Source organism: Curtobacterium sp. MCBA15_005 (assembly GCF_001864855.1).
Lineage (GTDB): Bacteria > Actinomycetota > Actinomycetes > Actinomycetales > Microbacteriaceae > Curtobacterium > Curtobacterium flaccumfaciens.
Genome location: NZ_MJGL01000008.1, coordinates 1 through 57,045, shown reverse-complemented (window position 1 = coordinate 57,045; position 57,045 = coordinate 1). Strand labels below are relative to the sequence as shown.

The window sequence follows — 57,045 nt, the reverse complement described above, 5'->3', positions numbered from 1 at the left end:
TGGTGTGCACGGTCGGGGTGCCGGTGAGGTCGGCGAGCCGGACCATCGAGATCGCCGAGACCAGCAGGTCGTCGGTGGTCGCGACGGTGTGGGCCGGCCAGAGGAACGGGTCCATCGGATCGGGGAGCGACGCACGGAGCGTCGGCATGATCGCAGTCAGTGTCACGACCACACGCTCTCGCGGGCTCGAACAGCGCGGAAGGCCTCCTGACGGAACCCCTACGGCCGGCGCCGGAGTCCTGACGGAGCGCTCACCGGCGGGTGGCCGAGCGCAGGGCTGCGGTCCACCCGAGGGAGATCACGCCGGCGCCGATCAGGGTCTTCACCACACCACCGAGGACGAACGGGTAGAGCCCGTACTGCAGGGTCTGCTGCAGGTCGAGGCCGAGTGCCACTGCGAGCCAGGCCATCCCGGCGACGAAGGTGACGACGGTGCCGAGGGCGAAGGACAGCAGCGCGTTCCGCAGCGGGCGGTCGCCGAAGCGTTCGGCGACCCAACCGACCAGGGCCGCGGCGGCGACGAAGCCGACGATGTACCCGCCGGAGGGGCCGACGAGCACGCCGACCCCGGCCGAACCGTCCGCGAAGACCGGCAGCCCGACGACACCGAGCAGCGCGTAGACGAGCATCGACAGGGCACCGCGACGGGCGCCGAGGGCACTGCCGACGAGCAGCACGGCCAGGGTCTGCCCGGTGATCGGGACGGGCCAGATCGGCACGGACACCTGCGCGGCACCGGCGGTCAGCAGCGCGCCGCCGAGGACCAGGGCGGTGCTGACGACGGCGGTGCGGGGGAGCAGCGCGTCGGCGAGCGGACGGTGTGCGGCGGGGGTGATCGTGGTCATGGTGACTCCTTGCAGAGGGGAGAGGGAGGGTCAGACCGCGACGGCGGCCAGCAGGGACTCGGCGTCGCGCCGGGCCCCGTCCACGGCGGCGGTGTCGAGGCCGCAGGCGCGCAGGCAGGTCGCGACGAGAGCGTCGCGGTCGGCGTCCTGCACGGGGCCGGACCGGCGGAGCTGGATCACGGTCTCGGTGATCTGGATGAGCACCGCACCGAGACGCGACGGCGCGACACCGGCGGCGACGTCCGGGGTGGCAGCGCGCGAGCCGAGGCGCCCGTAGGCCTCCTGCAGTTCGACGCGCTCGGCCCGGAACCCGTCGTAGCGCTCGCCCTGCACCTCGGGCAGCAGGTACAGCGTGCCGATGTTGTGCGGCGTACGGGCGAGGGTGTCCACGTCGGCGACGACCAGCGCGGCGAGGGCACCGGCTGCCGAGGCCGACTCCGGCACGAGCTGCTCGAGGCCGCGGACCAGCTCGAGGCTCGGGCGCACCGAGGTCGTGAGCAGCTCGACGAGCATGTCGTCCTTGCCGGCGAAGTGGTAGTACAGCGAGGCCTGCCGGATCCCGACCCGTTCGGCGATCGCCCGGGTCGAGGTCGCGCTGATGCCGTTCTCGACGAACAGCGCGGCGGCGGCGTCGAGGATCTGGTCGCGCGGGCTCAGCGCGGAGTCGGCGTTCGGCACGACCCGCGGTCGGCCGGGGCGCACGGGCCGGTCGTCGGGGGACATGCCCCCATCCTGACAGCCGGTGTCCGTCACGACTGCTCCCGGTACGCGCGCCAGCCGCCGTGGTGGGTGATGTCCTCGGCCCCCTGGACCGCGAACGGCTCGACCAGGAACCCGGTGACCTCGGTGCCGTCGTCGAGCGCCACGGTGCCGATCGCCATCGGTGCCGGCAGGGCCGCGACGAAGGTGCCGAAGCCGGCGGCGGGCAGGCGCCAGACCTCCCCGACGATGCCCGAGCCCGAGCCCGAGCCCGACCCCGAACCGGAGCCCGAGCCCGAGCCCGGAGCAGCAGCGCCGGACGCGACCGGACCCACGCGGACCAACCCGGGCTTGGGCGGCACCGTGTCGAGGGCGTACAGCCGGTAGTCGGACGCGGTGCGGGCCTCCCGGACGAACGATCCGCCGGACGCGACCAGCTGCCCGTTCAGCGGCTGACCGCGCAGGTGCGCCCCGACGACCAGCAGGTCGACGGTCGGAGCGGCGAACGCGGCGGCCAACGCCGCCAGGCGCCGGTCGGTGAACGCCGGACCGGTGAGCATGACGCCGAACGGCAGCCCGTCGACGAAGCCCGCTGGCACCGCGAGCGAGGCCATGTCGAGCAGGTTCGCGAAGTTCGTGTACCGACCCATCCGGCTGTTCGCGCCGATCGGGTCGGCCGCGACCTGCTCGAGCGTCGGGTGCCACGTCGTCGTCGGGGTGAGCAGTGCCGTGGTGCCATCGAGTGCGGCGCGACCCGCTGCCCCGAACGCGTCGAGCCGTTCCTGGTCGGCGAAGAGCTCCGCGGCGGTCGGTCGTGCGCCACCGAGCACGATCGCGGCGACCGACGGGTCGAGGTCAGCACCGACCTCGTCGCGGTGGGCCTCGATGTGGGCACCGACGGCCGCGTACCGCTCCGCGACGAACGCGCCGTCGTAGAGCAGCGACGCGGCGTCGAGCAGGGGTGCGATGTCGACCTCGACCACCTGGTGTCCGAGCGCACGGAACCGGTCGACGGCCGCGGCGAACGCCTCGGCCCAGCCGGGTGCGAGCCCCTCGAGCTGTGACGGGAGCGGCACCGCGATGCGCGGGACGGCGGGCAGGTCGGCGAGGGCGAGGTCGGGCCGCGCGAGTGGGTCGACGCCGTCCGGGCCGGCCATCAGCTCGGCCGCCGTGCGCGCCAGGTCGAGCGACCGGGCGAACACCGTGACGCAGTCCTGCGAGCGACAGGCGGGGACGACGCCCGTGTTCGGCACGAGTCCCTTCGTCGGCTTCACCCCGACCAGGTTGCCGAGCGCGGCGGGCACCCGGCCGGACCCGGCGGTGTCGGTGCCGAGCGCGAAGTCGACGATGCCCAGGGCGACCGCCGTGGCGGAACCGCTCGACGAGCCGCCGGAGATCCGCGTCGGGTCCCAGGCGTTCCGGACCGCACCGAAGGGCGAGCGGGTGCCGACCAGGCCGGTGGCGAACTGGTCGAGGTTCGTCTTGCCGACGACGACGGCGCCGGCGGCGCGGAGCCGGGCGACGGCGGTGGCGTCGGCTGCGGGGTCGTGGGCGTAGGAGCGGGCGGCTGCGGTGGTGGGCAGGCCGGCGACGTCGATGTTGTCTTTCACGGCGAACAGCAGGCCGGCCAGGGGCAGCGTCGGGTCGACGGCTTCGGCCTCCGCCAGCACGTCGGCACGGTCACGCAGCGTGATCCAGACCTCGGGCCGGTCGGCGGCGTCGATGCGGGCGAAGGCGTCGCGGACGCGGGCCGCGGCGGACGTCGTGGCGGCCCCGCTGGCGGCGGTCGGGCCGGCGCTCGCCGCGCTCGTCCCGCTCACGCCGGCGCTCGTCCCGCTCACGCTGCCGCTCCGATCGCCGCGAGGACCTGGCCCGGCGCGACCTGGTCGCCCGGCTTGATGTACACCTCGAGCACGTGGCCCGGCACCGGTGCGTGCACCATCGACTCCATCTTCATCGCCTCCACGGCCAGCAGCTTCTGCCCCTCGTCCACGCGGTCACCCGGGCGGACGTCCACCTGCCACACGGTCGAGGTGAAGGGGGCGTACACGGCGGTCGACCCCTCGGGGACGGTCACGGCGTCGGCCACCACGGCGGCCGGTTCGTCACGGACGTCGAACTCGCCCGATGCCCGCCACCGCTCCTTCTCCTCGCCGAACGCCTGCGCCTGCTGCGCCCGGAAGTCCGCGATGGACCCGGCGTTGTCGGCCAGGAACCGGTTGTACGACGCGATCGAGAACTCGCCCTCGACGGTCTCGAACGAGCCCCGTCCGGCGTCCGTCTCGGCGCGCAGTTCGAGCAGCTCGTCGGCACCGACCGGGTACCACTCGATCCGGTCGAAGAACCGCAGCGCCCACGGGTTCTCCTGGAACAGTCCGCCCCGGCGGAACCGGTTCCAGATCTGCACGGTGCGGCCGACGAACTGGTAGCCGCCCGGACCCTCCATGCCGTAGATGCACAGGTACGCGCCGCCGATGCCGACGGAGTTCTCGGCGGTCCAGGTGCGGGCCGGGTTGTACTTCGTCGTGACCAGGCGGTGCCGGGGGTCGAGCGGGGTCGCGACCGGGGCGCCGAGGTACACGTCGCCCAGGCCGAGTACCAGGTAGCTCGCGTCGAACACGGTGCGGAAGACGTCGTCGACGCTCTCGAGCCCGTTGATGCGACGGATGAACTCGATGTTCCACGGCGTCCACGGGGCGTCGTTCCGCACGCCGTTCATGTACCGCTCGATCGCCAGCCGGGTGGCCGGGTCGTCCCACGACAGCGGCAGCTTCACGGTGCGCGACGGCACGACGAGCTGGTCGGTCGGCGGGATCTCGTCCTCGAGCTCGCGGAGCAGCCCCGCCACGTCGCGCGCCTTGAGCACGGACGCGTCGGTGTGCACCTGCAGCGAGCGGATGCCCGGCGTGATGTCGAGGATCCCCTTCGGCGTGTGCTCCTGCAGCTTCGTCATGAGCGCGTGCACGCGCATCCGCAGCGCGATGTCGAGGGTCATGTCGCCGTACTCGACGAGCACGTTGTCGTCGCCGTCGCGTCGGTACGCGACGCTCGGCCGCACGTCGGTCGCGTCCAGGCGGGCGATCACGCCGTCGTCGCCGTCGCCTCCGGTGCGCGGCACCGTCCTGGAGGCCCGGCGTGCGTCGAGCGCGGCGGCGTCGGCTTCGCGGACGGGGACGAACCGGACCGTGTCACCCGGTCGGAGCTGGCCCAGCTTCCACAGGTCGCCGCTGGCGACCACGGCGGGGCAGACGAAGCCGCCGAGCGACGGCCCGTCCGGTCCCAGGATGATCGGGGTGTCCCCGGTGAAGTCGATCGCACCGACCGCGTACGGGGTGTCGTGGATGTTCGACGGGTGCAGACCGGCCTCGCCGCCGTCGGTCCGCGCCCACTCCGGCCGCGGGCCGATGAGCCGGATGCCGGTGCGCGCCGAGTTGTGGTGCACGGCGTAGTCGGTGGCGTAGAAGACGTCGAGGTCGGCACGGGTGAAGAAGTCCGGCGCGGCGTGCGGCCCCTCGGTGACGGCGATCTCCCACGCGTCGGTCAGCGCGGTGCGGCGGTCGGCCGGGGTCGGGCCGCCCACCAGGCCCAGACGGGTTCCGGACGGGAACGCCGGGTGCGGGGCGTCCGAGTCCGGGGAGCCCGGGCGCAGGACGTCGCCGGCGAGCAGGGCCCGACCGGCGTGACCGCCGAAGCCACCGAGCGTGAAGGTCGCGGTCGAGCCGAGGTAGGTCGGCACGTCGAAGCCGCCCCGGACCGCCAGGTAGGTGCGGAGGCCCGGACCGGGGGCCGTGCCGATCGCCAGGGTCTGGCCGGCGCCGACCTCGACGGGCTCCCACAGGGCCACGGGCTCACCGTCGAGGGTGACCGGCGCCGGCGCACCCGTGAGCGCGACCACCGCGGCGGCCGAGAACCGGAGTGTCGGGCCGGTGGCGGTGACCTCGAGCGCGGGGGCACCGTCCGGGTTGCCCACGGCGCGGTTCGCCTCGGCGAACGACGCCGCGTCGAACGGGCCGCTCGGCGGGACGCCCACCTGCCAGTACCCGACCCGGCCGGGCAGGTCCTGAATCATCGTCATGGTGCCCGGGGCGACGACGTCGATGCGCGGGTCCGGGTCCTCGGTCGCGTCGAGCGTCGAGGTGGAGTGCGTGGCGGTGCGGAGCTCGAGGTCGTCGGTCAGCGCGCGGAGGAGCCCGGCGTTCGTGACGATGCCGTCGATGCGGGTGGCCGCGAGCCCGTCGCGCAGCAGGTCGAGCGCGTCGTCGCGGGTCTCCCCGGTGGCGATCACCTTGGCGAGCATCGGGTCGTAGAACGCGGACACCTCGGAGCCGGTCTCGACCCAGCCGTCGACGCGGATGCCGGTGCGCTCGCCGGATGCCGTGGTCGCGCTCGGGAACACGGCCTGGGTGACGAGGCCGCTGGAGGGCAGCGAGCCCTTCGCCGGGTCCTCGGCGTAGACGCGGGCCTCGACGGCGTGGCCGTTCGGGGTCCAGGTGCGGTCGAACACGTCGGGGTCGATGCCGGCGGCACCGTCGCGGGCCAGGCGGAGCATGAGCTCGACGAGGTCGACGCCGAACACTTCCTCGGTGACCGGGTGCTCGACCTGCAGGCGGGTGTTCACCTCGAGGAACGACGCCTCTTCGCGCACCGGGTCGTAGACGAACTCGACGGTGCCGGCGCTGCGGTACCCGACGCTCTCGGCCAGGCGGCGGGCGGACGCGTGCAGCTCGGCGCGGACGTGCTCGGGGAGCGCCGGTGCCGGGGCTTCCTCGATGACCTTCTGGTTGCGGCGCTGCAGGGAGCAGTCGCGGTCGCCGATCACCGCGACGCGGCCCTCGCCGTCGCCGAAGAGCTGGACCTCGACGTGCCGGGCCGGTCGCACGAGCCGCTCGAGGAAGATGCCGGCCGACCCGAAGTTCGCGGTCGCCAGGCGGACGACGCTCGTGTACGCCTCGCGGACCTCGTCGAGGGTCGAGCAGGCCTGCATGCCGATCCCGCCGCCGCCCCCGGTGGCCTTGAGCATGACGGGCAGCCCGATGCGCTCGGCCTCGGCCACGGCGTCGTCGACACTGGCGAGCAGCCCGGTGCCGGCGAGCATCGGGACCCCGGCGGCGGCGGCCAGCTCGCGGGCGGTGTGCTTCGCGCCGAACCGGACGATCTGGTCGGCGGTCGGCCCGACGAACCGGATACCGGCGTCCTCGCAGGCCCGGGCGAAGTCGGTGTTCTCGGACAGGAACCCGTAGCCGGGGTGCACGAGTCCGGCGCCGGTGTCCTTCGCTGCCTGCACCACCGCGTCGATGCGCAGGTACGAGTCGCGGGCGGGTGCCGGACCGAGCCGGACCGCGGTGTCGGCCTCGCGGACGTGGGGTGCGGCGCGGTCGGCGTCGGAGTAGACGGCGACGGTGCGCATGCCGAGCGCCTTGGCGGACCGGATGATGCGGCGGGCGATCTCGCCGCGGTTCGCGACGAGGACGGTGTCGGTGCTGAGGGGGGTCTGGTTCACGGTGGCGGTCCCGGTGGGGTCGGGCGCGGTGGTCACGGCTGGACCACGATCATGCGCAGCGGTGTGCAGGAGAAGTCGTTGCAGGGGTTGTTCATCTGCGGGCAGTTCGAGACGACGACGAGCACGTCCCGCTCGGCCCGGATCGCGACCCGCTTGCCGGGGGCGCTCATGCCGTCGACGATCCCGAGGGCGCCGTCGGCCTCGACCGGCACGTTCATGAACCAGTTGAGGTTCGACACGATGTCGCGGGCACCGAGTCCGTGGCGGCCGGCCTCGGCCAGGAAGTTCTCGCGGCAGCCGTGCTGGTACCGGGTGTGGTGCCCGTACCGCAGGGTGTTCGACTCCTTCGAGCACGCGCCGCCGATGGTGTCCTGCCGGTCGATCTCGTTCGCGACGACGGTCATCAGCGGGCGGCCCTCGTTCGACATCAGGACGGTGCCGGTCCGGACGTACGCGTTGCCCTGTGCGGCGAGGGTGTCCGGCACGCTGTACCGCTCGACGGGGTCGTGGGCGTCGTAGAGCAGGCAGTCGGCGCTCTGGTTGCCGCCGACGTCGACGATGGTGAGCACCTGACCGGCGCGGACCACGGCGGACCACGGCGCCAGCGGGGCGACCCGGTCGTCGCGGACCACGGTGCCCGGCACCAGGGACTCGCTCCAGTCGAGGGCGACGTCCGGGTCGTGGACGGCTCCGACCGGGACGGTCGAGGCGGGGGTGTGGGTCGTCGTGTCGGTCATCACAGGCCTCGGGCTTCCGCGTGGTCGATCGAGTTCAGGTAGGCGCGGGTGAGCTCCGGCGTCGCGGTGAACCGCTCGTCGGCCGCGGTCGTCGGGGCCCCGCGCCAGGCGTGCACCCGCAGTGGTCCGACCAGGTAGTCCGGGCGCGGGTCGATCGGGTGCGCGACGTTCGCGACCAGGACGAGCAGCGGCAGCTCGGCGACGAGCGTGACGTGGGTGCCCGCGCCGGCCGAACCGGTGAAGGTCATCGCCCCCTCGGCGTCGATCCGCACGCCCTGGAAGAACGAGATGCTCGGCGGCAGGTCCCGTTTGGTGAGCCCGTGCTTGGCGGCGGCCTTCGCGAACAGCGACCGACCGCTCGGGGTGCGCCCCTCGGGTGCCGCGTCGCCGTACTTCCGCTCGTTCCAGACGTCGGACGAGGTGCCGCAGAACGCGTCGTGGTGCCCCGAGGTGTCCTCGAGCACGGTCGCGAGTGCCCGGCCGTCCCCGCTCAGCAGCGGCGAACCCTGGCCCAGGTACGCCTGCCACGGGATCTTCTGGGTGTCGGCGACGTTGAGCCGCTCCCACGGTTCGAGCGCGTTGAACACCAGGACGTTGGCGCAGGCCTGACCAGTCGGGTCGTCGAACCGCAGCCGTGATCCGCGGGCCAGCACCTTGTGCGTGTACCCGCCCGGTGCCACCGTCTCGGCCCAGACGAGTTCTGCGGGGTCGACGCCCTCGGGGGCGAACGGTGACGACGACGCCGGCAGGTACGGCATGTACTCGGACTGCGAGCCGGCCTGGGCGCGTGCGTCGGATCGGGAGGCGAGCACGCTGTCGGTCTGGTGGAGGTCGCGCATGGGGTTCCTTCCGGATCAGGCTTCGACGGAGGCGGCGGTCGGGCTCGCCGCAGTCGCGGCTGCGGGGACGGGCACCGCCGCGGTGGTGGGGACCTCGGCCAGGGTGATCGGCCCGTGCGTGCGGTGCCGCCAGCTCGACCACGCCCAGCCGACGAGCAGCACGCCGCCGATGAAGAGCAGGGCGCTGTACTGCAGCCACCACGAGGTGCCGGTCAGGTCGTAGATCTCCGGCCGGGGCCAGATGAGGTTGATCGCCATGCCGATCTGGAACGCCACCGCCAGGGCGTTCAGCGGGATGCCCCAGCGACCGAGGGTGAACAGCGGCTTGCCGTCCTCGTCCACCCCGGTCGGCAGCCCGGTACGACGGAGCTTGATCCGCTGGACCAGCAGCGGCCCGGTGACCCCGAGGTAGGCCAGGTAGAGCATCGCGATGCACAGGCTCGACAGGGCGGTGAAGATCGCGGACTGCCCGATGTTGACGGCGAGGGCCAGCCCGGCGCCGACCCCGACGACGATCGACGCGGCGATCGGGGTGCCGGTGCGGGGCGAGACCCGGGCGAGGGAGCGGTGGAAGGGCAGCGCCTTCTCGCGGGCCATCGAGTAGACCATCCGGGCTCCGGCGGTCTGCACGGCGAGGGTGCACGCGAAGACGGCGACGGCGACGGTGCAGAGCAGGAGCCGGCCGAAGACGTCGCCGAGGGTCGAGGTGATCACCCAGGCGAGACCCTGCGTGGCGAGCTTGCCGTCGGTCAGGCTCGGGGCGGCGACGAGGGCGCCGATGATGAGCAGCCCGCCGCCGAGGCCGGAGACCGTGAGTGCCCGGACGATCGTCTTCGGGGTGGTCCGGCGCGGGTTGTGGGTCTCTTCCGCGAGCTCACCGGCCGAGTCGAAGCCGACCATCACGTACGCGGCCATCAGCGAGGACGCCAGGAACGCCCACACGTACGGCTCGGTGCTGGTCGACCCGGCGGTCGTGAACACCACGGAAGCGCTGCGGTGCGGCAGGAGGAACAGGGCGCCGATGAGCACGACGACGCCGATGATCTCGATGAGCACGCCGAAGCTCGTCACGCGGGCCATCAGCCGGACGCTCGTGATGTTCACGATCGTCGTCACGGCGAGCATCACCAGACCGAGGACCACCGCGTTCGCGGCACCGGTCGGCGACGCGACGGACGGGTCCGCGCCCGGACCGCCGACGACCTGGAACCCGTCCCAGATCGCGGGGAGCACGGCCTGCACGGCGATGGCCGCCACCGCGACGGTGAGGATCTGGCCGATGATCATCGTCCAGCCGGTGAACCACCCGAACCGGGCTCCGGCCAGGCGACTCGACCACTGGAAGATCGCGCCGGAGATGGGCCAGCGGGCCGCGAGCTGCGCGAAGTTCAGCGCGACGAGCAGCTGGCCGCCGAAGACGAGCGGCCACGCCCAGAAGAACGCAGCACCGCCGAGCCCGAAGCCGAGTCCGAACAGCTGGAAGACCGTGGTGAGGATCGAGACGAAGGAGAAGCCCGCCGCGAAGGAGGAGAACGAGCCGACCCCGCGGTGGAGTTCCTGCTCGTAGCCGAGGCGGGCGAGCCCCTGGGTGTCGACGTCGGACGTGGCGCGCGGTGCGTGGAGCGGTGCTTGCGGAGAACGCATGACTGCAGACCTTTCGCGGAGTACCTGTCGGGTGACAGGTAGTGCGACAAGTGTCTTGCGGCCCTGTGTCGTCGCCGTTGCCCGTCTGTTTCGAGTGCGTGACGGCAGGCCCCGGCGTGTAAACGTTCCGAGTCGGCGGGCGGATCAGCGGCGGGGGATCACCAGTGGGGGATCACTCGACGTCCACGTCCCGCTTGCCGCGGCGGACGATGAGCGGGTCCGGCTTGCCGATGACGTCGGCGGCCTTGTCCGGGTAGTCGAACTGCGTCAGGAAGTACCGCATCGCGTTGAGGCGCGCGCGCTTCTTGTCGTTCGACCGCACGATCGTCCACGGCGCGTAGCGCTTGCTCGTCCGGGTGAACATCGCCGTCTTCGCCTCGGTGTAGTCCTCCCACCGGTCGAGCGACAGCAGGTCGATGTCGGACAGCTTCCACCGCCGCACCGGGTCGAGCTGGCGCATCGCGAACCGGGTCCGCTGCTCGCGCCGGGTCACCGAGAACCAGAACTTCGTCAGGTGGATGCCGGAGTCGACCAGCATCCGCTCGAACTGCGGCACCTGGGTCATGAACGACTCGTACTCGTCGTCGCTGCAGAAGCCCATCACCCGTTCGACGCCGGCGCGGTTGTACCAGGAGCGGTCGAACAGGACCATCTCACCGGCGGCCGGCAGGTGCTGCACGTACCGCTGGAAGTACCACTCACCACGCTCGCGCTCGGTCGGCTTGCTCAGCGCGACGACCCGCGAGGTCCGGGGGTTGAGGTGCTCCGTGAACCGCTTGATCGTGCCGCCCTTGCCCGCGGCGTCACGCCCCTCGAAGAGCACGACGACCTTCTGGCCGGTGTCCTCGAGCCAGTACTGGCACTTCAGCAGCTCGATCTGCAGCAGGTACTTCTGGTACTCGTACTCGTCCCGCGGCAGGCGCTCCGAGTACGGGTAGTCGTCCTGCCAGGTGAGCACCGGGTTGCCGTGCGGGTCGATCAGCTCCGGGTCAGCCGTCTGGCCGTCCGCGACGCTGTACCCCTCGGTCCGCAGCTGTTCGATGTACTCCCGCAACGGCTGCGAGTACGGCGCTGTGTCCACGGTGTCCTCCCTCTGCGAGCCGATCGGCTGTCGGCCCCAGGGCCATCCTGGCCCGGCCACCCGCACGACCGCCCCACGCCTGGCCCTGGACGCGACCCGATGACGGCCTGGAGGCGCGGTGCGGGCCCGCCCCGTGCCTCCCGACCGCATGTGGCCCTTCACAGGCATGATGGGGCCATGACGGACCAGGCCGAGATGATCCACCCCGAGATCGCACCGAGCGGAGACGGGTGCGTCGAGTGCGACGCGACCGGCTCGTGGTGGGTGCACCTGCGCCGCTGCGCGGCGTGCGGCCACGTCGGCTGCTGCGACGACTCCCTCAACACGCACGCGACGCGGCACTGGGAGGAGACCGGGCACGCGGTCATCCAGAGCTACGAGCCCGGCGAGACCTGGGCGTGGGACTACCGCGACGACTCCCGTTCCGAGGGGCTCGAGCTCGCGGCACCCACCAGCCACCCCGTGACGCAGGCAGTCCCCGGGCCGGCGGATCGCCTTCCCGGGGACTGGTTGGAACTGCTCGGCGGATCGCGCTGATCCGCCGCGGTCGTCAGGTCAGACGGCCGCGGTCGCCTCGTCGCGGTGCGGGAGCTTCCAGCCCGGACGCACGAAGTGGCAGGTGTAGCCGTGCGGGTTCTTCTCGAGGTAGTCCTGGTGCTCGTCCTCGGCCTCCCAGAACGGGCCGGCCGCGGTGACCTCGGTGACGACCTTGCCGGGCCAGATGCCCGACGCGTCGACGTCCGCGATGGTGTCGAGGGCGACCTGCTTCTGCTCGTCCGAGGTGTAGAAGATCGCCGAACGGTAGCTGCGACCGATGTCGTTGCCCTGGCGGTCCTTCGTCGACGGGTCGTGGATCTGGAAGAAGAACTCCAGCAGGTCCCGGTACGAGATCTGGGACGGGTCGAAGACGATCTCGACCGACTCGGCGTGGTCGCCGTGGTTGCGGTACGTCGCGTTCGGCACGTCGCCGCCGGAGTAGCCGACGCGGGTGCTGACGATGCCGGGACGACGACGGAGGAGCTGCTGCGCTCCCCAGAAGCATCCGCCGGCGAGGATGGCGGTCTCGGTGGTGGTCATGGTGGCCTCCTGGGCTCTCGTGTCACTGGCTGCGACACCGTGTGGTGCAACCGGCAACAGGGACGATCTGTTCCCGTCGTCAGGTCCGCTGTGGGGCGCGGACCCACCCGGGTGTGCGGTCGGTACGACTCGACCCTACGAGTCGGTGCTCCGTGTCGCCCCTGCGGTACGGTCGGGCTCACATGAAGCGGTCATCCATGCACGACGAAGTCCGGCCCCGTCCCCGTGGCTGGTGGCTGCTCGGACTCGCGTTCTGTTTCCTCGTGTTCCTCGAGGTGTTCGCGGCGATCGGCTCGCTGCCGGGGATGCTCGTCGCGCAACTGGAGCAGTACACGCCCTGCGCTTTCGACGTGACGTTGCAGTGTTCGTACGCCGTCGGGGAAACCGCGCAGTTCCTCGTGCCGCTCCTCGCACTCGTCGTCGCGATCACGACCTGGGTCATCGGGGCGTCTGGTGCTCCCACGGTGCGGCGACAGGTGCTGATACCCACGATCGGCCTCGTGGTCATCGTCCTGATCTTCGTGCTCGGTGTCGTCGCGATCGATCTGTCGATCCGATGACCGTCGTCAAGCGAACTCGCCGCCCCACGCTCCCGAGGACCTGATGCCGCTCACACCACAAGAAACTGCCGAGCAGTCGGCGATCCTGGCCGACCTCCGTGCGCTGGGGTACGACTTCTCGAACCTGTCCGTCTTCGCCCAGGCCCGGATTCGTTACAAGGACGCGGTGCCGACGCTGCTCGAGTGGTTGCGGAAGGCGCGGACGCCGATGATGCAGCGGGCGGTCGCTCGTACGCTGACGAACCCATCGGCAAAGGGCACGGCCATGCCCGCGCTGGTCGATGCGTTCCGGAACTTCACCGACGAAGCGGGTACGCGCTGGGCGGTGGGGGCCTCGATCGAGACCGCGTACGTGGACACGTACTTCGACGACGTGGCAGCGCTTGCGCTTGATCCTCGGTACGGACGTGCACGTCAGATGGTGGCCCTCGCGCTGGGGAAGTCGAAGCGGCCCGAAGCGGTCGATGTCCTCCTGCAGCTGATGGACGACCACGACATCAGCGGGCATGCGGTGTTCGCGTTGAGCAAGCGGTCGAACCCTCGAGCGCGGGCGGCGTTCGAGGAGAAGTTGACCGACGACCGCCCGTGGGTGCGGAAGAAGGCTGCGCTCGGGCTGCGGAAGATCGGGTAGTTCTGACCCCGCTCGTTGCGGGAGACTGCTCTTCGCGTCGATTCTCGTCGAGGAGCGCTTCCAGCAAGCCGGAGCGGCGTCGATCGACCTGTGGTGATCGAGACCAAGGAATGGCGCTCGACGCCCCACGCTCCCGAGGACCTGATGCCGCTCACACCACAAGAAACTGCCGAGCAGTCGGCGATCCTGGCCGACCTCCGTGCGCTGGGTTACGACTTCTCGAACCTGTCCGCCTTCGCGCAATCGGGTGTCCGGTACAAGGACGCGGTGCCGACGCTGCTCGAGTGGTTGCGGAAGGCGCGGACGCCGATGATGCAGGGGGTGATCGCTCATGCGCTGACGAACCCGTCGGCAAAGGGCACGGCCATGCCTGCGCTGATCGAGGCGTTCCGCAACTTCACCGACGAAGCGGATACACGCTGGGGGGTGGGGGCTTCGATCGAATCAGCGTACGTGGACAGGTACTTCGACGACGTGGCAGCGCTCGCGCTCGACCGGAACTACGGCGATGCTCGCCAGATGGTGGCCCTCGCGCTGGGGAAGTCGAAGCGGCCTGAAGCGGTCGATGTCCTCCTGCAGCTGATGGACGACCACGACATCAGCGGGCATGCGGTGTTCGCGTTGAGCAAGCGGTCGAACCCGCGAGCGCGGGCGGCGTTCGAGGAGAAGCTGACCGATGACCGCCCGTGGGTGCGGAAGAAGGCTGCGCTCGGGCTGCGGAAGATCGGGTGAAGTGCGCCATCTGACGGACCGGAGGCGCATCGCAGTCGGCGCAGCAGCGATCGCGACGCTGTCGGCTACTTCCTCGGCTCGCAGTGGGCTGACCAGCACGGGCTCAGCTTCATCTGGAACTCCGCGATCCCCCGGAACACCTCAGCGTGGGCACGACTCTTCAACGATGCGCCGGAGGACGCAGCGGTTGACGTAGCTCTTGTGCTGAAGTCAGGTGGATGGGTGAGCGGCACGCTCTATGAGTTCGACAACGACCCCGACCCTCACGCCCACCGAGCGATCGTTCTCACCCAGCCGCGGTACCGGGCCGAAGGCAGCGACACAGCTACCCAATCGAAGGTGCTGACTACGTCGTCGTGGATGCAGGTGAGATTGAACAACTTGGCGCGGTCTTCGTACAGGTTGAGATCCAGGCCAACGGTGACGATCCGGCCGAACTCGACCAGAACGAGTAATGCCCCCAGCGCACAGGTGCCACGCTTGGAAGCGACGTCGGAACGGTGGCGGGCTTGACCGACGTGTTCTGTGATGCGGCAGGCGTTGGTGTGACAGCAGCATGATCCTGGCCGCGACGGCACGGGGTGGTGATGAGCCGCCATGGCGCTGGCGGACAGAGGAAGGGCGGACCCCGGGCGAGAAGCCGGGGTCCGCCCTGTCAATGCGTCTGGTGAGTGCTACTTCACCACGACGTACACGTTGCGGCTGCACGAGCCGCAGACCTTGCTGCGGTAGAAGTCATGACGGATGCGCTTCTTCTGGTAGTGCGCCTTCGTGAGAGCTTCCTGCAGCGAAGCGTTGGAGTGTGTACACGCCCACCCGACAACCCAACCAACACCGGGAGCTCCGCAGATCTCGTTGTACTTCTTCATCATTTTGTAGGCGGATTCGACCTGTGCGCGGCTGAAGTAGAACGAGATTTTCGGGTAGTAGCTCGAAGCGGCCCGTGCCACGCCCACTGAGCTCGAGGTGGCCTTCGAAACATCGGTGATGTAGCCGTTTCCATAAACGACGTGGTACATGGCCGACGTCTCAGTCAGCACAGCATCGGCCGGCAGGGTAAGCGCCGTGCCATCGCCGAGCGGCACTCTCGCACCAGCTGCGTCAGCGGAGACGACCTCGGAACCGGGCCCCCACGTGACCGTAGCGTCGTCCGTCTCGTTGGAGAACTCGGCCTCGTCAGACACGGTTTCATCCGCGGTGAAGGAGTACCAGGGCGTTGTCACCGTGGAGAGGTCTTCTCGTCCACCAGACGCCCCCGTGATCGTGGCCTGCCAGGTGTACGCCGCTCCGTTGGTCAGGACGCCCGCCGGAACATTCCACGAGTCGTTGACCGATGGCGAGGTGGCGACGATGGTTCCAGCGCTGTTCTTGACCGCGTAGACGATGGCGGCGTCGGCCGGGATGTCATCATCCAAGACGTAGACCGAGAGCTCCGGGTTCAACGAAACGGTGCTGCCAGTTGCCGGATCGGCGGTGACGGTCTTCGTGGCCCAGTCGCCGAGTCCGAATCCATACGACCCGCTGGTGTTACTCGCGGTGCCCGAGATGTCCCGTGCTGTGATCGTGTGCTGCCCAGGCAGGTTGTCCACAAGCACGTTCACTGAAGTCGCTCCGGTGTCCGACCGCTGGAAGGTGACGGGGTCAGAGTCGACGGTCACCTCAATCGTTCCGCTGCCGCCCGCGCGAGCTGGCGCCGTGACCGTGCAGCTGATCGCCTGGTCGGGGATGGTCGCGGACCAGGATCCGGCTTCATAGTTCGGGCACGACACGGTCGGGGCGGTCGGGTTCGCGTACCAACCCTGCACGTCGATCACGTAGTCCGTGGCCGACGCATAGTTGAGAAGGCTGATCTTTCCGTTCGCCCCGAGCGGCGCGGTGACGGTGTTGCTGTGCGCGGTGCCCTGGTCAAAGTTCAGCGCGGTAGTTTCAGGGCGCTTGGTTCCGTTGGCCCAGACAATTGCACGGCCGGCACTGCCTGCGTTCACCGCGGTGAGCGTGAACACGACTGCGGTGAGACCCGAGCTCATTACGGGAACACCGGCCCGCCCTGCAACGGTGATGGCGCGGGTCTCGTTGCCGGAGAGGATCGCGGTTCCGCTGGCACGGGAGTCGAATACCCGGCCGGTGCCCGGCGTGAACACCGAGCCGCCTCCATTGGAAGCGGTGAAGTATCCCTGGACGTCGACGATGAGGTTCGGCGTGCTGCTGCGGTTGTAGATTGTGATCTTGCCGTCAGCTGACAGCGGGACCTGCGCCTGGATTGCTGTATTTCCGCTGGCTCCGTAGGAGAGCACGGTGCCGGGCCGTGTCGTTCCGGCGGCGTACGGAGTGAAGTAGCCGGCTGTGCTGGTCGTGTTCGCAGCGATCAGGTTCACGATCGCTGCAGAAGCACCCGCGGGAACGCCCGCCGTGCCAGTGATCTGCACGGTCCTGGTGCTGCCGTCGGCGACGACGCCCTGCGTTGTGCCCAGGCCGGATCGCGTGTCAACGACGCGGGCACCGCTGAGTGGAACGAACCCGCCGGGAGCAGTGCCGTCGACATTTGAGGTGTAGTACCCCTGGACGTCGATGCTCATTCGCACCGATGACTGCGATTTCACCCGGATGGCACCATCAGCACCGATTGCCAGGACGGCGGGGAACGAAGCCTTGTCGGCCCCGTAGAAGCCGAGCACGGTTTCGTCAGCGTTCGCGCTCGGTCGGCCAAGGACTGCGCCGGACGCCGACGCCTCGGAGACGGTCACAATCACAGACACCGCGCCCGCCGTGCCGTTGCTCGGGATGCCAGCGGAGCCCGCAACCGGCACCGACCGGTAGGTGTTTGCCGGCATCGCGGTCGTGTACCCACCAATACCGGACTTGGTGTCGAAGATCCGGCCTGAGGCCGATGTAAACACCCCTCCCGTACCGGTGTCCCCGAGTGCCTGCGCTGGCGTGGCGACGAGCAAGGATCCGACAAGAGCAAGAGCACCGAGTGTGGCAGCAGCAATGCTGCGCCGCTTCGAGTGCGGAGCGTGCAGCAGTGTGCGCACGAGACCCCCCTGGGTTCAAGACAGCAATTTACTGTCAGTTTCCTGAGCATAGAGGCGGTGAGGGGTACAAAGGCAGGCCCCGTTCGGGGGACTTCGCAGGAACCGCGAACCTTTGCGCACCCGCCATAATCGAGAGTCATCTCCAGGGGCAACCCGCGCGCAGGTTCGTCCTTGGGTCATGACGATCAACATCGGGGCAAGGAAGCGCCATGAGCAACGAAGTTCAGCACGACCAGTCCAGCACCACTGTGCCTGGATTCAACACGCTTTCGATCGTCGGCTTCATCTTGGCGTTCTTCATCAGCGCCGCAGGGCTCGTAGTCGGCATCGTCGCGATCTTCCAGATCCGACGCACCGGTGAACGCGGCCGCGGCCTCGCCATCGCAGCGATCGTCATCTCGGCAATCGCCATCATCACAAGCACCGTCGGACTCATCAACTACCTCAACAGCCAGGCGAAGAAGCAAAGCGAGCGGCATCCGCGCTTCCCGACTGGATTCGGACCATTACAACGATCGAGTTCTCGCATGCCCGAGGCGGCACAGCAGCTCGTGAATCGAAGTCGCCGCCCCACACTCCGGAGGACCTGATGCCGTTCACTGCAGAAGAAGCCGCCGAGCAGTCGGCGATCCTGGCCGACCTCCGTGCGCTGGGGTACGACTTCTCGAACCTGTCCGTCTTCGCCCAGGCCCGGATTCGGTACAAGGACGCGATCCCCCTGCTGATCGAGTGGCTGGGGAAGGCGCGGACGCCGGCGATGCAACAGGACCTCGCTCATGCGCTGTCGAACCCGTCGGCAAAGGGCACGGCCATGCCTGCGCTGATCGGGGCGTTCCGGAACTTCACCGACGAAGCGGATACACGCTGGGCGGTGGGGGCTTCGATCGAATCAGCGTACGTGGACACGTACTTCGATGACGTGGCAGCGCTCGCGCTCGATCCTCGGTACGGACATGCACGGCAGATGGTGGCCCTCGCGCTGGGGAAGTCGAAGCGGCCCGAAGCGGTCGATGTCCTCCTGCAGCTGATGGACGACCACGACATCAGCGGGCATGCGGTGTTCGCGTTGAGCAAGCGGTCGAACCCGCGAGCGCGCGAGGCCTTGGAGGAGAAGCTGACCGATGACCGCCCGTGGGTGCGGAAGAAGGCTGCGCTCGGGCTGCGGAAGATCGGGTGAAGTGCGCCATCTGACGGACCGGAGGCGACCAGCTCGAAGGGGAAAGGAATCGTGGGAATGCCGGACTACACCGTCGTCACGCACGAGAACCCAGTGCTCGGCGTCGAGAAGGTCGTCCGGGTGGAGCTTGACCCGTCGTGGGACACGATCCGCTACGAAGACCTGACGATCATCGTCCTCGACGACGGCCGCAACGTTGTCAGCTGCGTCCCCTTGTTCGCGAAGAACGTCCATCTCGGAGACATCATCAAGACGGTCGAGAACACTTCGACCGGACAGCTCGAGTACGGAGGACGTGTCGACCGGGGACAGTCTTGGGTCTTCAGGATCAGTCCTCGCGATGAAAGCGCCTTCCGCATTGCTCACGATGTCATCCACGAATTCGGCGGCGCCGTCGAGACGTGGGGCTCGATCACAGGAGTAGCGATCCGAGGCGACGCGGCCGCCGACCGGTTCGCGGACCGGTTGCAGCGGCTGGAAGACGACGGACTCCTCGAGTACGACACCGCAGAGCGCTGAGCGGGCGAACGTGTCATGGGGTGGCGAGCCCCTGACGCGGGACAGCGTCCGATGCTCGCGGCCCCCGCACCCGGCGAACGATCGACCGGTTCCGGACACCGACCTGGAGGCGCGACGTACTGCCGCTCTTGTCGCCGCTGCGGGGCTACTGTCGCGCAGGGTCTCACCAGCTCCTGCGCGGGCCTGAGCTGAGACGAAGCTCCTCAACCATCGACCATGAGAGACAGCCGGTCGTTCAGCAGCACGCCCGTCGGGGCTCACACGCTCAGTTGAAACACCGAAGGGGCCGCGACAGGCGGTCGTTGCGGCCCCTTCGGATGGCGTCAGGCCTGAGCGGCTGCGAGGACTTCCTTCGGCAGCACCTTGGTGGCGCCCAGAACCTCGATCCCGAGGAGCAGCCCGTTCTCGTCGAAGTCGAGCGTCACCTCCCCGAGCTCGCCGGGAGTAGCCAGGGAGTGCAGCTGCCGTGCAACAGCTCCGTCTGCGATCTCGTCGACGAGCGAGATGTACGCCGCGTCCACGGTCTGGTCGTAGGTGATGCGCATGGTCTAGCCCTTCGTGACAGTGATGACGTTGCCGGTCTTGTTGTCAACGATCACCCGAATCTTGTTTTTACCCGAGCCCTGAGTGAAGACGGAGGTGCCCTTGTTCCCCGCCGTCTTCTTGCCGTTCTGAACAACCTGCTTGATCATGGCTTGGTTCACACCGCGGGCAGCGGCCCGCGAAGCGGCATGAGCACTGATACGTGCCATCACCAGCAGTGCGGGGATCCAGAACGGGTCTGCGACAACGGGGAAGGCCGTGCTGGACGTGAACGCCACGTGCTGCACGAGGGTTGAATCGCGAACCTCGTAGGAAGTAGCAACGCTTCCACCTGCTGCGTCCACCGCCCAGGCGGGCTCGAAGAACCCGATGAGATCGCCATCTCGGTTGCGTACGCTCACACCGCCGTCCTCCAGCGGGATGAGCTCAGTGTCGTCTCCGACCTCGAACGCGTACTCGGTCGGTGCTGCCGCTGATTCGATGTGCAGTAGTGCCCGGAAAGTACCGCTGCCCGTCGCCTGGACGGCGGTCGAGAAATCGTCCCCCTCAGTGACTTCGAGCGCGAGGTCGCCGTTGGCTTCGCCGTCACGCTCGTCTCCGGGAAGTGCAATCGTCAGCTGCTCCTGCCCCAGGGCCGGAGCAGAGACGGCGGCGCCATCGCGCTCCAGTTGCCCGCTCAGTGCCGGCGCGGTCGACGACACCGGCGTGGACTGTTGCGCAGAAAGCGCCCGGCGCAGCGCATTCTCCTGCGGCCCTAGCGCTTCATCCGCAGTTGCAGGACCAGCCGCTGCCAGAACCAACGCCCCCGTCAGCACCACTCCGAGTGAACCCAAACCAAGCTTCATGACACCCCTCGCGTCCGGCCGCGTCCATCGCAACCTGTATGTATGCACAGCATAGGGGGAAGGGGGTGAGCCTGGGGGGCGCGGTCACCAGAGAGAGCGTTGCATCGCAGCTGACTACCGCTCGCGCGACCGGTAGTCGATCGTCCAACAAGACCACACGCGGTGCGGTCGTCGATAGCGTGGAGCGGTGACTTACGACCGGTACGAGCCCTTCCGGCTGAGCACGGTCGACGCGGACGGAGGGGCCGGGATCTACTGTGAAGAGTCGGGCAACGCCGACGGCACCGCTGCCCTCTGGCTCCACGGAGGTCCCGGAGGATCACTCGGAAGCGGCTGGTACCGCACTCACTTCGACCCGGCACGATACCGACTCGTCGGAATCGACCAACGCGGCACCGGCAGGAGCCGCCCTGCAGGCGGTTTGACCAGCGGGATGGATCGACAGAACACTCAGCAGCTCATCGATGACATTGAAGCCGTCCGCCGAACTCTCGGGGTTGACGCCTGGGTCGTCGCCGGAATCTCCTGGGGAACCACGCTCGCGTTGGCGTACGCACAACAACACCCGCAACGTGTTCGTGCACTCGCACTCATGGCCGTCACAACGACTAGCCGGCGCGAGGTCGATTGGATCACGGAGGGCGTCGGTCGATTGTTCCCGGCCGAATGGGACGAGTTCGAACGCGCCAGCCAGCGACGTTCCGGCGAGCGGGTCGTCGACGCGTATGCCCGTCTCCTCGCGTCTTCGGATGCCTCGACTCGCGAAGCGGCAGCTGCTGCTTGGGACAGGTGGGAGAACGTGCACGTCTCCTTGGACCATCCTGAGCTTCGGAACGAAGGACACATCGGCCCTGATAGCCGTGAGGAGTTCGCCCGACTGGTAACGCACTACTGGAGCAACGACGCCTTCATGCCCGGCGACAACGCGATCCTGGCTCGGCTCGACCGCATTCAACACATCCCCACCACCCTCGTGCACGGCCGAAGAGACATCAGCGGTCCGGCGGTGACGGCCTGGCGGCTCCACAGGGGTCTCCCGCAGAGCGCACTCACCATCGTGGAGGACGAAGGGCACGGCGGACCCCGGCAAAGCGCCGAACTGACACAAGCACTCGACCGAATCGCAGTGCGCGCCTGAACCGAACGACGCGCCCGGCAGCGGATCCGTTACCCGGTGTGGAGGTCGAGGTGCGAGACAGCAGCCGTGGGGGGCTGAAGCTGGTCGGGTACGCGGAGGGGCCAGGCGGCACGAAGCAGCCCGCCAGGCACGGTGCGAACGCACGGTGGGTGAGGCTCGCCCGTGACCTGGCCGTGTACGGACCGGAGGCGCGGTGTCAGCTGGCACCGCGCCTCCAGTCCGGGGTGGGGCCGCGTCAGTTCGCGGTGTCCTCGAGCGCGTCGAGCGCGGCCACGTCCTCGGCGGCGAGCACGAAGTCGACGTCGGCGTTCTCGGCGATGCGCGACGGGGTGGTGGACTTCGGCAGCGGCAGGACGTCCTTCTCGAGCAGGTAGCGGATCGCGACCTGGGCGACGGTCTTGTCGTACTTCGCTGCGATCTCGGCGATCTGCTCGTTCTCGAGCAGTCCACCGGTGGCGAGCGGGGAGTAGCCCTCGGTCAGGATGTCGTGCTCCCGGTCGAAGGCGGTCGTCTCGTCCTGGGTGTTGCCGATGAACCAGCGGATCTGGTTGGCGTGCGGGACGACGTCCGTGCGGCCGAGCAGGTCCTCGAGGTCGGTGACGGCGAAGTTCGAGACGCCGATGCTCTTGGTGCGGCCGGCGTCGTAGAGCTCCTCGAAGACCTTCCAGACCTCGACGTTGCCGTCGCGGTGGTCGGAGCCCATGTCACTCCAGGGCCACGGCGCGTGGATCAGGTACAGGTCGACGTGTCCGAGGTCGAGGTTGTTGCTCGACTCCTCGAAGGCGTCGCGGGCGCCGGACGCCGTCTTGATCTCGGCCGGCAGCTTCGTGGTGATGAAGAGTTCGTCGCGGGGGATGCCGCTGTCGCGGACGGCCTCGCCGACGCTCGCCTCGTTGCCGTACGCCAGGGCGGTGTCGATGTGGCGGTAGCCGAGGTCGAGGGCCGTCTTCGTGGCGTCGTACGCGTCGGAGCCGGACGGGATCTGCCAGGTGCCGAAGCCGATCTTCGGGATGTGCAGACCGTTGGACAGGGTGAACGTGTCGATGAGTGCGGGCATGCAGCGGACAGTACGCCGCAACCGCACAGCGTTCCGAGAGGCTGCCGGGTTGCATGGCGCCCACCTCGAACGGACGGAAGGACGCCCCCATGCCCCTGAACCCCACCGTGCACGACCGGAAGACCGGTGTCACCCCGCCCGGAGCGGCCGGCGGCTTCGAGCTCGCCCTGCTCGACCGGGGCGCCGCCGTGCTGCAGACCTCGGCGCCGCTGCGGGGCTTCGACGTCTACGTGGTCGGCTTCCACTGCGTGAAGGGCGAGCCCGACGTGCAGATGGAGGCGCACCACTTCTGCAAGGTGGTGAACGCCGAGATGCTGCAGTGCGTGCTCTTCGACGGCAACACCGCCGACGCGAACCTGATCGGCATCGAGTACATCGTGTCCGAGCGGCTCTTCGACTCCCTGCCCGAGGACGAGCAGGCGTCGTGGCACCCGCACAACCACGAGGTGTTCTCCGGTGAACTCGTCGCCCCGGGCCTGCCGATCGCGGTGGAGACCGAGCTGATGGGGCACCTGGTGAACTCGTACGGCAAGACCTGGCACACCTGGCACAGCACCCCGATGGGTTCGCAGCCCGCACACGACCTGCCGATCGGCGATCCGATGCTCATGTGGTCGTTCAACCGCGAGGGCGAGGTGGACAGCGCGCTGCAGCAGGACCGGAACCAGGCGATGCGCACCGATCCGGAACCGCGCAAGCAGTCGCGGGCGAAGTACCTGGACCGCGCCCACCCGCAGCGCGGTGTCGGCGCGATGCGCGGCGCCTTCACCGGCACGACCCCGACCCCGGGTGTCGTCGACGCGGACGACGGACGCCCCTGACGACGGACGGGAGGCCCGTGGCGGTGTCGCCACGGGCCTCCCGTCCGTCGTGTGCTGCGGTTCAGCGCGCGGTGCGCGTCCCGATCCGCGGCAGGACGAAGCCGAGCACGATCATCGCGACGGCCAGGAAGGCGTGCAGCACGTTGTCCGCGCTGTTCAGCGGCACGAAGTTCGCGCCACCGGCCATGCCCGCGGTGAAGAGCCCGTAGACGAAGAGCACCGCGTAGACGATGCCGCCGGCGACGAGGTACAGGCGTGCGGAGGCTGCACGGCGGGCGGCGAGCAGCCCGACGATGCCGAAGAGCAGGTGCACGATGTTGTGCAGGACGGACACCTGGAACAGGCCCAGGAGCAGGGCCATGGAGCCGTGGCCGGCCATGGACATCGAGCCCATGTCCATGGTGAGTCCGGGGATGAACCCGGCGATGCCGACGATCAGGAAGACGACACCGAAGACGAACGCGCCCCGCTGGGTCCACGTCGAACCGGAGGTGGTGCGTGCGGTTGCTGCGCTGCTGGTCATGATCAGCCCTCTTTTCTGTACGCGCCGCAGTGTGCGGCACACATGACATTCGGAGCGCTTCCCCGGTCGGTTTGCAGGTCAGTGCTCGGCGGTCACCGCGGTGGTCAAACCGCGCACCAGCAACGCCCGCGATCGGGCGGTCGCGGTGCCGTCCGGATCGCTCCACGCGGCGCGGGCGAGCCCGTCCACCAGGGTGATCACGGCGTCGGCGACCACGGGCACCGGCTCGGTCGGCGTCGCCCCGTGCCGCGCGGTCCAGCGCTCGATCCCGGCCACCACGCCGTCGCGCCAGAGCCGTCGTTCGGCGTCGAGCAGGTCCCCGTCGCCGTCCGGGGCGAGGGCCGTCGCGCTGAGGGCCTCGAGCACCCGGAACCGCTCGGGTTCGCGCCGTACCAGGTCGAGGTACGCCGAGATCCCCGCCTCGAGCGCGGTGGCGAGATCGTCGTGCTCGTCGGCGGCCGCGAGCACCGGCGGCAGGACCGCACGCGCCTGCCGCTCGAGGAGCGCGACGACCAGGTTGCGCCGCGCACCGAAGGCGTAGTGCACGACACCGTGGGCGACGCCGGCTCGGGCGGCGACGGCCCGGGTGGTGAGGCCGCGCAGGCCGTCGTCCCGCACGACCAGGGCGGCGGCGTCGAGCAGTTCCGCACGCCGGTCCTGTCGGCTGCGGTACCCGCGCGTCTGCTGCTCGTCGGTCATCACAGGAAGCGTACGGGGCGCGTGCAGGACCGGCCGCGAAGATGAAGTCGGCCAGGCGGCCAAATCAGCGAGCACCCGAGGAGTCAGCATGGAGACCGTCGTCCGAGCAGCAGGACCCGCCGAGCTCGAGGCGGCCGCGACCGTCCTCGCCGAGGCCTTCGCCGACGATCCGGTCCTCGCCGAGTTCCGGCCGCCGCGACCCGGCGAGGACCGCCCCGCCGTGCTGACCGGGCTGTTCGCCGCGCTCATCCGGTCGGTGCCGATGCCCGCGCGACGGGTGGACGTCGCCACGATCGGTGACCGGGTGGTCGGCGCCGCCTTCTGGCAGGCACCCGGTCGGCAGCCCGGTGGCGTCCGGGCCTTCGTGCGGCAGGTGCCGGCGTTCCTCCGGGCCCTGGGGCTCGGCGGGGCGCTCCGTGCGCTGGCCCACCTGCGCCGCATGGAGCGCGCCCGACCGGTCACCCCGCACTGGTACCTCGCCGAGATCGGGGTGTCGGCGTCAGCGCGTGGTCGGGGCATCGGCGGACTGCTGCTCGGCCACGCACTCGAGCGCGCGGACCGGACGTCGGAGGGCGCGTACCTGGAGTCCTCCACCCCCGTGAACCGTCGGCTGTACCGACGGCACGGGTTCACGGACGGTGCGCCGATCGCGGGGTTCCGCGCGGCGACCCCGATCAGCATGTGGCGTCCGGCCGCTGGCTGACCCGGCGCCGGGGGACACCGAGCCTGTGCCTCCGTGCACGAGCGCTGCCTACCGTCCACGGCACACCACGACGAGAGGAAACACCATGGCAAGTGGAGTCGCAGCAGTCTGGGTCCCGGTCAGCGACATGGAGCGCGCCGTCGCGTTCTACCGCGACACGCTCGGTCTCACCGTCAAGGACCAGTCCGACGACTGGAGCGAGATCGACGCCGGCGGCCTGATGATCGGCCTGAACGGGCGTGAGTCCGCCAGCCAGGCGAGCGACGGCGGCGCCGTCGTGTCGTTCCAGCCGGACGGCAGCATCGAGGACGAGGTCGCCGCGCTCAAGGAGCGCGGCGCGGACATCCAGGGCGAGATCAGCGAGCACCCGTGGGGCAAGATCATCCCCTTCAAGGACAGCGAGGGCAACGACCTGCAGCTGTACTCGCCCCCGCAGGGCTGACCAGGCCGGGTGCAGGACGCATCCACAGACGGACGGGAGGCCCGTGGCGACGCCGCCACGGGCCTCCCGTCCGTCCGCGGCCGGCTACGCGGACCCGCGCCAGACGACCTCGGTCGGCAACAGCAGACCGCGTGGACCGTCGTCGGTGCCGCCGATCTGCTCGAGGACCTGGTGTGCCGCCTGCTCGCCGAGCAGGCGCGCCGGCTGCCGCACCGTCGACAGCTGCGGGTCGCACCGCAGCGCCCAGGCGCTGTCGTCGAACCCGACCACTCCGACGTCACCCGGCACGCTCCGGCCGCTGCGCTGCAGGACGTCCATGGCACCGGCGGCGACGGCGTCGGACGCAGCGAACACCCCGTCGATGTCCGGGGCTCGCTCGAGCAGCTCGCGCATGCCCTCGGCGCCGGCGGTGTAGCTGAACAGGGGGTTCCGGGCGACGAGGTCGGGGTCGAAGCGCTCGCCGAGTGCCGCGGTGAACCCCGCCAGACGGTCCTGGCCGGAGTCGCGGTCGAGCCCGGACGCGAGCATCCCGATCCGGCGTCGACCGGTGTCGACAAGGCGCCGGGTGATCTGCTCGGCTGCGGCGCGGTTGTCGATGCCGATGTACGAGATGTTCGCGGCGTCGGACGGGTGCCCGACGAAGCACGCGGGCATGCCGATCTCCTCGATCGCGCCGGTGATCGGGTCGCCGTCGCGGGCGGACAGCACGATGGCGCCGTCGACGAACCCGCCGCGCAGGTACTCGACGACGCGTTCGCTGTCGCGGGCGGAGTCGACCATGATCGTGACGAGCTGCTGGTCGGCGTCGGACAGCACGGCGTTCGTGCCGATCAGGATGTTGCCGATGTTGGGGTCGTCGAGCACCACGACCGAGGGTTCGTGGACGATGAGCGCGATCGCCCCAGAACGCCGGGTGACCAGGCTGCGGGCGGCGGCGCTGCGCACGTAGCCGACGCGTCGGACGGCGTCCTGCACGGCCTCGCGCGCCTTCGGGGACACGTACGGCTCGTCGTTGAGCACCCGTGAGACGGTGCCGCGCGACATCCCCGCTTCGTCGGCGACGTCCTGGATCGTGGCGCGCTGACGAGCGGATCGGACCTCGGACATGGGGCAACCATATCCGGCGCTGAGGAGCCCTCGGAACGCCTCGCAGTTGACAGGGTGCAGCCGCTGGTGTTTGATCTGGGAGCGCTCCCAGAAACATCCGGTCCCGATCGACCGGTAGGAACTGGGAGCGCTCCCAGAACACTGGGTGGCCTTCGCCGTCGAAGGGGTCGCATGCGACCGAGGCGGCCGGGGCCGCCCCGATCAGCGAGGATCCCCGTGACGACCACCACCCTGCCGACGACCGCCACCGGCGCGCTCGGCCTCGGCTCGACGGGCCTCGCGTTCGGGTGCGACTACAACCCCGAGCAGTGGGACCCCGAGGTGTGGGTCGAGGACGTCCGGCTCATGCGCGAGGCCGGCGTGAACCTCGTCGCGATCAACGTCTTCGGCTGGTCGCACGTCGAGCCGCGGCAGGGCGAGTACGACTTCGCCGCGCTCGACACCGTCATCGAGCTGCTGCACGGCGCGGGCATCGGGGTCGACCTCGGCACGGGCACCGCCTCGACGCCGCCGTGGCTCACCACCCGGTACCCCGAGGTCCTGCCCGTCGTCGCCGACGGCACCACCCGCTGGCCCGGTGGCCGCCAGGCGTTCTGCCCGAGCTCCCCGGTCTACCGCGAGCACGCCCTCGCCCTGGTCCGCGCCACCGCCGAACGCTACGGCGACCACCCCGCCGTGCGGCTCTGGCACGTGTCGAACGAGCTCGGCTGCCACAACGCGCACTGCTACTGCGACGTCTCCGCCCAGGCGTTCCGCGGCTGGTTGCAGGCCCGGTACGGCACGGTCGACGCGCTCAACGCCGCCTGGGGCACCTCGTTCTGGAGCCAGCGCTACTCCGCGTGGGAGCAGGTGCTGCCACCCCGCGCGACGCTGTCGTTCACGAACCCGGCGCAGACCATCGACTTCGACCGGTTCTCGTCCGACGAGCTCCTCGGCCACCACCGTGCCGAGGCCGCCGTCCTGCGCGAGCTGAGCGACAAGCCCGTCACGACGAACTTCATGGTCGCCGCGCACATCACGGCGCTCGACTACTGGTCGTGGGCCGGCGACATGGACGTCATCGCGAACGACCACTACCTCGACCACCGCCTGCCCCGGCCGCACGTCGAGCTCGCCTTCGCCGCCGACACCACGCGTGGCCTGGCCGGCGGCGCCCCCTGGCTGCTCATGGAGCACTCCACGGGTGCCGTCAACTGGCAGCCGCACAACGTCGCGAAGGCCCCGGGCGAGATGCTCCGGAACACCGCGGCGCACATCGCCCGCGGGGCCGACGGGGTCTGCTTCTTCCAGTGGCGCGCATCCGTGCAGGGCAGCGAGAAGTTCCACTCCGCGCTGCTGCCGCACGCCGGCACCGAGTCGAAGACCTGGCACGACGTGGTCGCGCTCGGCGCCCTGGTCGAGCGGCTCGGCGAACTGCGCGGGTCGCGCGTCGTCGCCGACGTCGCGCTCGTGTTCAGCTGGGAGAACCAGTGGGCCGCCGACCTGGAGGCCCACCCCAGCACCGCGCTCCGCTACCTGGAGCAGGTCCACGCGTTCCACGCCGCGCTCTGGGACCTCGGCGTGACCGTCGACGTCGTCGCCCCCGGGGCACCGCTCGACGGGTACGCGCTCGTCGTCGTCCCCGAGCTGTACCTGGTCCGCGACGAGCACGCGGCCGTCATCGCCGACCACGTCGCTGGCGGCGGGCACGCGATCGTCAGCTGCTTCAGCGGCATCGTCGACGAGCGCGACCGGGTCCGCACCGGCGGTTACCCGGGCGCCTTCCGAGACCTGCTCGGCGTGCGGGTGGACGAGTTCCTCCCGCTCGCCGCCGACGCCACGATCGCGCTGTCCGACGGCACGACCGGCAGCGTCTGGTCGGAGCCGGTCGAGCTGCGCGGTGCGACGAGCGTCGTCGACTACGCCGAGGGCTCGCTCGCCGGCCGCCCGGCCGTCACCCGCAACGAGCACGGCGCCGGGACCGCCTGGTACACGTCCACGGTGCTGGACGCCGGTGCGCTGGGCGGGTTCGTCCACCGCGTCCTCGACGAGGCCGGGGTGCGCGCCGACCCCGCCGTCCGGCCCGGACTCGAGGTCGTGCGACGCCGGGACGACACCCACGAGTGGGTCTTCCTGCTGAACCACTCCGACCGCACCGTCGAGCACCACGAGGCCGGCCACGAGCTCGTCGCCGACCGCCCCGTCACCGGGACCACCGCCATCGCCCCCGGCGGGACCCAGATCATCCGCACCGACAGGAACCGCTCATGACCACCACCGCACAGTCGCCCAGCGCGACCCGACGACGCCGGGGCGGCGGGTTCCGCTACCGCCGCGCCATCGCGATCTTCGTCCTGCCGTTCGCCGTCCTGTTCACGGCGTTCTACCTGGTCCCCATCCTCTACGCCGTGTGGGAGTCGCTGCAGAAGATCGAGCGGCAGGGCACGTTCGGCGCCCCGACGCAGGTCTTCGGCGGTCTGAGCCAGTACGCCCTGGTGTTCCAGGACGGCGAGTTCTGGAGCTCCGTGCTCCGCGTGCTGCTGTTCGGCGTCGTGCAGGTGCCGGTGATGCTCGGGCTCGCGCTCCTGTTCGCCCTGCTGCTCGACTCCCCGCTGCTGCGCGGCAAGCGGTTCTTCCGCCTGGCGTTCTTCGCGCCGTACGCGGTTCCCGGCGTCATCGCCGCGATCATGTGGGGCTACCTCTACGCCCCCGACCTGTCGCCGTTCTCCGCGGTGACCTCGCGGGTCGACCTGCTCGGCGGCAGCACCGTGCTGTGGGCCGTCGCCAACGTCGTGACCTGGGTCTACGTCGGCTACAACATGCTCATCATCTACTCGTCGCTCCTCGCGATCCCCGCCGAGGTGTACGAGGCGGCGAAGCTCGACGGTGCGTCCCAGCTCCGGATCGCCCTGTCGATCAAGATCCCGCTCGTGGTGCCGGCCATCGTCCTCACCGCGGTGTTCTCCGTCATCGGCACCCTGCAGCTGCTGACCGAGCCGACCGTGTTCCGCCAGTTCACCTCGACCATCTCGTCGACGTTCACGCCGAACATGCTCGTCTACTCGACGTCCTCGGTGCCGAACTTCAACCTCGCCGCGGCGTTCTCGGTCGTGCTCGCCGTCGCCACGTTCGTCCTGTCGATCGGGTTCCTCCGACTGACCCAGCGGAAGGCCGCCGAATGACCGTCAACGCCCCGTCCCAAGGTGACCTCGTCCGCGACGTCGGCCGACCGCTCGAGCCGAACCGGGCCTCCCGTCCGCACCAGCGCGGAGCGCGCGGTCCCCGTGAGAGCGTCATCTCGCGCAGCGCCGCGATGATCGTGATGGGGGTCTTCACCCTCTACTTCCTGCTGCCGATCTTCTGGCTGCTGGTCTCGTCCACCAAGACCGCGGCGAACTTCAACTCGACGTTCTCGCTGTGGTTCAGCGCCACCTCGGTGCAGGACTTCTTCGGCAACCTCGTCGAGCTGTTCACGCGGCAGGACGGCATCTACCTGCGCTGGCTGCTGAACAGCATCGCCTACGCCGGGGTCGCCGGCCTGCTCGGCACGGTGCTCTCCGCGATGTGCGGGTACGCCCTGGCCAAGTACCGGTTCCGCGGCCGCGAGGTCCTGTTCAACGTGTTCCTCGGCGGCGTGCTCGTGCCGGCGACCGCCCTGGCCCTGCCGCTGTTCCTCATCTTCAGCCAGGTCGACCTGACCGACACGTTCTGGTCGGTGTTCCTGCCGAGCATCGTCAGCCCGTTCGGCGTCTACCTGTCGCGGCTGTTCGCGGCGTCGAGCGTGCCCGACGAGATCATCGAGGCCGCCCGCATCGACGGCTCCGGCGAGGTCCGGACGTTCTTCACCGTGGCGGTCCGGCTCATGTCGCCCGCGCTCGTGACGATCTTCCTGTTCCAGTTCGTCGCCGTGTGGAACAACTTCTTCCTGCCGCTCGTGATGCTCCGCGACTCGTCGCTGTTCCCCGTCACCCTCGGCCTCTACACGTGGAACTCGAGCGTGAACCAGTACCCGGACCTGCGCACCCTCGTGCTCATCGGGTCGTTCGTCTCGATCATCCCGCTGCTCATCGCCTTCCTGAGCCTGCAGCGCTTCTGGCGCTCCGGCCTGGGCTCCGGCGGCCTGAAGTAGCCCCTCGACCCGCACCCCTTCCCGCACCAGCTCTCCCCACACCACATCCGAACGGAAACAGCATGAAGACAACGAAGTTCCTCAGCGTCGCCGCGATCGCCGTGGCCGCCACCGTGGCCCTCGCCGGCTGCAGCACCGGCGGCAGCAGCAGCGGCGGCGGATCCGACACCACGGCCGCCAGCTGCAAGCCCTCGGATGGCAAGGTCACCCTCGACTTCACGACCTGGGTGCCGAACATGGACAAGGTCGTCGCGATCTGGAACAAGGCCAACCCGGACATCCAGGTCAAGGTCTCGATCGTCGCGAACGGCAACAGCGGCACCTACCAGAACTTCTTCAACCAGCTGAAGGCCAAGCAGGCGCCGGACATCGGCCAGGTCGAGTACGACACCCTGCCGGCGTTCCGGGTGCAGGGCGGCCTCGAGGACATCGGCGCGTGCGCCGGCATCAGCGACGCGAAGAAGGACTTCTCGGACGGCCTGTGGAACCAGGTGACCTTCGGTGAGTCGAAGTCGGTCTACGCGGTGCCGCAGGACTCCGGTCCGATGGCGCTGTACTACCGCAAGGACCTGTTCGAGAAGGCCGGCCTCGACGCCCCGAAGACGTGGGAGGAGTACGCCGAGGACGCCGTGAAGATCAAGGCGCTCGGCGGCAACATCACCAACTTCGCCAAGGGAGACGTCAACCAGTTCGCGGGGCTCGTCTCGCAGGCCGGTGGCCAGTGGTTCGAGAACTCGGGCCAGGACTGGAAGGTCAACCTGAACGACGATGCGTCGAAGAAGGTCGCCGACTACTGGCAGGACCTGATCGACAAGAAGCTCGTCAACACCCTGCCGAGCTTCACCGACCAGTGGAACAGCGCCTACGACAGCGGCAAGGACTGGACCTGGGTCTCCGCGGTCTGGGGTGCGAACACCATCTCGAGCGGTGCGCCGTCGACCTCGGGCAAGTGGGCCGTCGCGCCGATGCCGCAGTGGAAGTCCGGCGAGACCAAGTCGGCCGCCTGGGGCGGTTCGTCGAACGTCGTCTTCGCGGGCAGCGAGCACCCGGCCGAGGCGTCGAAGTTCCTGGTCTGGCTCAACACCTCGACCGAGGCGCTCTCCGCACTGAACAAGGAGGCCAACCTGTACCCGGCCTCGACCACCGGTGCCGACCTGCCGGCCCTGACCGAGGGGCTCGACTTCTACGGCGGCCAGAAGATCTACGAGGAGTTCGCCACCGCGGCGAAGGACATCCAGCCCTTCACCTGGGGTCCGACGATGACGCAGACCTACTCGGACGTCTCCGACGGCTTCGGGCAGGCGGCGTCGGGCTCGGGCACGTTGGCCGAGGCGCTCGAGTCCGGGCAGTCCAAGACCATCGCGGCGCTCAAGGCGCAGTCGATCCCGGTCAAGGGCTGACGGACGGCGGCTGACGTCGCGCGGTCCACGCGCTGACAGCGGACAGGAGGCCCGTGGCGGGATCGCCACGGGCCTCCTGTTGCGTCTCGGGCTGTGTTTCGTGCCCCGTCGCTCGCTCGCTCGTCGCTACGCGACCGCGATCTCGTTGGGCACGCCCGGGAGCTCGTCGCTCGAGGCGATGACCTTGCCGGTGGTCAGGTCGACGGCGTGGACCTTCTGCTCGGCGGGGTCGGTGACGTAGGCGACGTCACCCGCGACCTTCAGGGCCGGGTGGGCGTCCTGCCACTCGGCCGGGCCCTCCCACGCGTCGATCACCGGGTACGACTCCAGCTGCTCGCCGGTGGTCTCGTCGAAGGTGTGCAGGGCGCCGTCGTCGCCGAGCACGACGGCCTCGTCGCCGGGGCCGCGGGCCAGGTCGCGGAACGTGAAGCCGACGCCGTCGGGCATGTCCGCGACGGTGTACTCGCCCGAGGCCGCGTCGATCAGGGCGATCTGGTCGAGCAGGTAGCCCTCGCTGTCGGGGTCGTCGTTGTAGTCGCCGACCGCGACGGACGAGTCCTCGGTGGTGAACAGGTTGCCGGTGCGGCCGTACTCGGTCGGGGCGTCGATCTTCTCGAACGCGCCGTCCTCGTAGACCAGCGCACCGTCGGTGCAGCCGAACACCGCGACCTCGCCCTTGACCGCACCCTCGCCGTGCACGTCGGGGCACTCCTCGGACCGGGTGGTCTCCTTGCCGTCGGCGTCCAGGGCGCGCACACCGGAGCGGCTCTCCTCGGTGCCGATGGTGGTCAGGAGCGTGCCGTCCTCGAGCTCGATCGCGACGCCGTGGTGGGCGGCCTCGGACTTCGTCGTCTCGACCTCGGGCAGGTCGGCGCCGTCGAGTTCGGTGTGGTCGAACGTCGTCACGTCGCCGGTGCCGTCGGCGAACAGGGCGGTGCGGTCGCCGTGGACGACCGCGTGGCCGCCGGTGTCGGCGGGGAACACCGCCTCGGTCAGGGCGGGCTCGGCCTGCGTGTCGAGGACCCGGAAGCCCTCGGGCACGGTGACGAGCACGTGGCGTCCGTCACCGGCCGGGTTGACCCGGGTGAAGCCGTCGATCGCGTCGTCGGCCACGACCCGCAGGTCCTGGTCGAGGACCAGCAGGCCGCCGTCGTAGGTCAGGGTGATGCGGGTCCCGTCGGCCTTCGGGGTCGCAGTGGTGTCGGACCCGGCGTCGGTGTTCGTGGCGCACCCGGTCAGGGCCAGGGCGGCCGCGCCGAGCAGGGCGGCGGGCCACACGGCCCGGAGCGTCTTCGTGTTCGTCATGCCGCTTACTGTATTGATTCTCATTCTCAATTACCAGTCGACAGGCCGTCGACGATGGCCTCGGCGTTCGAGCGCATCATGCCGAGGTAGGTGGAGGCGTCGCCGTCCTCGGTGAGGGACTCCGTCGCCAGCGGGCGGATCTCGACGTGCAGGTCGACCTCTTCGGCCAGCACCTCGGCCAGTCGCGCGGGCTGCGAGGCGTCGGCGAAGATCGTCCGGACCCCCGCCTCGTCGATCGCGTCGGCCAGGTCGCGCAGGTCGGCGGCGCTCGGGGAGGCCAGGGTGGTCCCGCTCGGGATCACCGCCCCGACGACCCGGAACCCGTAGTGGTCGGCCAGGTACCCGAACACGTGGTGGTTCGTGACGAGCGCCCGGCGTTCCTCGGGCACTGTCCGGAACGCGGTCGTCATCGTGTCGTCCAGGTCGCGGAGCTCGTCCAGGTAGGCGTCGGTGCCGGTCGGCTCGATGCCGGCGTCGCGCAGGTCCTGGTCGAGGGCCTCGACCACGTCGACCATCCGGGCGGGGTCGGTCCAGAAGTGCGGGTCGGGGCCGCTGTCGTCCTCGGTGGTCCACTCCAGCGGGTCGAACGCGTCTCCGGCAGTGGAGACCGGCACGCCGTCCTCGGCCGCCGCCGCGACGTGACGGGCGACCCCTTCTTCGAGCCCGAGCCCGTTCTCGACCACCAGGTCGGCGCTCCGCAGTCGGGCGGCTTCCTGCGCGGAGACCTCGAACGAGTGGGGGTCGGCGCCCGGGGGCATGAGGACCATGACGTCGGCCTGGTCCCCGACGACTTCGCTGACGACGTCGCCGAGGATGTTCGTGGTGACCGCGACGAGGGGGCGGTCGGAGCCTGCGGTGGTGCACCCGGTGGCGACGAGGGCGACGATCGCGGCGACGAGGCCCGCGGTCAGGGCCCTGGTGCCCGTCACAGTCCGACCTCGGCGAAGGCGACGGGGGCGACGGGGAGCTCGATCGTGCGGGCGACCCGGGCGCCGTCGGCGAAGTCGATCTCGTGCACGGTGCCGTCCGCGGGGTCGGCCAGGTAGGCGCGCTGGGCGTCGAGCTGCAGCAGCGGTGCGGGGTCGGTGCCGGTGTCGCCGGCTCGGGCGTCGATCAGTGGTTCCGTCGTGGCGACCTTCCCCGTCGCAGCGGTCACGACGACCACCCGCCCGGAGTCGTCGACCCCGACCACGTGCTCGTCCTCGTCGTCCACCGCGACCACGGCGCGCAGGGGGCGATCGGTCGGCACGAGCCGCCAGGAGCCCTGTCGCACGTCGAGCAACCAGAACCCGGTGGTACCGGCCAGTCCGGCGACGGTGGGCCGACCGGCACGTGCGGCGAAGGCCGTCGGACGCGCGGCGCCGTCGGGCAGGTCGACGAACGAGGTCTCGCCGGTGTCGTCCACCACGACCGCTCCGTCGGCGCAGCCCACGACGGCGCCGGCGCGGGTGACGATCCCGCCGGCGGGGTCGGTGCACGCTTGCTCAGCGGTGTCAGCGGTGTCGGTCGCCTCGCCGTCCTGGTTGAGCACGCGGACCGTGTCGCCGTCGGCCGCCACGAGCTGCTCGCCCATCGGCAGCACGACGCTCGCGTCGATCCGGGCGGTCTCGTCGACCTCGCCCTGGCCCAGTGCCTCACGGTCGAGCACGACGGCCTCGGCCCGGTCCGGCCAGGTGATCGTCGTCATGGTCTCGGACGAGTGCACCGCGACCCGGCCGCCGCCGTCGATCGTGCCGACGACCCGGGGCTCGGCGGCGTAGTAGTGCGTGTGGTCGCCGTGGTCGACCGTCCAGGACCCGCCGTCGACGATCGTGGTGCGGTCGGCACCGCTCGTCACGAGGAACCGGCCGTCGGTCGCCGAGTGCTCCGGTGCGTCCACGTCCTCGAGTTCGGTGGTCTCCTCGGTGAGCAGGTCGTGCAGCGCGGTCGCGCCGGTCGCCGACACGGCCAGGAGGCCCACCCGGGGTTCCTGGGACTCGCTCGCGCCCGCCACGTAACCGTGGGGACGGGCGGTGCCGGTCGAGCTGTCGGCCGACGGGGTGCCCGTGGAACAGGCGGTGACGGTGAGGGCCAGGCCGGTGGCGAGGCCGATGGTGGACAGGAGGCGCGCGGGGGCGCGGCTGGTGGTCGAGTGCTTCATGCTCCCTCTCGAGACGGTGCGGCGGATCGTGGTGCTGCCGGCGCGGCCGCGCGCGCCGGTGTGGGGATCGGGGTGCGCCGCAGGACGACGACGGCCAGGGCGCGCGAGACCACCACGCTGCCGACGGCGACCGCGGCGATGCTCGCGCCGGCGGCGGTGCCGGCGTGCCAGGAGACGAGCAGCCCGACGAGCACGGCGGCGGCACCGATCCCGGCGCCGAGGAGCATCGTCGAGGCCACGTGCCGGGTCCAGGCGCGGGCGGCGGCCGCCGGCGCGAGCAGCAGGCCCACGACGAGCAGGGTGCCGACGGCCCGGTACGAGGCGACGACCGCCAGGGTGACGAGCCCGATGAGCACGACCTCGGCCAGGCGTGGGTGCAGCCCGAGCGTCGTGGCCTTGCGGGTGTCGAACGCCAGCGCGGTGAAGGGCCGGTGGAACGCCACGGCGACGGCCAGGGCCACGGCTGCGGCGATCGCGAGGCCGCCGACGTCGGCTCGGGTGACGGCGAGGACGTCGCCGAACAGGATCGCGGTGACGTCGGTGGCGAACGACCGCGAGGACGAGACGATGATCACGCCGATTGCGAGCATCCCGACGAACAGCAGGCCGATCGAGGTGTCGTACGACAGTCGGGCACGACGACGCAGTGCCCCGACGCCGAGCACCATCACGCCCGCACTCACCGCGGCACCGAGCACCGGCGGGATCCCGGTCAGGGTGGCGATCGCGACGCCGGGCAGCATGCCGTGCGAGAGCGCCTCGCCCAGGAACGCCATGCCCCGGACCAGCACCCACGTGCCGACCACGGCGCAGAGGACCGCCGCCAGGGAGCCGCCGACCAGGGCGCGCACCATGAAGTCGACGGAGAACGGATCGGTCAGCCAGGTCACGGTCCGAGACGCTACATGAAAACGAGTATCGATACTGATAGCGTGCTCAGGTGCCTGCGACCATGCCAACCGAGCCGACTGATCCCCGATCCGTCGTCCACCTGGACCGCGTGACGGCCGTCCTCGGCGACCGGACCGTCCTCGACGCGCTCGACGTGACGTTCCCCGCCGGGGTCGTCACCGCGCTCACCGGACCGAACGGATCCGGCAAGTCGACGCTGCTCGACGTGGTCGCGGACGTCGTGCGGCCGACCGCCGGGCGGGTGACGGGCCTCCCGTCCGACGGTGTCGCCTACGTGACCCAGTCCGTGCCGCCGACCACGCTCCCGCTCACCGTCCGCGCGGCCGTCACGATGGGGCGGTGGCGGCACCGCGCGTGGTGGCGGCCGCTCGGACGCGCTGATCGGGCGATCGTCGACGCGCAGCTCGAGCGGATGGCGATCACGGACCTCGCCGACCGGCCCGTCGAGGAGCTCTCGGGCGGGCAGCGTCAGCGGACGCTCGTCGCGCTCGGGCTGGCGCAGCGTGCCGGGGTGCTGCTGGTGGACGAACCGACCGCCGGGGTCGATGCCGAGTCCGCGGCGCTCGTGGTGGCGGCGCTCGCCGACGAGGCCGCGGCAGGGGTCGTGGTCGTGCACGCGGCCCACGACCCGGCGGCGATCGCCGCGGCCGACCGCGTCGTCGCCCTGACCTGACCGAGTCCGCAAAACACCGGTGTTCACCCGTTGAACCGCGGTCTGCGCGTGTTCAGTGCGCGAACACCGGTGTCTTGCGACCGATCCCGACCGGGGTCAAGGGCAGGCGACGGCCACCGGGCCGGTCGGCGTCGGCTCGGCCGCGACCGGCTCGACCACCGGCACGGCACTCGACTTCCGCAACCCCATCGCGACGAGCACGACGGCGCCGACGATCGCGACCCCACCGGCCAGCCAGAAGTCAGCAGCCAGACCGAACGACGACACCGCGGCACCGCCGAGCACCGAACCGGCGGCGATCGCGAGCTGGATCGTCGTGACGAACAGCGCGAGCCCGGTCTCGGACCCGGCCGGCGACGCCGTCGACATCCAGGTCTGCATCCCGAGCGGCAGCGCACCCCACACCAGGCCCCACACGACGAGCAGCACGAAGACCCCCACGACGGAGTGGGCGAGCAGCGGCAGCAGCACGACGGCCGCCGCGAGCACGAACTTCGACGCCCCGATGGTGCCGAGGACACTGCGGTCGAGCGTGAAGCCCGCAGCGAAGTTCCCGACGATGCCCGCGACGCCGAACACCAGCAGCGCGATCGTCACGGTGTCCGGGCCGACGCCGACGAGCTGCTGCAGGTACGGCGCGATGTAGGTGTACGCGGCGAACTGGGCCGCGAAGACGAAGGCCGCGGCGATGAGCCCGACCCGGGCACGGGGCACGCGGAGCAGCGACCCGAGCGTGGCGAACCGCACCCGCTGCTGCGCGGGGATCCTCGGCAGCATCGCCAGCTGCAGGACGAGCGCGACGACACCGAGCGCCCCACCGATCACGAAGCCGAGGCGCCAGCTGGCGAGCGACGACACCAGGGCGCCGAGCGGCAGGCTCACGACGGTCGCGACGGAGACGCCGGCCGTGATGAGCGAGGTCGCGCGGATCGTCAGCTCGGGCCGGACGAGTCGCCCGGCGATCCCGGCACCGATGGCCCAGAAGCCCCCGATGCCGACACCGAGCAGCATCCGTGCGATGAGCAGCACCCAGAACGACGGCGCGATCGCGGCGAGGCCGTCGGCGACCACGAGCAGCACGGTCAGGGACACGAGCACCACCCGGCGGTCGAGTCGCGAGGTCAGGACGGTGACGACCGGTGCGGCGACGGCTCCGACCAGTCCGGTGGCGACGACCATCAGGCCGGCGGTGCCGATGCCGACGTCCAGGTCGTCGGCGATGGCGGGGAGCAGTCCGATGGGCAGGAACTCGGACAGGACGAGCACGAACGACCCGAGTGCGACGGACGTGACGCTGAGCCACCCGCGGCGCGCTGCTGACGATGTCATGGGGGCGTCAAGCGGGTTCCGACGGCCGCCATTCCCGTGGGACGGTGAACGACTCAGGCGTCGAGCGCGCGCCGTGCGGCCGCGACGACCTCGGCGTCGGTGACGAAGTGCGCGGAGCCGTCGTCCCCGGCGCCCATCGGCACCCCGGCGTGCGTGCTGTCCGCGGCCGGACGCTTGGCCGACAGGTGCACGGCGGCGGCGCCGGTGGCGAGCAGCGCGCGGACGTCGGCGGGGGTGACCCCTGCGCCGGCCATCACCTGCACGGGCCCGGCGGCCTCGACCATGCGCGCGATCGTCTCGGCGCCGGCGACCGCGGTGGGGGCGGCGCCCGAGGTCAGGACGCGGGTGAACCCGAGCGCCGCGAGCGACCCGGCAGCGGCGACGGGGTCGGTCGCGTGGTCGATCGCGCGGTGCAGGGTGACCTCGGCCGTCGCGCTGACGGAGCGGGCGGCGTCCACGAAGCGGCGGAGGGCGTCCTCGTCCAGGGTCCGGTCGGGGCGCAGGGCACCGACCACGACGCCGGCGGCCCCGGAGCGCAGGACCGTGCGGACCTCGCGCACCATGAGCTCGACCTCGTCGGGGGAGTGCACGAACCCACCCGGGCGGCAGCGGACCAGCGCGTGCGCCGGGATCCCGGTCTCGTGGGTCGTCTCGACCAGGGCCTGCGACGGGGTGAGCCCGCCGAGCTCGAGCCCGACGCAGAGTTCGACGCGGTCGGCGCCGCCGTCCCGCGCGGTGATCGCACCCGCCGGTGAGGTGACGGCGATCTCGAGTGCGGCGGTGGTGCTCATGCAGGGGCTCCGAGCGGTTCGTTGGAGGCGGGGACGATGCGGGCGCGGAGGTCCGGTGCCGTCGGGAACACTCGATCGTAGGGGAACATCGGGCGCTCGATCCTGTGGTGCCCGAGGCGCAGCAGGTCCTGGTCGACTCCGCCCGGGGTGAGGGCGAGCATCCAGTCGGCGGACATGTCGAACAGCTCCGGTTCGAGGTACCCGATCTTCACGATGACGACGTCCGCCTGCCGCGGGGCCAGGTCGAGATCGGTGAAGTCGTGCTCGTGGTGGTACGGCTTCCGCAGCTTCGTCAGGATCGCGAAGACGCTGCCGACCTGCAGCACGACCTCGGTCTCGGCGTCGCGGTCACCGTGCTTGATCGCGTGCACCCGGCCGGTCATCGTGATCGGGCCCGCGTGCACGTGGTCGACCTCGGCACCGGCGGTCACGGTGATCGTCGCACCGACGCCGGCGTCCACCGCCGCGGCGACGGCGGCCGGTCCGGGCACGCTCGCGTAGATGACGGTCGGGCCGGACGGGTCCTGGAACTCCGGGCGGGCGAGCACCTGCGTCAGGCTCCAGGTCATGTCGCCGGAGCCGCCGGCCGTGGGGTTGTCGCCCGAGTCCGAGACGAAGTACGGCTTCGCGGCACCCGGGGCGAGCGCGGCGTCGAGGCACTCCTCGAACGTGCCGGTGGGGGCGACGAACACGAAGTCCTCGCGGACGTCCCAGAACGCACGTGCGAGCCGCTCGGCACCGGCGGCGACGGCGGCCTCGTCCCACCCGGTGACGACGGTGACGGCCTGGTCGCGGGGCTGGTCGGCCCACGCGTACCCGACCCAGATCGCGGCGTCGAGCACGCCCTCGGTCTGCTCGACGACCGGGACCTGCGCGTACAGGGACTTCGCCGGCTCGAGACGGGTCGAGGTCTGCTCGCCCGGCAGCAGGACGGGGATCGGGATCCAGGCCTTCACGGGTCGCTGCGCACCGACGGGTCGTTCGGTGAGCACGTCGACGAGGTTCCGGACGGCACGCTCCTTCGTCTCGAGGGTGTCCTCGTGCGGGGCCATCCGGTAGCAGGTGACGAGGTCGACCCGGTGGGCGAGCTCGCGCGTGACGTTGCCGTGCAGGTCCATCGAGGCGGACACGATGACGTCTGGGCCGACGACCGCGCGGATGCGGCCGAGCAGGTCCGTCTCGGCGTCGTCGAGCCCCTCGACCACCATCGCGCCGTGGATGTCGTACCAGAGCCCGTCGACCGGACCCATCGCACGCAGCCGCTCCACGATCTCGTCGGCCAGGGTTTCGTACGACGCCCGGTCGACGATCCCGCCGGGCAGCGCGTGCCCGATGAGCGCCCCGCGGAAGTCCGCCCGGTCAGCCATGGTCGCCAGGAACGGGTAGCGGGCGACGGCCTCGTCCCCGCGGTCCGGGTGGAACGCGGGCGCGTGGGTCCGGGTCGGCGTGAACGTCGACGTCTCGATGGCGAGCCCGGCGATGGCGATGACCGGGCGACGGACGCCAGCGGCGCCAGCGGTGCTGGCTGCGGCGACGGGGACGGCTGGGTTGACGGGACCGGTCTCAGACACGGACGCTCCTGTTCCTGGTGGTGGACTGGGGGATGGGCGCGGAGAGCTCCTCGAGCGAGGCGGCGAGGCCCCGCTGCAGCGCGAACTGCCCGGCGCCGACGAGCCCGGCATCGGCGCCGAGCGACACCGGCTCGATGGCCAGGTGCTGGGTCATCAACGGGTGGCAGCTCTCGTAGAGCTGGCTCCGCACGGCGGCGATGAACGGGTCGAGGGTCGACAGGATGCCGCCCAGGTACACGGCGTCCGGGTTGAAGAAGTTCACGTTGGCGGCGAGCACCTCGCCCAGGTACTTGCCCGCCATCCGCACGGCACGGGTGGCCTCGGGGTGCGCGTCCGAGGCGAGCCGGACGACGTCGGCGGTCGAGGCGACGTCGACCCCGGCGTTCGACAGGATCCGGACCAGGGCGGCACCGGACGCCACCGTCTCGAGGCATCCGGTGTTGCCGCACGAGCACGGGGTGTCCCCGGCGGCGTCGATCCGCACGTGGGTGATGTCCCCGGCGGCCCCGGTCGACCCGCGGTAGAGCCGGCCGTCGATGACGATGCCCGCGCCGATCGCCGACCCGGCCTTGATCGTGATGGTCTGGCGTCGAGCCGGGTCCTGCACGGTCTGCTCACCCGCCGCCATGCAGTTCGCGTCGTTGTCGACGATCGCCGGCAGGCCGAACCGGTCGCTCAGCCACGCGGCCACGGGGAACCCGTTCCACCCCGGCATCCGGCTCGGCAGGTCCACGACGCCGGCGACGACGTCGACGGGCCCGGGCAGGCTGAGCCCGACGCCCCGCAGCCCCTCGCGACCACGGTCGTCGGCGAGCCGCTCGAGCAGCGCGGCCAGGCGCTGGAGCCCGGCGGTCGGACCGTCGGAGAGCGCGAACGGGACGTTCGCGACCGACTCGAGCGCGCCTCCTGGCAGGACGACGCCGATGCGCGCGTGCCCGCCGCCGACGTCCGCGGCGACCGCGTACTCGTCGACGCCGCCGATGCGGAGCACCTTGCGGGGACGGCCGCCGGTCGAGACGTCCGTGCCTTCCTCGGCGAGGATCCCGTGCTCCAGGAGCTGGCCGACGACGTGCGAGACGGTCGAGGGGGCGGCTCCGAGCACCTTCGCGATCTCGGTCCGGCTGGCGGCCTGCCCCGAGGCGACGAGCTCGAGGACGCGGGCGCTGAGATCGGCCACGACTTTCTCCAATCCGGGCGGAACGGGAGCGGAACACCGGTCGGTGGTCCGTTCTGCCGCGAGCCTACGGGGCGGATCGAGCGGTCCACCCTTTCGTCCGTTCCGCAGTAACGCAGTTTTTACATCGAGATGTTTGTTTTTCCAATCGCTTTGGTCCTTGACTGTCCTCGTGCCGCTCGGCACCCGTGCTCCACCTCCCCGAAGTCCCTCGCACAAGGAGACACCGCATGTCCAAGCCCCGTCGCTGGGCGCTCCTCACCGGAGCTGCGATCGCCGTGAGCGCGCTGCTCGCCGGCTGTTCCGGAGGCGGCAACGCCTCGCAGGGATCGACCGACGAGATCGACTACGCGCTCCCCGCCAACTTCACGCCGAACTGGATCCTGCCGATCGGCACCGCCGCGCACCTCAACACGAACAACGGCTCCATCGCCCAGTCGCTGTACGAGCCGCTCGTCGCGTACGACGGCTCCACCGGCAAGATCGCGTGGAACAAGGCCGGCTCCGTCGCCACCGATGCGGAGTTCGCCGACGACGGCAAGAGCGTCACCATGACGCTCGGCGACCGACACTGGTCGGACGGCGAGGCGATCACGAGCCGCGACGTCGGGTTCTGGTTCAACCTGATCAAGGCGAACAAGGACCAGTGGGGCTCGTACTCCAAGGGCAAGGCACCCGACAACTGGACGTCGTTCAAGGCCGTCGACGACACGCACTTCACCATCACGTTCGACAAGGCCTACAACTCGGACTGGATGCTCGCCAACCAGCTGAGCCACATCATCCCGCTGCCCCAGCACGCCTGGGACAAGACCAGCGCGACCGCGAAGGTGACCGACGCCGACGAGACCACCGCCGGCGCGAAGCAGGTGTGGAAGTACCTCAACACCGCCGCCGGCAAGATCTCCGACTACGCCACCGACGACCTGTGGAAGACCATCTCCGGCCCGTACGGCGTCAAGACCTTCACCACGGCCGGCAAGGTCACCCTGACGGCGAACAAGAAGTACGACGGTGGTGAGAAGCCGTCGATCACGACGGTCAACCTGCTGCCCTTCACCACGGCCGACGCCGAGGTGAACGCAGTCCGCTCGGGCGAGGTCGACTACGGGTACATCAACGCCACTGACATGGACCAGAAGTCGTCCTTCACCGGGAAGGGCTACGAGGTCGAGCCGTGGACCGGCTGGGCCATCACGTACATGCCGTACAACTTCAACAACCCGACGATGGGCGCCGTCTTCAAGCAGCTGTACGCCCGTCAGGCCGTCCAGATGTCGATCGACCAGAAGTCGCTGTCGAAGGTCGTCTTCAACGGCACCGCCACCTCGACGTACGGTCCGATCCCGCAGGCCCAGGAGTCCGACTACGTCTCCGACGTGCAGAAGTCGAACCCGTACCCGTTCAGCACCTCGAAGGCCAAGGACCTGCTGACGAGCCACGGTTGGAAGGAGCAGGGCGGCACGATGGTCTGCACCGACCCGGGCACGTCCGCCAGCCAGTGCGGCGAGGGCGTCGAGCAGGGCACGAAGTTCTCGATGCAGGTGCTGTCGCAGTCCGGCTCGACCGTGACCGACAACATGATGAGCGCGATCCAGTCGTCGCTCGCGAAGACCGGTATCGACTTCACCATCAAGACCGCACCGGTGTCGAGCGTGCTGTCGCAGACCCCGACCTGCACCTCGGACGAGGCCAGCTGCGACTGGGACCTGTCGTTCTTCGGCACCGCGGGCAGCTGGTACTTCCCGGCCTACCCGACCGGTGAGTCGCTGTTCCAGACCGGCGGTTCGGCGAACTTCGGCAGCTACTCCAACAAGGAGGTCGACTCCCTGATCGACGCGACCACCACCTCGACCGACGCCACCGCCGTGCAGGACTACAGCGCAGCGGTCGCGAAGGACCTGCCGGTGATCTGGCTGCCGAGCCCCGATTACCAGATCTCGGTCGTCAAGAAGGGCCTGTCCGGCTTCGACCAGGACTCGCTCGCCAACTTCCACCCGGCCCAGTGGAAGTGGAACAAGTAAGACCGTGACCACGGATGGGAGGCGCGGTGCGCGTCCGACGCGCACCGCGCCTCCCGTCCCTCGCACGTCTCCAATCCGACCATCGGAAGCCGCATGACCACAGCTCTCTACCTCACCAGGCGCGTCCTGCAGGCGCTCGCGGTGATCCTCATCGTCACCGTCGTGGTGTTCTGCCTGCTGCACGCGCTGCCCGGCGGCCCCGCCCGCGGCGTGCTCGGCGTCTCCGCGACCCCGACGCAGATCGCCCAGTTCAACCAGGCGCAGGGGCTCGACCAGCCGCTGCCCGTGCAGTACCTGCGGTTCCTCGGTCGTCTGCTGACCGGCGACCTCGGCACCTCGTACACGCTCAACGAGCCGGTCTCGCAGCTCATCGCCGAGCGCCTGCCGAAGACCCTCGTGCTCACCGGCATCTCCGCGGTGCTCGGACTCGTCGTCGCGATCCCGGTCGGGATGCTCCAGGCGGCCCGCCGGAACGGTGCGGTCGACTACGCGGCCACCGCCCTGGCGTTCGTCTTCTACTCGACGCCGGCGTTCTTCCTCGGCCTCGTCCTGATCATCGTCTTCAGCCAGCAGCTGCCGTGGCTGCCGTCCCAGGCCCCGAGCGGCACCACCCTCGCCGAGGTGTTCCAGGACCCCGCCGGACTCGTGCTGCCCGTGGTGACCGGAGCCCTCGCGATGATCGCGGTGTTCAGTCGGTACATGCGCGCCTCGACGCTCGAGAACCTGCAGGAGGACTACGTCCGCACCGCCCGTGCCGGCGGCGCCTCGACCGCGACGATCCTGCGACGGCACGTGTTCCGGAACTCGCTGACCCCGGTCGTCGCGATGCTCGGGTACTACCTGCCGGTGCTGTTCGGCGGCGCCCTGGTGACCGAGCAGCTGTTCAACTACCCCGGCATGGGGCTGCTGTTCTGGAACGCCGCACAGTCCTCCGACTACCCGACGCTGCTCGGCTGCGTGCTCGTCATCTCCATCGCGACCGTCATCGGCACCCTGCTCGCCGACGTCGCACAGTCCTTGATCGATCCCAGAGTGAAGGCGAGCCGCGCATGACCGCCGTCCAGATGGCCCCCGAAGCCCCTGGTGCCCCCGTCACCGTCGCGGCCACCGGGTTCCGGCTCGCCGCCCGACGCTTCCGGGGCAACACCCTCGCCGTGATCGGCCTCGCCCTGATCGTCGTCATCGTGCTGTTCTGCTTCGTCGGCCCGTTCGTGTACCCGACCGACCAGACCCACACGCTGCTCGAGCAGGCCAACCAGGGCCCGAGTGCCGCGCACTGGCTCGGCACCGACGCCGTCGGCCACGACGTCCTCGGCCGCCTGATGTACGGCGGCAAGGTCTCCCTGATGGTCGGCATCGCCGCCGGGGTCCTGGCCACCGTCGTCGGCACGCTGTGGGGTTCCGTCGCCGGGTACGTCGGCGGCTGGGTCGACGCCCTGATGATGCGCGTCGTCGACGCCGGCATCGCGATCCCCGCCCTGTTCATCCTGCTCGTCATCTCGGCGATCACGAACCCCGGGGTCGGCGGCCTCATCGTCATCCTCGGCCTGGTGTCGTGGCTCGTGCCGTCCCGCCTGATCCGCGCCGAGACCCTGACGCTCAAGAACCGCGACTACGTCCTGACACTGCGCGCGATCGGCGGCTCGCACGCCCGCGCGATCGGCAAGCACCTGCTGCCGAACTCGGTGTCGACGATCGTCGTCGCGGCGACGTTCCAGGTCGCCGACGCGATCCTGCTGGTCGCCTACGTCTCGTACCTCGGGCTCGGCGTGCAGCCGCCCGCGACGGACTGGGGCGGCATGCTCTCGGCGGGTCTCACCGCCGCCTACTCCGGACGCTGGTGGCTCATCGTGCCGCCGGGTCTGGCCGTGATCCTGGTCGTATGCGCGTTCAACGCGGTGGGCGACGGACTGCGGGACGCCTTCGACGTACGGGGCCGCTGATGACGACCGAACCGATCCTGCGGACGACCGACCTCGGCGTCTCCTTCAGCACCGAATCCGGCACCGTCGACGCCGTGCGGGGGGTGTCCCTGTCGGTCGCTCCCGGCGAGACCCTCGCCCTGGTCGGCGAGTCCGGCTCCGGCAAGTCGACCGTCGCCCTCGCCGCGATGGGCCTGCTCTCCGGCAACGCGACAGCATCGGGCAGCGCCGTCGTCGCCGGCCACGAGGTCGTCGGCGCCGGCGAACCCGCGCTCCGGGCGCTGCGCGGCTCGACCGTCTCGATGGTCTTCCAGGAGCCCGCGACCGCCCTCGACCCGCTCACCCGCGTCGGTGCCCAGATCGCCGAGGTGATCCGGAACCACCGGGACGTCTCCGCGTCCGCCGCCGCGGCCGAGGCCGTCGACCTGCTCCGTCGCGTCGGCATCCCCGACCCCGAGTCGCGCACCCGGTCGTTCCCGTTCCAGCTGTCGGGTGGGCAGCGCCAGCGCGTGGTCATCGCGATGGCGATCGCGAACGCGCCGAAGCTGCTCATCGCGGACGAGCCGACCACGGCCCTCGACGTGACCGTGCAGGCCGAGATCCTCGAGCTCCTCCGTGCGCTCGCCGCCGAGACCGGCACCGGTGTGCTGCTCGTCACGCACAACATGGGTGTCGTCGCGGACTTCGCCGATCGGGTCGCGGTGATGCTCCAGGGCGAGATCGTCGAGACCGGCGGGGTCGAGGACGTCCTGCTCCGCCCCGAGCACGAGTACACCAAGCGGCTGCTCGCCGCGGTGCCGCGGCTCGACGTGGCGGGCGATCGTCCGTCGGCGCCCGTCGCGGACACACAGACCGAGACGGCCGGGAGGCCCGGTGCGGCCCCGGTGGTCGACCTGCGGGACGTCTCGGTGACGTTCGGGCGCGGGGCGCGCGCCGTCCACGCGCTCGCGGGCATCGACATCGCGGTGCACGCCGGTGAGACCGTCGGCCTGGTCGGCGAGTCCGGCTCCGGCAAGTCGACCGCGGCCCGGGTGGCGCTCGGGCTCATCAAGCCGACGTCCGGCACGGTGTCGCTGTTCGGGCAGGACCTGCGGACCGCGAAGGGGCGTGACCGTCGTGCCCTCCGCTCCGGCATCGGCGTCGTGCTGCAGGACCCGGTGGCGTCCCTCGACGCCCGGATGTCCGTGGCCGAGTGCATCGCGGAACCCCTCGCCGTGCACCGGCGCGGGATGTCCTCGGCCGACCGCCGTCGCCGGATCGACGAGGTGCTCGACGCCGTCCGACTGCCGCGGACCCTGGCGTCCCGTGCCCCGCGCGAGCTCTCCGGCGGGCAGCGCCAGCGGGTCTCGCTCGCCCGGGCGCTGGTGCTCGAACCGCGGTTGCTCGTCGCCGACGAACCGACCTCGGCGCTCGACGTCAGCGTGCAGGAGACCGTGCTCGAGGTCCTCGGCGAGCTGCAGGACGACCTGGGGTTCGCGTGTCTGTTCGTCTCGCACGACCTGGCCGTCGTGCAGCACTTCGCCGAGCGCGTCGTGGTGATGCGCTCGGGCGTCGTCGAGGAGCAGGGCACCACCGGCACGACCCTCCTGCACCCCACCACCGACTACACCCGGCGGTTGCTCGCCGCGGTACCGGTGCCCGACCCCGTGCTGCAACGGCAGCGTCGGACGGAGCGCCTCGCCTCGCTCGCGGCGGTGACCGCGTGACCCGGGTCCTGGCCGGGGTCGACGTCGGCGGCACCAACACGAAGGTCGTCCTGACCACGCCCGACCTCGAGGTCATCGACCGCCTCGACCTGCCGACGCCCGCCCATGCGGGCGGGGCGGCGATCGTGACGGCCGCACTCGGGGCCGTGACGGGTCTGCTCGAGACGCACCGGGCCTCCTTGGCGGGTGTCGGGGTGGGCGCAGCCGGCGTCGTCGACCGGACCACGGGGACCGTCCTGGTCACCGGCAACTCGTTCACCGGCTGGGCCGGGTACGGCGTGACCCGGGCGGTGACGAACGCCCTCGGCGTCCCCGCGACCCTCGACAACGACGTGAACGCGTTCCTGCTCGGCGAGATCGCCACCGGCGCGGTCGTGGGGGAGTCCGACGTGCTCGGGATGACCCTCGGCACCGGCGTCGGCGGCGCGCTCGTGCTCGACGGACGGCTCTTCGCCGGCCCACGCGGTGCCGCCGGTGAGATCGGCCACGTCCCCGGCTTCGGCGATGCCCGGTGCACCTGCGGACAGACCGGGCACCTGGAGACCATCGCGGGCGCACGCGGCATCGCCGACCGCTACGCCGAGCGCTCCGGCCGGATGCTCTCGGCACGGGACGTCGCCGTCGCCGCACGCGGCGGGGACGCCGACGCGGCCGCCGTCTTCACCGCCGCTGGGTGGGGCCTGGCCCGTGCCGCACTGCTGACCGCGGGGATCCTCGACGTCACGACCGTCCTGATCGGCGGGGGGATCGCACGGTCCTGGGACCTGCTCGAACCGGCCATCACGGCGGCGATCGCCGCGGAACCGCCGGTCAGCGGGGCGACGATCCGGCTCGCACAGTCGACGCTCGGGTCCGACGCCGTCGCACTCGGGGCGGCGGCGCAGGTGCGAGCGCGCGTGCTGGAGCCGGAGACCGCGTAGCGGGGGAGCGCCCGGTCAGGGCACCCAGACGACGATGCCGCGCAGGTCGTGGAGCACGGCGGCGAGCCCGGCGCGCAGACCACGGGCCGCGCGGTCCTCGGTGAAGGTCTCGGGGTCGTAGTGGCTCGACGGGCCGAGGCCTTCGCCGCGGAACCCGCCGCCCGTCCAGTCCGCCGCCGTGACGTTCGACGTCGGCTCGGCGATCTCGGCACCGACGACCAGGAACTGCTGGTGGAGCGCGGTCGGCGAGACGGCCGCGAGCGGGTCGACCATGTGGTTGCCGACGGTGATGACCAGGTCGGGCTCGGCGTCGACGGCGCGCAGGACCGCGGCGATGCGGTCGTCGGCGTCCTTCGCCGAGACGGGGGTGACGGTGACGTCCTCGTCCGCGGCCCACGACTCGACGGCGTCGAGCAGGGTCCGGGTCGGGGCGTCGGCGGCGTCAGCGGCGTCGGAGAGCAGCACGACGTCGTAGCCGGCGGGGGCGTGCACACCGGACCACGAACCGGGCTCCGGGTGGATGGTGGCCTCGGGAGCCGGCGGCTGGTCGGGGTCGGAGAACCCGGCGCCCAGGACCCCTGCCGAGGCGTGCGCCGACGCGGTCGCCGTCGGGCCGGTGCCGCCGGTGGTGCCGTCTGACGCCCCGGAGCAGCCGGCCAGCAGGACGGCGCCGGCACCCGCGAGGGCGACGGCGGTCAACAGGACGGTCGTCCGGGTGGCGAGGCGGGGCACGGAACCATGCAAGCACGCCCGCCGGCCGCCCCGGGCCGGGCGGGGGACCTGTCCAACACCCGTCCCGTTGCTGGTCACCGGCTGTTCACCTGCCGGTCGCCTGCGGGCCGGATCGTCTGCGCGTGCCCTCCGGAACCACCGCCGCGCTCCTGCGCGCCCGCCCTGCCCACTCGTCTCCCGCGTCCGCGCTCGTCGCACGGGTCGTCGCCGCGCTCGTGCTGCTCGGGGTGGTCGTGATCGGTGTGCTCGCGGGCGCGGCACCGGCATCGGCGCACGGGTTCAGCTCGGTGGTCTACGCCGACGTCACGTCCACGAAGCCGACGGTCGTGCAGGCGAAGCTCGGGCTCGAGTACGACCTGATGCTCGTCTCGGTGGCCACGAGCGAGCACGACGACGCGCTGCACGAGCAGGGGCAGAAGGCCTGGGACGACGGGGACTTCCCCGGGATGGTGACGGCTGCCGAGGCGCACACCGACGCGATCGGGAAGTACGTGTTCGACCGCTTCACGGTGACCGGAGCCGGCGGGCAGGCCTGCACGGGCACGCTCGACGACGCCGTCACGGTCGACCTGCAGGACGAGGTGCCGTACGCCCACGTGACCGCGGACTTCACGTGCCCCGAACCGTCCGAGACGCAGTCCGGGCACGTGGTGTCGTCCGAGCTGTTCCCGGACGACGAGACCTTCGTGCGCGACACCAAGACGATCGTCACCTACGACGTCGACGACCGGACGGGTTCGGCCACCCTCGACGCCTCGCAGCGCACGTTCTCGACCGAGCAGTCGGCGGGGGAGCGCTTCTGGGAGTTCTTCCGTCTCGGCGCCGAGCACCTGCTGACCGGGATCGACCACATCCTGTTCCTCGTGGCGCTCATCGCCGGGTCGCGTCGACTGCGCGAGGTCGTCTACACGGCGTCCGCGTTCACGATCGCCCACTCGATCACGTTCATCCTCGCCGCCCTCGGAGTGGTCAGCCCGCCCGCGATCGTCGTGGAGCCGCTCATCGCCCTGTCGATCGCCGCGGTCGCCGGCTGGTACCTGTGGCGGCTCTGGCGTCGTCGATCTCGGGCCGACGAGCTGGTGGTCGGCGAGCACGGACACTTTTCGCTCGACCGCGCCGGGTGGACCCGCCTGGCCGTCGTCTTCGCGTTCGGGCTCATCCACGGGCTCGGGTTCGCCGGGGCGCTGGGCATCCACGAGGCGTTCTCGTGGCAGCTGCTCGTCTCGCTCCTCATCTTCAACGTCGGGATCGAGGCCGTGCAGCTCGCGATCATCGTCATCGTGTTCCCGCCGCTCGCACTGCTGCGGCGGAAGGCGCACCGGGTGTCGCTCTGGGTGACGGGTGCCGTGACCGCCGGCGTGTTCGTGATGGGGATGATCTGGTTCGTCGAACGGCTGGCTGCGGGCTGACGCTCGCCGTGGACCCGCTGACAGGTCGAGCTCGTTCCTGAACGGCGACGAACTGTCACTCAGCGTTTACCAAGACGTTTTGCAGTGCATGCAGAGTCTTCCGTGCTGCACCATCCCACGTCTGAGAAACGGACCCACATGAGTCTCCTGTCCGGCGCCCCTACCCGGCGCAGAACCACCACCCTCCGCGTCTGCGGAGCCGTCCTCGGGGCGGCGCTCATCGCCGGTGCCTCGATGGTCGGGACGAACGCCGCCACCGCTGCGACGAACACCCCCACCACCAACATCTCGACCGGTGGCCCGATCCACGTCCTGCTCGGCGTCGGCGCGACCGAGAGCCAGCGCATCGCCTCGTGGTACTTCCCCACGAACGTCGCGCAGTCGCTCGAGATCCAGAAGACCGCGTCCATGACGGACGGGGTCTTCACCGACGCCAAGCAGACGATCGCCGCCTCGGAGGCCGCGAACACCGCGGCCGACACGAGCGCGACCGACTCGAACACCAAGAGCATCCCCGGCATCGCCGCCGAGTCGGGCTACATCAACGCCCACGCGACCATCTCGGCCCTCGAGCCGAACACCTCGTACACGTACCACGTCGGTGCGGCGGACGGTTCGGCCTGGTCCGCGTCGTACACCTTCACCACGAAGAGCTTCTCCGGCGACTTCGACTTCCTGTTCTTCGGCGACCCGCAGATCGGCTCGTCGGGCTTCACCGACGACGACGGTGCCGGCTGGGCGGACACGCTCAAGTACGCCACGTCGACCGAGCCGGACGCCGAGCTCCTGGTCTCCGGTGGCGACCAGGTCGAGCACGCCAACAACGAGTACGAGTGGGGTGCGTTCGCCGACAGCAGCGACGTGCTGAAGCGCTACCCGTGGGCGTCGACCATCGGCAACCACGACGTGGGCGGCAAGGCCTACGAGCAGCACAACCAGGTGCCGAACTCCCTGAAGGTGCCGGACTTCTACCCGGGCGGCAACACGACCGCGAACTCGGGTGGCGACTACTGGTACATGTACAAGGGCGTCCTGTTCATCGACATCAACTCGAACGCCTACGCGGCCGGTTCGGACGCTGCCCACGTGAACTACGTGCGCGACGTCATCACCCGTCACGGCGACGACGCGAAGTGGACCACGCTGGTCTACCACCACTCGATCTACTCGCCCGCCGACCACGCGAACGACCGTGACAACCAGCAGCGCCGGTTCGACTTCACGCGCTCGTTCTCGGACATGGGCGTCGACCTCGTCCTGCAGGGCCACGACCACTCCTACTCGCGCAGCTACGCGATCAAGAACGGCAAGAAGGCCAACGTCAACGAGCAGCCCGCTGCTCCCGACGTCTTCTCCGGCCCCGGCGGCGTCATCTACATGACGGCGAACTCGGCCTCGGGCTCGAAGTACTACGACCTCACCGCCCCGGACGCCACCCAGGGCGGCTACGGCTCGGACCCGCTCGACCCGACGGGTCAGCGACACTTCGCCAACTCGGTCGAGAACCAGGAGCACGTCCGCACCTTCGTGAAGGTCTCGGTCACCGACGACAAGCTCGCCGTCGAGAACATCCGTGCCAGCGACTGCACGACGCTCAACTCGGCGGTGCAGCACGGCAAGGTCGACAGCTGCGGCGTGACGCTCCAGCCGACGGCCACGGCCGACCCGGCTGCGATCGGTTCGACGGTCGACAAGTTCAACCTGCACGCCACGCTGCCGAAGACGACCACCACGCTCGCGGTGTCGGCTGCGACGCAGACGTACCGCACCAAGACGCCCGTCACGGTCACCGCGACCATCGGCGGCGGGGTCGGTGCCCAGCAGGGCACCGTGACCTTCCGTGACGGCAAGACGGTGCTCGGGACCGCTCCGGTGAAGAACGGCACGGCCAGCATCACGCTGCCGAGCGCTCTCGCCATCGGCAAGCACTCGGTGACGGCCTCGTTCGTGAACGCCGACACGACCTACTCGGGCACGGACTCGACGACGGCCAAGGCGACGACGGTGACCGTCTCGAAGGCCCCGTCCCGTGCTGTCCTGCAGTACAGCGGCGGGAAGGCGAGCGTGCAGGTCGGCGCCACCGGCTTCCGCGTCGACGGCACCGTGCGGATCTACGAGGGCTCGAAGCGCCTCGCCGACGTCAAGGTGTCGCACGGCACGAACACCTCGGCGCTCAAGCTGAAGAAGGGCACGCACAAGCTGCACGCCGTCTTCCTCGGCACCTCCGAGATCGCCACGAGCACCAGCCCGACCATCACGGTCGTCATCAAGTAGCACCAGGCACGAGCAAGGGCCCCGCGATCCCGATCGCGGGGCCCTTCGCCGTGCGGCCGGGGGTGGGCGCCCTGTCCTACCCGGGACCGGCGCCGCACCGGCTGACGGGAGACCCGAACTCCCTACCCGGCCGCTGGTGAGAGCGACCGGTCAACCTGTGGTGAGCATGCGCCCACTGGCCGGGATCGCATAGACGGCCAGGTCAATTGCCAGGCTTTGAGCGAATGTTCAGACATTGCTAGGTAATTGCTCTGGGGAAGCGCATACTTCGAGCCACCGAGAATGCGCGCTCGTCGCCGACGTCACCCCGCCTCTCCTTGCAGGAAGAGGCCGGACCATGCAGGCTCGCCATCTCCGACGAAGTTCCCTCCTGGTCGTGTCGGCCGCCGCCGTCGCGCTGATCACCCTCGGCACCGGTGGTGGGGCATCGGCCGCCACGGTCATCGACGGCCCCGTCAACCTCGGCACCGCCTCGACCTACGGCGTCCTCGGCGCGAGCGCGGTCACGAACACCGGCCCCTCCGTGATCAACGGCGACCTCGGGTTGTCGCCGGGGACGTCCATCACCGGCTTCGGCGGCGCACCGAACGGCGTCGTCAACGGCACCACGCACCAGACCGACGCCGCAGCCGCACAGGCCCAGCGCGACACCACCACCGCGTACAACGTCGCCGCCTCGCTCTCCCCGACGCAGACCGGTCTGACCGAGCTGAACGGCCTCTCGCTCTCACCCGGCGTGTACTCCGGCGGCGCCCTCGCCCTGGCGAACAACGGTGCGCTGACCCTGGCCGGCAGTGCGAACTCCGTGTGGGTGTTCCAGGCCGCGTCGACCCTGACCATCGGGTCCGCCAGCCAGATCGTGATCACGGGCGGTGCCAGCTCGTGCAACGTGTTCTGGCAGGTCGGCAGCTCCGCGACCGTCGGCACCGGCGCCCAGTTCCAGGGCACCGTCCTGGCGCAGCAGTCCGTGACCGCCACCACCGGCGCGACCGTGCAGGGCAGACTGTTGGCCCGCACCGGCGCAGTGACCCTCGACACGAACACGATCACGGCATCGAACGGCTGCCCCGCGCCGGGCACCCCGTCCGAGTCGCCGACCATCACCTCGGGCACCCCGTCCGACGGCACCGTGGACGTGCCCTACTCGTCCACCGTGACCGCGACCGGCACCCCGAACCCGACCTTCACCGCCACGGGCCTGCCCGACGGCCTGACGATCGACAGCACCACCGGCGTCATCTCCGGCACCCCGACCACCCCAGGCACGTCGACCGTGACGATCACCGCGTCGAACGGGACCAGCCCGGACGACACCAGCGTCGTCACGATCACCGTCCGCGCCCCGGCCCCGGTGCCCACCGCGACGCCCACCCCGACGGCACCCGCAGTGGCACCCACCGGCACCCCGAGCGGCCCCGCGGGCGCCGGCGGTGGTGGCGGCGGCGGAACCGGCCAGCCCACCGGTGAGCTCGCGTTCACCGGCTCGGACCCGACCGTCCCGCTGAGCATCGCCGCCGCGCTGCTCGCCGCGGGTGCAACGCTCATGGTCCTGCTCCGTCGTCGCCGTCGCACCGTCGGCCGCATCTGATCCACCCGCACGTCCTCACGGCCCCGTGACCTTGGTCGCGGGGCCGTCTGCGTGCCGTCACCGGCCCTGCGGTCGGTCCACGTGCCCGATTGCATGGGGGGGCATGCCGACCGGTCGTGTCTTCGACGACGTGCCACGGGCCTCCCGGCTCGTCGAGGACGACCTGGTCGTTGCCGGGGCGTCCCGAGGGAACCCTCAGGACGCTCCGGCCCCGATGAGGTCGGCGAGCGGGACGTCGTCGCGTGCCACGGCTGCGGCGACCTGGCTCAGGGAGCGCTGGTGTGTGCGGGCGTAGCGACGGATCATGCCGAAGGCCTCCTCGACGTCGACCCCGGCCGCACGTGCGAGGTACCCCTTGGCCTGTTCGATGGCGACCCGGCTGTCGAGCGCGAGCTGGAGCTGCTCCGCGGTGAGCGTCGCGTGCTCGAGGGTCCGTTGCTGCAACAGGCTGATGGTTGCGACGTCGGCGAGGGCCTGCGCGGCTCGGGCGTCGGCACCGTTCAGCGCTCCCTCCGTCTCGCGGAACAGGTTCAGCGACCCGACGGTGGTGTCCCGCAGCCGGAGCGGGATGGCGTGGACGCCCGCGTAGCCGCGAGCCCTCGATGCCTCGGCGAACCGGGGCCAGTGCTGCCGCAGGTCGTCGGCGTTCTCCGAGGTCACCAGCCGGCCGGTGGTCACGGCGGTGATGCAGGGCCCCTCACCGGCGTTGAGCTGGAGCAGACCGATGAAACTGCTGCGCTCGCTCGTCGACGCGACGACGCGCAGCTCGTCCTGCTGGTCGAGCAGGTGGATCGCGCCCGCGGCGGCGTCGAACAACTCGACTGCCCGGTCGACCAGGGTCTGCAGGACGTCGACCACGTCGTAGTCCGCCACCAGGCTGTCGGTGAGGGTCACGAACGTCTCGACCAGTCGTGCTTCGCGTACCTCGGTCATGTGGAGCGGTCCTTCCGTCGAGCAGGCGGGACAACCGTAACCGAGCAGCGGACACGCGGACCTGTGGCTTGCACCCGGGAGCGCGGCGGCTCTAGCGTTGGAGCAGCTGCCCCAGACCCCGGCCGCCGGAACGTTCCGCCATTCCGATGACGACCAGGGAATCCATGACGACGCAGCACGCCGGTACCAGCCCGCAGCGGGAGACCAGCTCGAAACCCCTCGCCGGCGGCTACCGGAAGACCGGCTCTCCGGTCGGACCCCGGACCGGCGGCACCTCGTCCTACTCCGCACTGTTGGCGCAGGTGAAGGAAGCCGGGCTGCTCGAGCGCCGTCGGGGGTTCTACTGGGCGCTGTTCTCCGCGCTCGTCGTGGCGACGGCTGCGTGCTGGGTCGTGTTCGCGTTCCTGGGTGACTCGTGGTTCCAGTTGATCGTGGCCGGCGCGCTGGGCGTGCTGTTCACACAGTTCGCGTTCCTGTCGCACGAGGCTGCGCACCGTCAGGTGTTCGAGTCCCAGAAGTGGAACGACCGCGCGGGCCGCTGGCTCGGCACGTTCCTGGTGGGGCTGAGCTACTCGTGGTGGATGAACAAGCACACGCGTCACCACGGCAATCCGAACACCGTCGGCAAGGACCCGGACATCGCGCCGGACGCGATCCGGTTCCTGCCCGAGGACGCCGCCGCCGTGACGAACGGGCCGCTCCGGGTGTTCGTGCAGTACCAGGGCTGGTTGTTCTTCCCGTTGCTGACGCTCGAGGGGATCAACCTGCACCGGGCCGCCGTCATGTCGGTGCTCCGGGGCACCGGCGGCCGCAGCGACACCCGGGGGCGGGTCCTCGAGGGCATCCTGCTCGTGGCGCGTTTCGCGATCTACCTGACCGTGGTGTTCTGGTTCCTGCCGTTCGGGTTGGCGTGTGCGTTCCTCGGGGTGCAGCTGGCCGTGTTCGGCGTGATGATGGGCGCCTCGTTCGCCCCGAACCACAAGGGCATGCCGACCATCGCGCACGACGCGAAGGTCGACTTCTTCTCCCGCCAGGTGCGCACCTCGCGCAACATCCGTGGCGGCTGGTGGGTGTCGTTCCTGATGGGCGGGCTGAACTACCAGGTCGAGCACCACCTGTTCCCGTCGATGCCGCGTCCGGCGCTGAAGCAGGCCCGCCTGCTCGTCCGTGACCACTGCGACAC

At 70.5% G+C, this 57,045-nt stretch carries 53 protein-coding genes (1 of these 53 only partly in view); 26 read left to right on the top strand and 27 right to left on the bottom strand.

All coding sequences use genetic code 11. From position 1 onward, the window contains the following. The 9 genes from BIU89_RS06250 to ppk2 form a co-directional block, all read right to left on the bottom strand. A protein-coding gene (locus tag BIU89_RS06250) for a hypothetical protein (RefSeq protein ID WP_139178832.1) crosses the window boundary here: on the bottom strand, positions 1 to 166 show its start. It extends 395 nt beyond the left edge of the window; the window shows 166 of its 561 coding nt (coding positions 1-166); the start codon lies at positions 164 to 166; its stop codon lies off the left edge, out of view. Positions 167 to 251: 85 nt separating this feature from the next. After that, on the bottom strand, positions 252 to 845 hold the full coding sequence (locus tag BIU89_RS06245) for a biotin transporter BioY (RefSeq protein WP_071245214.1): 594 nt from the start codon (positions 843 to 845) through the stop codon (positions 252 to 254). A 30-nt stretch (positions 846 to 875) separates the two neighbouring features. Beyond that, entirely contained in the window at positions 876 to 1,568 is a 693-nt protein-coding gene (locus BIU89_RS06240) for a TetR/AcrR family transcriptional regulator (protein ID WP_071245212.1), read from the bottom strand. 26 nt (positions 1,569 to 1,594) lie between these two features. Then, complete coding sequence (gene atzF / locus BIU89_RS06235; RefSeq protein WP_071245328.1) at positions 1,595 to 3,364, bottom strand: allophanate hydrolase; 1,770 nt, start codon at positions 3,362 to 3,364, stop codon at positions 1,595 to 1,597. A gap of 17 nt (positions 3,365 to 3,381) precedes the next feature. Next, entirely contained in the window at positions 3,382 to 7,080 is a 3,699-nt protein-coding gene (uca, locus tag BIU89_RS06230; RefSeq protein ID WP_217642816.1) for an urea carboxylase, read from the bottom strand. Further along, positions 7,077 to 7,781, bottom strand: a complete 705-nt coding sequence (locus BIU89_RS06225) for an urea amidolyase associated protein UAAP2 (RefSeq protein ID WP_071245210.1) — start codon at positions 7,779 to 7,781, stop codon at positions 7,077 to 7,079. Before BIU89_RS06225 ends, uca begins: the two co-directional genes overlap by 4 nt. Next, positions 7,781 to 8,620 carry an urea amidolyase associated protein UAAP1 gene (locus BIU89_RS06220; RefSeq protein ID WP_071245209.1) on the bottom strand — a complete coding sequence of 280 codons (840 nt, stop codon included), beginning with the start codon at positions 8,618 to 8,620 and terminating at the stop codon, positions 7,781 to 7,783. Before BIU89_RS06220 ends, BIU89_RS06225 begins: the two co-directional genes overlap by 1 nt. Positions 8,621 to 8,635: 15 nt before the next feature. After that, positions 8,636 to 10,264, bottom strand: a complete 1,629-nt coding sequence (locus BIU89_RS06215; protein WP_071245208.1) for an APC family permease — start codon at positions 10,262 to 10,264, stop codon at positions 8,636 to 8,638. Positions 10,265 to 10,436: 172 nt separating this feature from the next. After that, the gene (gene ppk2, locus BIU89_RS06210; RefSeq protein WP_027467245.1) at positions 10,437 to 11,345 is read right to left on the bottom strand and encodes a polyphosphate kinase 2; all 909 of its coding nucleotides are present in this window, start codon (positions 11,343 to 11,345) and stop codon (positions 10,437 to 10,439) included. Positions 11,346 to 11,522: 177 nt separating this feature from the next. On the opposite strand from ppk2, the gene BIU89_RS06205 reads away from it, so the two are divergent. Then, positions 11,523 to 11,882: a UBP-type zinc finger domain-containing protein gene (locus tag BIU89_RS06205; RefSeq protein ID WP_071245324.1), complete on the top strand. Its 360-nt coding sequence runs from the start codon at positions 11,523 to 11,525 to the stop codon at positions 11,880 to 11,882. 18 nt (positions 11,883 to 11,900) lie between these two features. Here the strand turns inward: BIU89_RS06205 and msrA are convergent, their stop codons facing one another. Beyond that, the gene (gene msrA / locus BIU89_RS06200) at positions 11,901 to 12,422 is read right to left on the bottom strand and encodes a peptide-methionine (S)-S-oxide reductase MsrA (RefSeq protein ID WP_071245202.1); all 522 of its coding nucleotides are present in this window, start codon (positions 12,420 to 12,422) and stop codon (positions 11,901 to 11,903) included. 182 nt (positions 12,423 to 12,604) lie between these two features. On the opposite strand from msrA, the gene BIU89_RS06195 reads away from it, so the two are divergent. From BIU89_RS06195 to BIU89_RS19085, 4 genes are all read left to right on the top strand, one after another. Next, on the top strand, positions 12,605 to 12,982 hold the full coding sequence (locus BIU89_RS06195; protein WP_139178830.1) for a hypothetical protein: 378 nt from the start codon (positions 12,605 to 12,607) through the stop codon (positions 12,980 to 12,982). Between the two features lie 166 nt (positions 12,983 to 13,148). Next, positions 13,149 to 13,613 (top strand): HEAT repeat domain-containing protein, encoded by a 465-nt coding sequence (locus BIU89_RS06190; protein WP_175474975.1) that lies wholly within the window; start codon positions 13,149 to 13,151, stop codon positions 13,611 to 13,613. A gap of 93 nt (positions 13,614 to 13,706) precedes the next feature. After that, on the top strand, positions 13,707 to 14,345 hold the full coding sequence (locus BIU89_RS06185) for a HEAT repeat domain-containing protein (RefSeq protein ID WP_071245196.1): 639 nt from the start codon (positions 13,707 to 13,709) through the stop codon (positions 14,343 to 14,345). Between the two features lie 111 nt (positions 14,346 to 14,456). Then, positions 14,457 to 14,858, top strand: coding sequence for a DUF6338 family protein (locus tag BIU89_RS19085; protein WP_368073331.1), 402 nt, complete (start codon positions 14,457 to 14,459; stop codon positions 14,856 to 14,858). Positions 14,859 to 15,019: 161 nt separating this feature from the next. Here BIU89_RS19085 and BIU89_RS06180 read toward each other — a convergent pair whose 3' ends face one another. Then, positions 15,020 to 17,377: a hypothetical protein gene (locus tag BIU89_RS06180; protein ID WP_139178828.1), complete on the bottom strand. Its 2,358-nt coding sequence runs from the start codon at positions 17,375 to 17,377 to the stop codon at positions 15,020 to 15,022. Between the two features lie 209 nt (positions 17,378 to 17,586). Here BIU89_RS06180 and BIU89_RS06175 point away from each other — a divergent pair, with 209 nt between their 5' ends. From BIU89_RS06175 to BIU89_RS06165, 3 genes are read left to right on the top strand one after another with little or no spacing between them, the layout of a single operon-like run. Continuing rightward, positions 17,587 to 17,967, top strand: coding sequence for a DUF4190 domain-containing protein (locus BIU89_RS06175; protein WP_071245192.1), 381 nt, complete (start codon positions 17,587 to 17,589; stop codon positions 17,965 to 17,967). Next, a complete protein-coding gene (locus tag BIU89_RS06170; RefSeq protein WP_071245190.1) occupies positions 17,967 to 18,554 on the top strand; it encodes a HEAT repeat domain-containing protein in 588 nt (195 codons plus the stop codon). Before BIU89_RS06175 ends, BIU89_RS06170 begins: the two co-directional genes overlap by 1 nt. 57 nt (positions 18,555 to 18,611) lie before the next feature. Beyond that, positions 18,612 to 19,073, top strand: a complete 462-nt coding sequence (locus BIU89_RS06165; protein ID WP_071245188.1) for a DUF4265 domain-containing protein — start codon at positions 18,612 to 18,614, stop codon at positions 19,071 to 19,073. Between the two features lie 323 nt (positions 19,074 to 19,396). On the opposite strand, the gene BIU89_RS06160 is transcribed toward BIU89_RS06165, so the two are convergent. Both BIU89_RS06160 and BIU89_RS06155 read right to left on the bottom strand, forming a co-directional pair. Continuing rightward, entirely contained in the window at positions 19,397 to 19,618 is a 222-nt protein-coding gene (locus BIU89_RS06160) for a DUF2283 domain-containing protein (RefSeq protein WP_027467239.1), read from the bottom strand. 3 nt (positions 19,619 to 19,621) lie between these two features. Beyond that, positions 19,622 to 20,461: a hypothetical protein gene (locus BIU89_RS06155; RefSeq protein ID WP_083404206.1), complete on the bottom strand. Its 840-nt coding sequence runs from the start codon at positions 20,459 to 20,461 to the stop codon at positions 19,622 to 19,624. Positions 20,462 to 20,648: 187 nt separating this feature from the next. On the opposite strand from BIU89_RS06155, the gene BIU89_RS06150 reads away from it, so the two are divergent. Next, a complete protein-coding gene (locus BIU89_RS06150; protein ID WP_071245186.1) occupies positions 20,649 to 21,599 on the top strand; it encodes an alpha/beta fold hydrolase in 951 nt (316 codons plus the stop codon). A gap of 235 nt (positions 21,600 to 21,834) precedes the next feature. Here the strand turns inward: BIU89_RS06150 and BIU89_RS06145 are convergent, their stop codons facing one another. Next, positions 21,835 to 22,656 (bottom strand): aldo/keto reductase, encoded by an 822-nt coding sequence (locus BIU89_RS06145; protein WP_071245184.1) that lies wholly within the window; start codon positions 22,654 to 22,656, stop codon positions 21,835 to 21,837. Positions 22,657 to 22,745: 89 nt separating this feature from the next. Here BIU89_RS06145 and BIU89_RS06140 point away from each other — a divergent pair, with 89 nt between their 5' ends. Then, on the top strand, positions 22,746 to 23,477 hold the full coding sequence (locus tag BIU89_RS06140) for an OBAP family protein (protein ID WP_071245182.1): 732 nt from the start codon (positions 22,746 to 22,748) through the stop codon (positions 23,475 to 23,477). A 61-nt stretch (positions 23,478 to 23,538) separates the two neighbouring features. Here the strand turns inward: BIU89_RS06140 and BIU89_RS06135 are convergent, their stop codons facing one another. Further along, on the bottom strand, positions 23,539 to 24,000 hold the full coding sequence (locus BIU89_RS06135) for a DUF4383 domain-containing protein (RefSeq protein WP_027467234.1): 462 nt from the start codon (positions 23,998 to 24,000) through the stop codon (positions 23,539 to 23,541). A gap of 78 nt (positions 24,001 to 24,078) precedes the next feature. Then, complete coding sequence (locus BIU89_RS06130) at positions 24,079 to 24,699, bottom strand: TetR family transcriptional regulator (protein WP_071245180.1); 621 nt, start codon at positions 24,697 to 24,699, stop codon at positions 24,079 to 24,081. Between the two features lie 88 nt (positions 24,700 to 24,787). Between BIU89_RS06130 and BIU89_RS06125 the strand changes: the two genes are divergently transcribed. Next, positions 24,788 to 25,402: a GNAT family N-acetyltransferase gene (locus BIU89_RS06125; protein WP_071245178.1), complete on the top strand. Its 615-nt coding sequence runs from the start codon at positions 24,788 to 24,790 to the stop codon at positions 25,400 to 25,402. Positions 25,403 to 25,487: 85 nt separating this feature from the next. After that, on the top strand, positions 25,488 to 25,844 hold the full coding sequence (locus BIU89_RS06120) for a VOC family protein (protein ID WP_027467232.1): 357 nt from the start codon (positions 25,488 to 25,490) through the stop codon (positions 25,842 to 25,844). 84 nt (positions 25,845 to 25,928) lie between these two features. Here the strand turns inward: BIU89_RS06120 and BIU89_RS06115 are convergent, their stop codons facing one another. Next, entirely contained in the window at positions 25,929 to 26,951 is a 1,023-nt protein-coding gene (locus BIU89_RS06115; RefSeq protein WP_071245173.1) for a LacI family DNA-binding transcriptional regulator, read from the bottom strand. Positions 26,952 to 27,167: 216 nt separating this feature from the next. Between BIU89_RS06115 and BIU89_RS06110 the strand changes: the two genes are divergently transcribed. The 4 genes from BIU89_RS06110 (at position 27,168) to BIU89_RS06095 (ending at position 32,459) form a co-directional block, all read left to right on the top strand. Continuing rightward, positions 27,168 to 29,201, top strand: coding sequence for a beta-galactosidase (locus tag BIU89_RS06110; RefSeq protein WP_071245170.1), 2,034 nt, complete (start codon positions 27,168 to 27,170; stop codon positions 29,199 to 29,201). After that, complete coding sequence (locus BIU89_RS06105) at positions 29,198 to 30,112, top strand: carbohydrate ABC transporter permease (protein WP_027467229.1); 915 nt, start codon at positions 29,198 to 29,200, stop codon at positions 30,110 to 30,112. The genes BIU89_RS06110 and BIU89_RS06105 overlap by 4 nt, the downstream gene beginning before the upstream one ends. Beyond that, a complete protein-coding gene (locus tag BIU89_RS06100; RefSeq protein WP_228516621.1) occupies positions 30,109 to 31,059 on the top strand; it encodes a carbohydrate ABC transporter permease in 951 nt (316 codons plus the stop codon). Before BIU89_RS06105 ends, BIU89_RS06100 begins: the two co-directional genes overlap by 4 nt. Positions 31,060 to 31,121: 62 nt before the next feature. Further along, entirely contained in the window at positions 31,122 to 32,459 is a 1,338-nt protein-coding gene (locus BIU89_RS06095; protein WP_071245168.1) for an ABC transporter substrate-binding protein, read from the top strand. Positions 32,460 to 32,585: 126 nt separating this feature from the next. Here BIU89_RS06095 and BIU89_RS06090 read toward each other — a convergent pair whose 3' ends face one another. From BIU89_RS06090 to aztB, 4 genes are read right to left on the bottom strand one after another with little or no spacing between them, the layout of a single operon-like run. Next, positions 32,586 to 33,764 (bottom strand): hypothetical protein, encoded by a 1,179-nt coding sequence (locus tag BIU89_RS06090; RefSeq protein ID WP_071245166.1) that lies wholly within the window; start codon positions 33,762 to 33,764, stop codon positions 32,586 to 32,588. A gap of 26 nt (positions 33,765 to 33,790) precedes the next feature. After that, positions 33,791 to 34,693, bottom strand: coding sequence for a metal ABC transporter substrate-binding protein (locus BIU89_RS06085; protein WP_071245164.1), 903 nt, complete (start codon positions 34,691 to 34,693; stop codon positions 33,791 to 33,793). Then, positions 34,690 to 35,904 carry a hypothetical protein gene (locus tag BIU89_RS06080; RefSeq protein ID WP_071245162.1) on the bottom strand — a complete coding sequence of 405 codons (1,215 nt, stop codon included), beginning with the start codon at positions 35,902 to 35,904 and terminating at the stop codon, positions 34,690 to 34,692. The genes BIU89_RS06085 and BIU89_RS06080 overlap by 4 nt, the downstream gene beginning before the upstream one ends. After that, positions 35,901 to 36,794 carry a zinc ABC transporter permease AztB gene (gene aztB, locus BIU89_RS06075; protein WP_071245160.1) on the bottom strand — a complete coding sequence of 298 codons (894 nt, stop codon included), beginning with the start codon at positions 36,792 to 36,794 and terminating at the stop codon, positions 35,901 to 35,903. The genes BIU89_RS06080 and aztB overlap by 4 nt, the downstream gene beginning before the upstream one ends. 62 nt (positions 36,795 to 36,856) lie before the next feature. On the opposite strand from aztB, the gene BIU89_RS06070 reads away from it, so the two are divergent. After that, entirely contained in the window at positions 36,857 to 37,489 is a 633-nt protein-coding gene (locus BIU89_RS06070) for a metal ABC transporter ATP-binding protein (RefSeq protein ID WP_071245158.1), read from the top strand. 96 nt (positions 37,490 to 37,585) lie between these two features. Here BIU89_RS06070 and BIU89_RS06065 read toward each other — a convergent pair whose 3' ends face one another. Genes BIU89_RS06065 through BIU89_RS06050 form a run of 4 tightly spaced genes read right to left on the bottom strand, consistent with a single transcriptional unit; the run spans position 37,586 to position 42,357 of the window. Then, on the bottom strand, positions 37,586 to 38,818 hold the full coding sequence (locus BIU89_RS06065; RefSeq protein ID WP_035809662.1) for an MFS transporter: 1,233 nt from the start codon (positions 38,816 to 38,818) through the stop codon (positions 37,586 to 37,588). A gap of 53 nt (positions 38,819 to 38,871) precedes the next feature. After that, on the bottom strand, positions 38,872 to 39,609 hold the full coding sequence (locus BIU89_RS06060) for a copper homeostasis protein CutC (protein ID WP_071245156.1): 738 nt from the start codon (positions 39,607 to 39,609) through the stop codon (positions 38,872 to 38,874). Beyond that, a complete protein-coding gene (locus BIU89_RS06055) occupies positions 39,606 to 41,180 on the bottom strand; it encodes a M81 family metallopeptidase (RefSeq protein WP_139178826.1) in 1,575 nt (524 codons plus the stop codon). The genes BIU89_RS06060 and BIU89_RS06055 overlap by 4 nt, the downstream gene beginning before the upstream one ends. Beyond that, positions 41,173 to 42,357: an ROK family protein gene (locus tag BIU89_RS06050; RefSeq protein WP_083404204.1), complete on the bottom strand. Its 1,185-nt coding sequence runs from the start codon at positions 42,355 to 42,357 to the stop codon at positions 41,173 to 41,175. Before BIU89_RS06050 ends, BIU89_RS06055 begins: the two co-directional genes overlap by 8 nt. Positions 42,358 to 42,584: 227 nt before the next feature. Here BIU89_RS06050 and BIU89_RS06045 point away from each other — a divergent pair, with 227 nt between their 5' ends. The 5 genes from BIU89_RS06045 (at position 42,585) to BIU89_RS06025 (ending at position 48,926) form a co-directional block, all read left to right on the top strand. Continuing rightward, positions 42,585 to 44,378, top strand: coding sequence for a peptide ABC transporter substrate-binding protein (locus BIU89_RS06045; RefSeq protein ID WP_071245152.1), 1,794 nt, complete (start codon positions 42,585 to 42,587; stop codon positions 44,376 to 44,378). Between the two features lie 93 nt (positions 44,379 to 44,471). Next, the gene (locus BIU89_RS06040; RefSeq protein WP_027467218.1) at positions 44,472 to 45,431 is read left to right on the top strand and encodes an ABC transporter permease; all 960 of its coding nucleotides are present in this window, start codon (positions 44,472 to 44,474) and stop codon (positions 45,429 to 45,431) included. Then, positions 45,428 to 46,321: an ABC transporter permease gene (locus tag BIU89_RS06035; protein ID WP_027467217.1), complete on the top strand. Its 894-nt coding sequence runs from the start codon at positions 45,428 to 45,430 to the stop codon at positions 46,319 to 46,321. Before BIU89_RS06040 ends, BIU89_RS06035 begins: the two co-directional genes overlap by 4 nt. Then, entirely contained in the window at positions 46,321 to 48,006 is a 1,686-nt protein-coding gene (locus tag BIU89_RS06030) for a dipeptide ABC transporter ATP-binding protein (RefSeq protein ID WP_071245150.1), read from the top strand. The genes BIU89_RS06035 and BIU89_RS06030 overlap by 1 nt, the downstream gene beginning before the upstream one ends. Beyond that, on the top strand, positions 48,003 to 48,926 hold the full coding sequence (locus BIU89_RS06025) for an ROK family protein (protein WP_071245148.1): 924 nt from the start codon (positions 48,003 to 48,005) through the stop codon (positions 48,924 to 48,926). Before BIU89_RS06030 ends, BIU89_RS06025 begins: the two co-directional genes overlap by 4 nt. Positions 48,927 to 48,941: 15 nt before the next feature. Here BIU89_RS06025 and BIU89_RS06020 read toward each other — a convergent pair whose 3' ends face one another. Further along, positions 48,942 to 49,658 carry a hypothetical protein gene (locus tag BIU89_RS06020; RefSeq protein ID WP_083404203.1) on the bottom strand — a complete coding sequence of 239 codons (717 nt, stop codon included), beginning with the start codon at positions 49,656 to 49,658 and terminating at the stop codon, positions 48,942 to 48,944. 122 nt (positions 49,659 to 49,780) lie between these two features. Between BIU89_RS06020 and BIU89_RS06015 the strand changes: the two genes are divergently transcribed. The 3 genes from BIU89_RS06015 to BIU89_RS06005 all read left to right on the top strand — a co-directional run bounded on the left by BIU89_RS06015 (position 49,781) and on the right by BIU89_RS06005 (position 54,929). Beyond that, positions 49,781 to 51,067: a HupE/UreJ family protein gene (locus BIU89_RS06015; protein ID WP_139178824.1), complete on the top strand. Its 1,287-nt coding sequence runs from the start codon at positions 49,781 to 49,783 to the stop codon at positions 51,065 to 51,067. 138 nt (positions 51,068 to 51,205) lie between these two features. After that, on the top strand, positions 51,206 to 53,341 hold the full coding sequence (locus BIU89_RS06010; RefSeq protein WP_083404202.1) for an Ig-like domain repeat protein: 2,136 nt from the start codon (positions 51,206 to 51,208) through the stop codon (positions 53,339 to 53,341). Between the two features lie 337 nt (positions 53,342 to 53,678). Further along, on the top strand, positions 53,679 to 54,929 hold the full coding sequence (locus BIU89_RS06005; protein ID WP_071245144.1) for an ice-binding family protein: 1,251 nt from the start codon (positions 53,679 to 53,681) through the stop codon (positions 54,927 to 54,929). A 195-nt stretch (positions 54,930 to 55,124) separates the two neighbouring features. On the opposite strand, the gene BIU89_RS06000 is transcribed toward BIU89_RS06005, so the two are convergent. Next, positions 55,125 to 55,862: a GAF and ANTAR domain-containing protein gene (locus tag BIU89_RS06000; protein ID WP_071245143.1), complete on the bottom strand. Its 738-nt coding sequence runs from the start codon at positions 55,860 to 55,862 to the stop codon at positions 55,125 to 55,127. Positions 55,863 to 56,026: 164 nt separating this feature from the next. Here BIU89_RS06000 and BIU89_RS05995 point away from each other — a divergent pair. Next, positions 56,027 to 57,045: fatty acid desaturase family protein (locus tag BIU89_RS05995; RefSeq protein ID WP_071245142.1), on the top strand; the 1,019-nt coding region annotated here is incomplete at its 3' end.

Coding starts and splice junctions, on each gene's coding strand:
- BIU89_RS06065 (WP_035809662.1), bottom strand. CDS start 38,818: ATGACATCGTCAGCAGCGCGCCGCGGGTGGCTCAGCGTCACGTCCGTC.
- BIU89_RS06080 (WP_071245162.1), bottom strand. CDS start 35,904: ATGAAGCACTCGACCACCAGCCGCGCCCCCGCGCGCCTCCTGTCCACC.
- BIU89_RS06140 (WP_071245182.1), top strand. CDS start 22,746: ATGCCCCTGAACCCCACCGTGCACGACCGGAAGACCGGTGTCACCCCG.
- BIU89_RS06175 (WP_071245192.1), top strand. CDS start 17,587: ATGAGCAACGAAGTTCAGCACGACCAGTCCAGCACCACTGTGCCTGGA.
- BIU89_RS06120 (WP_027467232.1), top strand. CDS start 25,488: ATGGCAAGTGGAGTCGCAGCAGTCTGGGTCCCGGTCAGCGACATGGAG.
- BIU89_RS06245 (WP_071245214.1), bottom strand. CDS start 845: ATGACCACGATCACCCCCGCCGCACACCGTCCGCTCGCCGACGCGCTG.
- BIU89_RS06095 (WP_071245168.1), top strand. CDS start 31,122: ATGAAGACAACGAAGTTCCTCAGCGTCGCCGCGATCGCCGTGGCCGCC.
- BIU89_RS06225 (WP_071245210.1), bottom strand. CDS start 7,781: ATGACCGACACGACGACCCACACCCCCGCCTCGACCGTCCCGGTCGGA.
- BIU89_RS06040 (WP_027467218.1), top strand. CDS start 44,472: ATGACCACAGCTCTCTACCTCACCAGGCGCGTCCTGCAGGCGCTCGCG.
- BIU89_RS06045 (WP_071245152.1), top strand. CDS start 42,585: ATGTCCAAGCCCCGTCGCTGGGCGCTCCTCACCGGAGCTGCGATCGCC.
- BIU89_RS06155 (WP_083404206.1), bottom strand. CDS start 20,461: ATGAAGCTTGGTTTGGGTTCACTCGGAGTGGTGCTGACGGGGGCGTTG.
- BIU89_RS06160 (WP_027467239.1), bottom strand. CDS start 19,618: ATGCGCATCACCTACGACCAGACCGTGGACGCGGCGTACATCTCGCTC.
- BIU89_RS06165 (WP_071245188.1), top strand. CDS start 18,612: ATGCCGGACTACACCGTCGTCACGCACGAGAACCCAGTGCTCGGCGTC.
- BIU89_RS06135 (WP_027467234.1), bottom strand. CDS start 24,000: ATGACCAGCAGCGCAGCAACCGCACGCACCACCTCCGGTTCGACGTGG.
- BIU89_RS06090 (WP_071245166.1), bottom strand. CDS start 33,764: ATGACGAACACGAAGACGCTCCGGGCCGTGTGGCCCGCCGCCCTGCTC.
- BIU89_RS06125 (WP_071245178.1), top strand. CDS start 24,788: ATGGAGACCGTCGTCCGAGCAGCAGGACCCGCCGAGCTCGAGGCGGCC.
- BIU89_RS06000 (WP_071245143.1), bottom strand. CDS start 55,862: ATGACCGAGGTACGCGAAGCACGACTGGTCGAGACGTTCGTGACCCTC.
- msrA (WP_071245202.1), bottom strand. CDS start 12,422: ATGACCACCACCGAGACCGCCATCCTCGCCGGCGGATGCTTCTGGGGA.
- BIU89_RS06010 (WP_083404202.1), top strand. CDS start 51,206: ATGAGTCTCCTGTCCGGCGCCCCTACCCGGCGCAGAACCACCACCCTC.
- BIU89_RS06005 (WP_071245144.1), top strand. CDS start 53,679: ATGCAGGCTCGCCATCTCCGACGAAGTTCCCTCCTGGTCGTGTCGGCC.
- BIU89_RS06195 (WP_139178830.1), top strand. CDS start 12,605: ATGAAGCGGTCATCCATGCACGACGAAGTCCGGCCCCGTCCCCGTGGC.
- BIU89_RS06205 (WP_071245324.1), top strand. CDS start 11,523: ATGACGGACCAGGCCGAGATGATCCACCCCGAGATCGCACCGAGCGGA.
- BIU89_RS06220 (WP_071245209.1), bottom strand. CDS start 8,620: ATGCGCGACCTCCACCAGACCGACAGCGTGCTCGCCTCCCGATCCGAC.
- BIU89_RS06215 (WP_071245208.1), bottom strand. CDS start 10,264: ATGCGTTCTCCGCAAGCACCGCTCCACGCACCGCGCGCCACGTCCGAC.
- BIU89_RS06170 (WP_071245190.1), top strand. CDS start 17,967: ATGCCGTTCACTGCAGAAGAAGCCGCCGAGCAGTCGGCGATCCTGGCC.
- BIU89_RS06070 (WP_071245158.1), top strand. CDS start 36,857: ATGCCAACCGAGCCGACTGATCCCCGATCCGTCGTCCACCTGGACCGC.
- BIU89_RS06145 (WP_071245184.1), bottom strand. CDS start 22,656: ATGCCCGCACTCATCGACACGTTCACCCTGTCCAACGGTCTGCACATC.
- BIU89_RS06100 (WP_228516621.1), top strand. CDS start 30,109: ATGACCGTCAACGCCCCGTCCCAAGGTGACCTCGTCCGCGACGTCGGC.
- BIU89_RS06240 (WP_071245212.1), bottom strand. CDS start 1,568: ATGTCCCCCGACGACCGGCCCGTGCGCCCCGGCCGACCGCGGGTCGTG.
- BIU89_RS06115 (WP_071245173.1), bottom strand. CDS start 26,951: ATGTCCGAGGTCCGATCCGCTCGTCAGCGCGCCACGATCCAGGACGTC.
- BIU89_RS06030 (WP_071245150.1), top strand. CDS start 46,321: ATGACGACCGAACCGATCCTGCGGACGACCGACCTCGGCGTCTCCTTC.
- BIU89_RS06105 (WP_027467229.1), top strand. CDS start 29,198: ATGACCACCACCGCACAGTCGCCCAGCGCGACCCGACGACGCCGGGGC.
- BIU89_RS06035 (WP_027467217.1), top strand. CDS start 45,428: ATGACCGCCGTCCAGATGGCCCCCGAAGCCCCTGGTGCCCCCGTCACC.
- BIU89_RS06130 (WP_071245180.1), bottom strand. CDS start 24,699: ATGACCGACGAGCAGCAGACGCGCGGGTACCGCAGCCGACAGGACCGG.
- BIU89_RS06060 (WP_071245156.1), bottom strand. CDS start 39,609: ATGAGCACCACCGCCGCACTCGAGATCGCCGTCACCTCACCGGCGGGT.